The sequence below is a fragment of the Nocardia sp. NPDC127606 genome, assembly GCF_042671725.1.
Taxonomy (GTDB): domain Bacteria; phylum Actinomycetota; class Actinomycetes; order Mycobacteriales; family Mycobacteriaceae; genus Nocardia.
The window spans coordinates 828,921-882,947 of the sequence record NZ_JBHXWQ010000001.1 but is presented as its reverse complement, the minus strand read 5'-3'; the positions used below and the strand labels follow the sequence as shown (position 1 = coordinate 882,947).

General features: G+C 67.2%; 62 protein-coding genes and 2 pseudogenes (1 of these 64 cut by a window edge). 21 read left to right on the top strand and 43 right to left on the bottom strand.

The features are described from left to right. The 5 genes in view from ACFVJ5_RS04205 to ACFVJ5_RS04185 are tightly spaced (at most 5 nt apart) and all read right to left on the bottom strand, a layout consistent with a single transcriptional unit that may run on beyond the window. On the bottom strand, positions 1-714 hold the 5' portion of the coding sequence (locus ACFVJ5_RS04205) for an SAM-dependent methyltransferase (RefSeq protein ID WP_379218428.1). Its footprint begins 120 nt before the window's first position; 714 of the gene's 834 nt are visible here — the first part of the coding sequence; it begins with the start codon at positions 712-714; its stop codon lies beyond the left edge, outside the window. Continuing rightward, positions 711-974 (bottom strand): acyl carrier protein, encoded by a 264-nt coding sequence (locus ACFVJ5_RS04200; RefSeq protein ID WP_379218427.1) that lies wholly within the window; start codon positions 972-974, stop codon positions 711-713. The genes ACFVJ5_RS04205 and ACFVJ5_RS04200 overlap by 4 nt, the downstream gene beginning before the upstream one ends. Continuing rightward, positions 971-1,513, bottom strand: a complete 543-nt coding sequence (locus tag ACFVJ5_RS04195; protein WP_379218426.1) for a PaaI family thioesterase — start codon at positions 1,511-1,513, stop codon at positions 971-973. The genes ACFVJ5_RS04200 and ACFVJ5_RS04195 overlap by 4 nt, the downstream gene beginning before the upstream one ends. Positions 1,514-1,518: 5 nt before the next feature. Then, positions 1,519-2,307, bottom strand: coding sequence for a ferritin-like domain-containing protein (locus ACFVJ5_RS04190; RefSeq protein ID WP_379218425.1), 789 nt, complete (start codon positions 2,305-2,307; stop codon positions 1,519-1,521). After that, a complete protein-coding gene (locus ACFVJ5_RS04185) occupies positions 2,202-3,974 on the bottom strand; it encodes an AMP-binding protein (protein ID WP_379218424.1) in 1,773 nt (590 codons plus the stop codon). The genes ACFVJ5_RS04190 and ACFVJ5_RS04185 overlap by 106 nt, the downstream gene beginning before the upstream one ends. 180 nt (positions 3,975-4,154) lie before the next feature. Between ACFVJ5_RS04185 and ACFVJ5_RS04180 the strand changes: the two genes are divergently transcribed. Then, positions 4,155-4,697 (top strand): DoxX family protein, encoded by a 543-nt coding sequence (locus ACFVJ5_RS04180; RefSeq protein ID WP_379218423.1) that lies wholly within the window; start codon positions 4,155-4,157, stop codon positions 4,695-4,697. Positions 4,698-4,776: 79 nt separating this feature from the next. Here ACFVJ5_RS04180 and ACFVJ5_RS04175 read toward each other — a convergent pair whose 3' ends face one another. Together ACFVJ5_RS04175 and ACFVJ5_RS04170 are read right to left on the bottom strand one after the other, a co-directional pair. Then, positions 4,777-5,814, bottom strand: a complete 1,038-nt coding sequence (locus ACFVJ5_RS04175; RefSeq protein WP_379218422.1) for a zinc-binding dehydrogenase — start codon at positions 5,812-5,814, stop codon at positions 4,777-4,779. 18 nt (positions 5,815-5,832) lie between these two features. Further along, positions 5,833-6,228, bottom strand: a complete 396-nt coding sequence (locus ACFVJ5_RS04170; RefSeq protein WP_379218421.1) for a DUF2255 family protein — start codon at positions 6,226-6,228, stop codon at positions 5,833-5,835. 363 nt (positions 6,229-6,591) lie between these two features. Between ACFVJ5_RS04170 and ACFVJ5_RS04165 the strand changes: the two genes are divergently transcribed. The 4 genes from ACFVJ5_RS04165 (at position 6,592) to ACFVJ5_RS04150 (ending at position 9,834) form a co-directional block, all read left to right on the top strand. Continuing rightward, entirely contained in the window at positions 6,592-7,476 is an 885-nt protein-coding gene (locus ACFVJ5_RS04165; RefSeq protein WP_379218420.1) for a helix-turn-helix transcriptional regulator, read from the top strand. A gap of 283 nt (positions 7,477-7,759) precedes the next feature. Further along, entirely contained in the window at positions 7,760-9,043 is a 1,284-nt protein-coding gene (locus tag ACFVJ5_RS04160; protein WP_379218419.1) for an FAD-dependent monooxygenase, read from the top strand. 153 nt (positions 9,044-9,196) lie between these two features. Next, a complete protein-coding gene (locus ACFVJ5_RS04155) occupies positions 9,197-9,445 on the top strand; it encodes a hypothetical protein (RefSeq protein WP_379218418.1) in 249 nt (82 codons plus the stop codon). A gap of 107 nt (positions 9,446-9,552) precedes the next feature. After that, positions 9,553-9,834 carry a hypothetical protein gene (locus tag ACFVJ5_RS04150; RefSeq protein WP_379218417.1) on the top strand — a complete coding sequence of 94 codons (282 nt, stop codon included), beginning with the start codon at positions 9,553-9,555 and terminating at the stop codon, positions 9,832-9,834. Positions 9,835-10,026: 192 nt separating this feature from the next. On the opposite strand, the gene ACFVJ5_RS04145 is transcribed toward ACFVJ5_RS04150, so the two are convergent. Both ACFVJ5_RS04145 and ACFVJ5_RS04140 read right to left on the bottom strand, forming a co-directional pair. Beyond that, a complete protein-coding gene (locus ACFVJ5_RS04145) occupies positions 10,027-10,902 on the bottom strand; it encodes a sigma-70 family RNA polymerase sigma factor (protein ID WP_379218416.1) in 876 nt (291 codons plus the stop codon). Further along, complete coding sequence (locus ACFVJ5_RS04140) at positions 10,899-11,285, bottom strand: VOC family protein (RefSeq protein ID WP_379218415.1); 387 nt, start codon at positions 11,283-11,285, stop codon at positions 10,899-10,901. Before ACFVJ5_RS04140 ends, ACFVJ5_RS04145 begins: the two co-directional genes overlap by 4 nt. Before the next feature lie 422 nt (positions 11,286-11,707). Here ACFVJ5_RS04140 and ACFVJ5_RS04135 point away from each other — a divergent pair, with 422 nt between their 5' ends. Beyond that, entirely contained in the window at positions 11,708-11,941 is a 234-nt protein-coding gene (locus ACFVJ5_RS04135; protein ID WP_379218414.1) for a hypothetical protein, read from the top strand. A gap of 526 nt (positions 11,942-12,467) precedes the next feature. Here the strand turns inward: ACFVJ5_RS04135 and ACFVJ5_RS04130 are convergent. Next, on the bottom strand, positions 12,468-13,391 hold the full coding sequence (locus tag ACFVJ5_RS04130) for an NADP-dependent oxidoreductase (protein WP_379218413.1): 924 nt from the start codon (positions 13,389-13,391) through the stop codon (positions 12,468-12,470). Between the two features lie 106 nt (positions 13,392-13,497). Next, positions 13,498-13,890, bottom strand: a complete 393-nt coding sequence (locus tag ACFVJ5_RS04125) for a MerR family transcriptional regulator (RefSeq protein WP_379218412.1) — start codon at positions 13,888-13,890, stop codon at positions 13,498-13,500. Positions 13,891-14,064: 174 nt separating this feature from the next. Here ACFVJ5_RS04125 and ACFVJ5_RS04120 point away from each other — a divergent pair. Next, a pseudogene (locus ACFVJ5_RS04120) lies at positions 14,065-14,235 on the top strand (class I SAM-dependent methyltransferase); the annotation flags it as partial. A 145-nt stretch (positions 14,236-14,380) separates the two neighbouring features. Here the strand turns inward: ACFVJ5_RS04120 and ACFVJ5_RS04115 are convergent. The 3 genes from ACFVJ5_RS04115 to ACFVJ5_RS04105 form a co-directional block, all read right to left on the bottom strand. Next, a complete protein-coding gene (locus ACFVJ5_RS04115) occupies positions 14,381-15,808 on the bottom strand; it encodes an ammonium transporter (protein WP_379218411.1) in 1,428 nt (475 codons plus the stop codon). A 90-nt stretch (positions 15,809-15,898) separates the two neighbouring features. Further along, positions 15,899-16,282 carry a DUF732 domain-containing protein gene (locus ACFVJ5_RS04110; protein WP_379218410.1) on the bottom strand — a complete coding sequence of 128 codons (384 nt, stop codon included), beginning with the start codon at positions 16,280-16,282 and terminating at the stop codon, positions 15,899-15,901. A gap of 293 nt (positions 16,283-16,575) precedes the next feature. Then, entirely contained in the window at positions 16,576-17,250 is a 675-nt protein-coding gene (locus tag ACFVJ5_RS04105) for a TetR family transcriptional regulator (protein WP_379218409.1), read from the bottom strand. Between the two features lie 163 nt (positions 17,251-17,413). On the opposite strand from ACFVJ5_RS04105, the gene ACFVJ5_RS04100 reads away from it, so the two are divergent. After that, positions 17,414-18,250, top strand: coding sequence for an oxidoreductase (locus tag ACFVJ5_RS04100; RefSeq protein ID WP_379218408.1), 837 nt, complete (start codon positions 17,414-17,416; stop codon positions 18,248-18,250). A 46-nt stretch (positions 18,251-18,296) separates the two neighbouring features. Further along, positions 18,297-19,325: a DJ-1/PfpI family protein gene (locus ACFVJ5_RS04095; RefSeq protein ID WP_379218407.1), complete on the top strand. Its 1,029-nt coding sequence runs from the start codon at positions 18,297-18,299 to the stop codon at positions 19,323-19,325. 110 nt (positions 19,326-19,435) lie between these two features. Here ACFVJ5_RS04095 and ACFVJ5_RS04090 read toward each other — a convergent pair whose 3' ends face one another. Beyond that, positions 19,436-20,284 carry a TetR/AcrR family transcriptional regulator gene (locus ACFVJ5_RS04090; RefSeq protein ID WP_379218406.1) on the bottom strand — a complete coding sequence of 283 codons (849 nt, stop codon included), beginning with the start codon at positions 20,282-20,284 and terminating at the stop codon, positions 19,436-19,438. Positions 20,285-20,416: 132 nt separating this feature from the next. Here ACFVJ5_RS04090 and ACFVJ5_RS04085 point away from each other — a divergent pair, with 132 nt between their 5' ends. Further along, entirely contained in the window at positions 20,417-20,659 is a 243-nt protein-coding gene (locus tag ACFVJ5_RS04085; RefSeq protein WP_379218405.1) for a CsbD family protein, read from the top strand. Between the two features lie 105 nt (positions 20,660-20,764). Next, on the top strand, positions 20,765-21,196 hold the full coding sequence (locus tag ACFVJ5_RS04080; protein ID WP_379218404.1) for a hypothetical protein: 432 nt from the start codon (positions 20,765-20,767) through the stop codon (positions 21,194-21,196). Positions 21,197-21,238: 42 nt separating this feature from the next. On the opposite strand, the gene ACFVJ5_RS04075 is transcribed toward ACFVJ5_RS04080, so the two are convergent. Then, positions 21,239-21,763: a hypothetical protein gene (locus tag ACFVJ5_RS04075; RefSeq protein ID WP_379218403.1), complete on the bottom strand. Its 525-nt coding sequence runs from the start codon at positions 21,761-21,763 to the stop codon at positions 21,239-21,241. A 29-nt stretch (positions 21,764-21,792) separates the two neighbouring features. Here ACFVJ5_RS04075 and ACFVJ5_RS04070 point away from each other — a divergent pair, with 29 nt between their 5' ends. Together ACFVJ5_RS04070 and ACFVJ5_RS04065 are read left to right on the top strand one after the other, a co-directional pair. Further along, positions 21,793-22,035, top strand: coding sequence for a helix-turn-helix domain-containing protein (locus ACFVJ5_RS04070; protein ID WP_379218402.1), 243 nt, complete (start codon positions 21,793-21,795; stop codon positions 22,033-22,035). Between the two features lie 164 nt (positions 22,036-22,199). Next, on the top strand, positions 22,200-22,598 hold the full coding sequence (locus ACFVJ5_RS04065; protein WP_379218401.1) for a hypothetical protein: 399 nt from the start codon (positions 22,200-22,202) through the stop codon (positions 22,596-22,598). 177 nt (positions 22,599-22,775) lie between these two features. Here ACFVJ5_RS04065 and ACFVJ5_RS04060 read toward each other — a convergent pair whose 3' ends face one another. Beyond that, on the bottom strand, positions 22,776-23,093 hold the full coding sequence (locus ACFVJ5_RS04060; protein WP_379219763.1) for a transcriptional regulator: 318 nt from the start codon (positions 23,091-23,093) through the stop codon (positions 22,776-22,778). A gap of 267 nt (positions 23,094-23,360) precedes the next feature. On the opposite strand from ACFVJ5_RS04060, the gene ACFVJ5_RS04055 reads away from it, so the two are divergent. Next, a complete protein-coding gene (locus tag ACFVJ5_RS04055; protein WP_379218400.1) occupies positions 23,361-24,128 on the top strand; it encodes an MspA family porin in 768 nt (255 codons plus the stop codon). Positions 24,129-24,311: 183 nt separating this feature from the next. Continuing rightward, positions 24,312-25,391 (top strand): alkaline phosphatase family protein, encoded by a 1,080-nt coding sequence (locus ACFVJ5_RS04050; RefSeq protein WP_379218399.1) that lies wholly within the window; start codon positions 24,312-24,314, stop codon positions 25,389-25,391. Between the two features lie 91 nt (positions 25,392-25,482). On the opposite strand, the gene ACFVJ5_RS04045 is transcribed toward ACFVJ5_RS04050, so the two are convergent. From ACFVJ5_RS04045 to ACFVJ5_RS03950, 20 genes and pseudogenes are all read right to left on the bottom strand, one after another. Beyond that, complete coding sequence (locus ACFVJ5_RS04045) at positions 25,483-26,202, bottom strand: DUF6390 family protein (protein ID WP_379218398.1); 720 nt, start codon at positions 26,200-26,202, stop codon at positions 25,483-25,485. 29 nt (positions 26,203-26,231) lie between these two features. Beyond that, on the bottom strand, positions 26,232-27,305 hold the full coding sequence (gene hypE, locus ACFVJ5_RS04040; protein ID WP_379218397.1) for a hydrogenase expression/formation protein HypE: 1,074 nt from the start codon (positions 27,303-27,305) through the stop codon (positions 26,232-26,234). Further along, entirely contained in the window at positions 27,298-28,410 is a 1,113-nt protein-coding gene (hypD, locus tag ACFVJ5_RS04035) for a hydrogenase formation protein HypD (protein ID WP_379218396.1), read from the bottom strand. Before hypD ends, hypE begins: the two co-directional genes overlap by 8 nt. Then, positions 28,407-28,751 carry a HypC/HybG/HupF family hydrogenase formation chaperone gene (locus tag ACFVJ5_RS04030; RefSeq protein WP_378987292.1) on the bottom strand — a complete coding sequence of 115 codons (345 nt, stop codon included), beginning with the start codon at positions 28,749-28,751 and terminating at the stop codon, positions 28,407-28,409. Before ACFVJ5_RS04030 ends, hypD begins: the two co-directional genes overlap by 4 nt. Positions 28,752-28,768: 17 nt before the next feature. Further along, complete coding sequence (gene hypF / locus ACFVJ5_RS04025; protein ID WP_379218395.1) at positions 28,769-31,117, bottom strand: carbamoyltransferase HypF; 2,349 nt, start codon at positions 31,115-31,117, stop codon at positions 28,769-28,771. Beyond that, positions 31,114-31,356 (bottom strand): HypC/HybG/HupF family hydrogenase formation chaperone, encoded by a 243-nt coding sequence (locus tag ACFVJ5_RS04020; RefSeq protein WP_378627973.1) that lies wholly within the window; start codon positions 31,354-31,356, stop codon positions 31,114-31,116. Before ACFVJ5_RS04020 ends, hypF begins: the two co-directional genes overlap by 4 nt. Before the next feature lie 3 nt (positions 31,357-31,359). Then, positions 31,360-31,881: a hydrogenase maturation protease gene (locus tag ACFVJ5_RS04015; RefSeq protein WP_379218394.1), complete on the bottom strand. Its 522-nt coding sequence runs from the start codon at positions 31,879-31,881 to the stop codon at positions 31,360-31,362. 1 nt (position 31,882) lies between these two features. Next, positions 31,883-32,002, bottom strand: coding sequence for a DUF6893 family small protein (locus ACFVJ5_RS04010; protein WP_378987304.1), 120 nt, complete (start codon positions 32,000-32,002; stop codon positions 31,883-31,885). 15 nt (positions 32,003-32,017) lie between these two features. Next, a complete protein-coding gene (locus tag ACFVJ5_RS04005) occupies positions 32,018-33,352 on the bottom strand; it encodes a hypothetical protein (RefSeq protein WP_379218393.1) in 1,335 nt (444 codons plus the stop codon). After that, a complete protein-coding gene (locus ACFVJ5_RS04000; RefSeq protein ID WP_379218392.1) occupies positions 33,349-33,996 on the bottom strand; it encodes a DUF6084 family protein in 648 nt (215 codons plus the stop codon). The genes ACFVJ5_RS04005 and ACFVJ5_RS04000 overlap by 4 nt, the downstream gene beginning before the upstream one ends. Beyond that, positions 33,996-34,628 carry a DUF5947 family protein gene (locus ACFVJ5_RS03995; protein ID WP_379218391.1) on the bottom strand — a complete coding sequence of 211 codons (633 nt, stop codon included), beginning with the start codon at positions 34,626-34,628 and terminating at the stop codon, positions 33,996-33,998. The genes ACFVJ5_RS04000 and ACFVJ5_RS03995 overlap by 1 nt, the downstream gene beginning before the upstream one ends. After that, a complete protein-coding gene (locus ACFVJ5_RS03990) occupies positions 34,625-35,554 on the bottom strand; it encodes a NifU family protein (protein ID WP_379218390.1) in 930 nt (309 codons plus the stop codon). Before ACFVJ5_RS03990 ends, ACFVJ5_RS03995 begins: the two co-directional genes overlap by 4 nt. Before the next feature lie 5 nt (positions 35,555-35,559). Continuing rightward, complete coding sequence (locus tag ACFVJ5_RS03985) at positions 35,560-37,356, bottom strand: nickel-dependent hydrogenase large subunit (RefSeq protein ID WP_379218389.1); 1,797 nt, start codon at positions 37,354-37,356, stop codon at positions 35,560-35,562. A 12-nt stretch (positions 37,357-37,368) separates the two neighbouring features. Beyond that, complete coding sequence (locus ACFVJ5_RS03980; protein ID WP_194828071.1) at positions 37,369-38,424, bottom strand: hydrogenase expression protein HypE; 1,056 nt, start codon at positions 38,422-38,424, stop codon at positions 37,369-37,371. 73 nt (positions 38,425-38,497) lie between these two features. Continuing rightward, a complete protein-coding gene (hypB, locus tag ACFVJ5_RS03975) occupies positions 38,498-39,307 on the bottom strand; it encodes a hydrogenase nickel incorporation protein HypB (protein WP_379218388.1) in 810 nt (269 codons plus the stop codon). Beyond that, a complete protein-coding gene (locus ACFVJ5_RS03970) occupies positions 39,265-39,639 on the bottom strand; it encodes a hydrogenase maturation nickel metallochaperone HypA (RefSeq protein ID WP_379218387.1) in 375 nt (124 codons plus the stop codon). Before ACFVJ5_RS03970 ends, hypB begins: the two co-directional genes overlap by 43 nt. A gap of 90 nt (positions 39,640-39,729) precedes the next feature. Further along, positions 39,730-40,449, bottom strand: a complete 720-nt coding sequence (locus ACFVJ5_RS03965) for an energy-coupling factor ABC transporter ATP-binding protein (protein WP_379218386.1) — start codon at positions 40,447-40,449, stop codon at positions 39,730-39,732. Then, positions 40,446-41,207 (bottom strand): cobalt ECF transporter T component CbiQ, encoded by a 762-nt coding sequence (cbiQ, locus tag ACFVJ5_RS03960; protein ID WP_379218385.1) that lies wholly within the window; start codon positions 41,205-41,207, stop codon positions 40,446-40,448. The genes ACFVJ5_RS03965 and cbiQ overlap by 4 nt, the downstream gene beginning before the upstream one ends. Then, complete coding sequence (locus tag ACFVJ5_RS03955; RefSeq protein WP_379219762.1) at positions 41,208-41,597, bottom strand: PDGLE domain-containing protein; 390 nt, start codon at positions 41,595-41,597, stop codon at positions 41,208-41,210. Between the two features lie 42 nt (positions 41,598-41,639). Then, positions 41,640-42,284: pseudogene (locus tag ACFVJ5_RS03950) on the bottom strand (energy-coupling factor ABC transporter permease); the annotation flags it as partial. Positions 42,285-42,413: 129 nt separating this feature from the next. Between ACFVJ5_RS03950 and ACFVJ5_RS03945 the strand changes: the two are divergent. Continuing rightward, positions 42,414-42,812: a low affinity iron permease family protein gene (locus ACFVJ5_RS03945; RefSeq protein ID WP_379218384.1), complete on the top strand. Its 399-nt coding sequence runs from the start codon at positions 42,414-42,416 to the stop codon at positions 42,810-42,812. A 72-nt stretch (positions 42,813-42,884) separates the two neighbouring features. Here ACFVJ5_RS03945 and ACFVJ5_RS03940 read toward each other — a convergent pair whose 3' ends face one another. Next, positions 42,885-44,027: an epoxide hydrolase family protein gene (locus ACFVJ5_RS03940; protein WP_379218383.1), complete on the bottom strand. Its 1,143-nt coding sequence runs from the start codon at positions 44,025-44,027 to the stop codon at positions 42,885-42,887. A gap of 63 nt (positions 44,028-44,090) precedes the next feature. On the opposite strand from ACFVJ5_RS03940, the gene ACFVJ5_RS03935 reads away from it, so the two are divergent. Then, entirely contained in the window at positions 44,091-45,113 is a 1,023-nt protein-coding gene (locus tag ACFVJ5_RS03935; RefSeq protein WP_379218382.1) for a helix-turn-helix transcriptional regulator, read from the top strand. Between the two features lie 89 nt (positions 45,114-45,202). After that, entirely contained in the window at positions 45,203-45,664 is a 462-nt protein-coding gene (locus ACFVJ5_RS03930; RefSeq protein WP_379218381.1) for a cupin domain-containing protein, read from the top strand. Positions 45,665-45,749: 85 nt separating this feature from the next. Here ACFVJ5_RS03930 and ACFVJ5_RS03925 read toward each other — a convergent pair whose 3' ends face one another. From ACFVJ5_RS03925 to prpD, 3 genes are read right to left on the bottom strand one after another with little or no spacing between them, the layout of a single operon-like run. After that, positions 45,750-46,874, bottom strand: coding sequence for a bifunctional 2-methylcitrate synthase/citrate synthase (locus tag ACFVJ5_RS03925; RefSeq protein WP_379218380.1), 1,125 nt, complete (start codon positions 46,872-46,874; stop codon positions 45,750-45,752). Further along, complete coding sequence (gene prpB, locus ACFVJ5_RS03920; RefSeq protein ID WP_379218379.1) at positions 46,874-47,788, bottom strand: methylisocitrate lyase; 915 nt, start codon at positions 47,786-47,788, stop codon at positions 46,874-46,876. The genes ACFVJ5_RS03925 and prpB overlap by 1 nt, the downstream gene beginning before the upstream one ends. Continuing rightward, the gene (gene prpD, locus ACFVJ5_RS03915; protein WP_379218378.1) at positions 47,788-49,290 is read right to left on the bottom strand and encodes a 2-methylcitrate dehydratase PrpD; all 1,503 of its coding nucleotides are present in this window, start codon (positions 49,288-49,290) and stop codon (positions 47,788-47,790) included. Before prpD ends, prpB begins: the two co-directional genes overlap by 1 nt. Before the next feature lie 154 nt (positions 49,291-49,444). Between prpD and ACFVJ5_RS03910 the strand changes: the two genes are divergently transcribed. After that, positions 49,445-50,881, top strand: coding sequence for a short-chain fatty acyl-CoA regulator family protein (locus ACFVJ5_RS03910; RefSeq protein ID WP_379218377.1), 1,437 nt, complete (start codon positions 49,445-49,447; stop codon positions 50,879-50,881). 156 nt (positions 50,882-51,037) lie between these two features. On the opposite strand, the gene ACFVJ5_RS03905 is transcribed toward ACFVJ5_RS03910, so the two are convergent. After that, entirely contained in the window at positions 51,038-51,472 is a 435-nt protein-coding gene (locus tag ACFVJ5_RS03905; RefSeq protein WP_379218376.1) for an STAS domain-containing protein, read from the bottom strand. A gap of 350 nt (positions 51,473-51,822) precedes the next feature. Between ACFVJ5_RS03905 and ACFVJ5_RS03900 the strand changes: the two genes are divergently transcribed. Continuing rightward, positions 51,823-52,767, top strand: coding sequence for a helix-turn-helix transcriptional regulator (locus ACFVJ5_RS03900; protein WP_379218375.1), 945 nt, complete (start codon positions 51,823-51,825; stop codon positions 52,765-52,767). Between the two features lie 64 nt (positions 52,768-52,831). On the opposite strand, the gene ACFVJ5_RS03895 is transcribed toward ACFVJ5_RS03900, so the two are convergent. After that, positions 52,832-53,245 carry an ATP-binding protein gene (locus ACFVJ5_RS03895; protein WP_379218374.1) on the bottom strand — a complete coding sequence of 138 codons (414 nt, stop codon included), beginning with the start codon at positions 53,243-53,245 and terminating at the stop codon, positions 52,832-52,834. A gap of 287 nt (positions 53,246-53,532) precedes the next feature. Between ACFVJ5_RS03895 and ACFVJ5_RS03890 the strand changes: the two genes are divergently transcribed. Next, positions 53,533-53,889 (top strand): STAS domain-containing protein, encoded by a 357-nt coding sequence (locus ACFVJ5_RS03890; protein ID WP_379218373.1) that lies wholly within the window; start codon positions 53,533-53,535, stop codon positions 53,887-53,889. The last annotated feature ends 138 nt before the right edge of the window (positions 53,890-54,027 follow it).

The following is a 54,027-nucleotide window of genomic DNA, read 5'->3' as shown; positions in this document are numbered from 1 at the left end:
CTCGGCGGCCGCGTCCACGTTGGCGATCCAGTCGTCGATGGTGCGGCGGTAGTCGTTGGTGAGATCGTCCACCGAGTCGATGGAGAACCCGGCGTTCTCGGCAGCGGCCACCAGCTCCGACAGCGGGCGCAGCTCGCCGAATCCGAAGATGTCCGAACGGATGAACCGGGTGCCGGTTCGATCGTCGAACGCGGTTCGCGCCCGGGCGCTGCGAAAGCAGCTCTCCGACACGTAGAGCATGCCGCCGCGTCGCAGGGTGCGCCGGGCGCGGGCGAACGCGGCGTCCACGTCGGGCATGTGCACGATCGACCCGAGCATCGTCACCGCGTCGAAGGTGGCGGCGGGCAGTTCCAGCTGCTCGAAGTGCGCGACCTCGGTCCGCACACGGTCGGTGAGACCGCGGGCAGCGGCCTGCTCGGCGATGTACTCGTGCTGGCGCGGCGCGGGGCTGACGCCGACCGTCCGACAGGCGAATTCCTCGGCCATGAACAGGATCAGCGAACCCCAGCCGCAGCCGGCGTCGAGCACCCGCTCACCGCCCGAGAGGCCGAGCCGCCCCGCCACGAATCGCAACTTGTGCCGCTGTGCCTGCTCGAGGGTGTCGGTATCGGTCAGGTACCGACCGGAGCTGTATTTGCGCAGCGGGTCGAGGAATTCGCCGAAGACCTCGGGATCGAGGTCGTAATGCTGGTTGGTGTCGGCGACCTCGGTCACGCGGGAACCTCCGCCAACGCTTTGTGCACTACGGCCGCCACGTCGGCGAGGGTGGACATGCCGAACACGTCCTGGTCGTCGAGCTCGATGTCGTAGGCGCGCTCGATGCGGGCCACCATGCGCAGCACGCGAACCGAGTCGACGCCGGCCACACCGCGCAGGTCGACGTCGGACCCCAACTCGGCGGCGGGGACGCCGATCTCGGCGGTGGCTATCTCGGTCACGGTGAGCAGGATGTCGGCGACGGCAGGGGTGCTCATGGGCGAACTCCGTTCTGGGTTGACATGGCGTGCTCGAGCCGAGCGACGTCGGCGTCGTCAAGGGTGAGTAGGTGGCGGACGTCGCCGAGGGCGAACGGCCGGTAGGTGGCCGAGGCGGACGCGCAGAGCTCGTCGTCCACGTCGTGAATATCCGCGCTCGCCGTGATGACGACGGCGTCCGTGCGGGAGATGGTCGCGGTGCAGTGGTAGTCGTGGTCGACCCGCAACGGCGTGAGGTAGCGGGTGCGCATCGAGACGGTGAAGGCGGGCACGCCACGCTCGACCATGATCACGTTGGCCATCACCTCGTCGCAGATCACGCCGACCAGACCGCCGTGCAGGACACCGGGATACGACTCGAAGGACCGGGTCGGCCGGAAGCTCGCTCGCAGACCGCCGGGGCGGCGGGTGAAGCGCAGCCCGAGACCCGCCGGGTTGTGCGGCGAGCAGCCGAAGCAGTGGTAGTCCGGCACCGCCTCCCAGGGCAGCCGTACCGCAAGATCGGGGGTGTCCGTGCGGGCGGGCTCATGAGCGTTCATCCAGCTCAGGCGATCGCGTCGGCCAGGGCACGCCGCACCCGGGCGTTGGAGGACAGGTCGAGCCCGGTGATCCCGGAGAAAGTGCGCCGAACCTTGTCGTGCAGCACCTCTATCTCGCCTTCGGCGGCGATCTGATCCAAGAACAGCTCGAAGCCGGTGTCGATGGTCTCGTGCTCGCCGAGTTCGGTGAGGCCCGATTTGAATGTGCTCACCGGATGCTTGATCTTGGCCTCGGAACTGTAGACATAGAGCGTTTCCAGCACCGACGGCAGCTCCTCGGGTCGCTGGGCGAGACGCTGCGCGGTGTAGTGGATGAATTCGCGCGCGTGGCCTGCCTCGTCGCGGCTGGCGTTCAACAGCAGCCCCTCGAGCACCGGCTCCCCCACCCACTGCGACACCGCCCGGTAGACGTGGTTGACGGTGAGCTCGGAGATGATGTTGGTGGCCAGGGTCGCCGACGGCGTCGTGCCCGGCGCGTACGGCTGGCGCATCGCCCCGACCGCCGTGTCGTCGACGCTTTCGCCGACCGCGGCCAGCCAAGCCCGGAAGGCGTAGTGGTGCTGCACTTCCTGATAGCCCCACACCACGGCGAAGGTGGAGAAATCATAGTCGTCGACGAATTCGTTGAGGAATCCGTGCACGGCGGCGATGACATTGGATTCGCCCATGGTCGCGCTCTTGGCGAGGGTCACGTACTCGGGCCGGACCAGTGCGGGGTCGATGGCGTCGAGGTCGAGGTCACCCAGCCGCCAGTGCTGGCGCTCGTAATGGCGGAAGACGTCGTAGCTGTGCATGGTTGCTCCGAATCTCGCTCGGTGGCGATCAGTTCCCTGGCGGCGAGTCGCCGCAGTTTGCCGCTGCTGGTTCGGGGGATGCTGCGCGGCGCGACCAGATACACCCGCACAGCGGTCAGGCCGAGCCGGGCGGTGATCCGTCCGGCTATGGCGGCGGTGAGCTCGTCGCGAGCGGTGTCGACGAGTTCGGTTTCGGCGATGACGGCGATGGTGTCGCCGCCCTCGGGGTCGGCCGCGGCGGTGCAGCGGCCCTTGTAGACGCCGTCGAGATCGCGCACGGCGGCCTCCACGTCGTGCGCGTAGTAGTTGACCCCTCGCACGGTGATCATGTCCTTGCTGCGGCCGGTCACATACAGCTCGCCGTCGCGCCGGTAGCCCAGATCGCCGGTCCGCAGCCAGCCCTCGCTGAACAGCTCGGCAGCGGCCGCTAGGTCGGCGGTGAGGTAGCCGTCGGTCACCGACTCGCCGCGAATGAGGATCTCGCCGACCTCGCCGTCCGGCACGGTCATACGTGAGTCGGGGTCGACCACACGGAGCCGCAGGCCGGCGACCGGCGTGCCGACGCCCGCGACCGCCCGGGCTCCCTCGGCCTCGGGGGAAACCCGCTGTGCCCTACCGGAATCCGACAGCGTCACGCGGTCGACCCAGTCGAAGACCGGTTCGCGGCCGAGCGGCGGGAAGGTGACCGCGAGGGTGGCCTCGGCCATGCCGTAGACCGCCAGCATGGCCGCGGGGTCGAATCCGGCCGGTCGGAAGCGCGCGCAGAACTCTCGCACCACGTCGTGGGCGATGGGTTCCGCGCCATTGAAGGCGATCCGCCAGTGGCGCAGGTCGTAGTCGGCCGCGCGGTCCGGCGCCACGGCGGCCAGCAGGGCCTCGTAGCCGAAGTTCGGCATCGCGGAAATGGTCGACCCGCTGGCGGCGAACTCACGCAACCAGCGCTCGGGGTCCTTGACGAACGCCGTCGGCGACCACAGATGCGACGGGATACCGCGCAGGATCGCCGACAGCGTGCCGATCAGGCCCATATCGTGGAACAACGGCAGCCAGAACCCGCCCTGGTCAGCCGGGCCGAGGTCGATCCCGGTGCGGATGGCGGCCAGCCCGGCCAGCACCTGCCGATGGGTGAGACGCACGCCCTTCGGTGCGGCGGTGCTACCCGAGGTGAACTGCACAACCGCGACATCGTCCGGATCGACCCGGGGCAGCCCCGCTGCTGTCGTTTCGGCGAACAGGGTTGCGGTATCGAGGAATTCGACGCCGATAGCCGCCCGCAGTGGTTCGACGATGGCGGCGAACTGCGGCGACACCAGAATGGTCCGCATCCCGGCAGCGGCGGCGATTCCTGCCAAACGCGCTGGGTAGGAAGCCAATTGGCGGGCACCGGCGGGCAGCGGCAGCGGGGTGGCCGCCCCGCCCGCGGTCGTGGTCGCGAACAGGCCGATGAGGAACTCCGGCGCGTTCGGGCACAGCAGGCCAACCGGCTCACCGCGCCCGATACCGCGTGCGACCAGCGCGGCAGCGGCGGCAACGGACCGTTCGCGGAGATCGGCGTAGGTGAGCGTCGACTGCGACAATGACCAGAACGTGGTGCGGACCTGCGGGTGCGCGGTCGCGACCTCGGCCAACCGCTGATGCAGCGTCAGTCCCGATACGGACGATGTCATTGCTGTATGACAAAGGCCGCAGGTATCCAAACCCTGAACGATCAGTTAAATGCGAGGCTGCGATAACATAGTCCGCTGCGGCAATAACAATACCGCGAAATTCCCTGATAGCTCAGCTCAAAAAGAAAATGCGGGCCCGGGCGAGAGAAAACGCCTGGACCCGCATCGTGTCGTCGCCTCGTGCAGCACGGCCGAACCCGGTCCACGGCCCGTGATTCTGCCGCCTTCGAGAACTCCATCGATTGCCGTCCCGCACCGCAGTACGATGAGAGTGCGAACCTGATACTCGATCAGGTCGAGGCTTGGGTCGGCGCCCCGCTGGCCTTTGCAGACCGGAGTCGCGGCATGAATATCGTCGTCTGGATCGTTTCCGGCCTGCTGGCCGCGATGTTTCTCATGGCCGGTTCGATGAAACTCGCCAAAACCAAAGAACAGCTCGTCGCCGACCCGAAAATGGGCTGGGCCGAGTCGTTCCCGGAAGGCCTGATCAAGTTCATCGGCGCGGCCGAAGTCGCCGGTGCACTCGGCCTGATCCTGCCCGGCGTGTTCGACATCGCCACCTGGCTGGTGCCCGCGGCCGCCATCGGCCTCGCGGCGATCATGGCCGGCGCGGCCATCACACACGGGCGCCGCGGCGAATGGTCGAACGTCGCGATAACCATAGTGCTGCTGGCAGTGGCGGTGTTCGTCGCGGTGGAACGGATCGGCCCGCAAGCGTTCTGAGTCGTCGCGATCCGCTGTCGGTGTTGACACGGCGGGCGATGGCCTGACCGATCTGACCGGCTCTGTCGTGCGGGCGTGGTCAGGGGCGGAGCAGGACCTTGAGGGCTTCGCGGTCGTCCATGGCGTGGTAGCCGTCGGCGACCTCGTCCAGACCGATTTCGCGGTCGAAGACCTTGCCGGGTTCGACCGTGCCGTCGAGCACACCCGGCAGCAGCGTGTCGATGTAGGCGCGGGCCGGGGCGGGACCGCCGGTGAGGGTGATGTTCGGGCCGAACAGCGTGCCGAAACCGACTGGTGCGTCGGCATATTGGGGAACACCGACGCGACTGATCACACCGCCGGGTCGCACGACACCGATGGCCTGCTCGTAGGCGGGCATGTGGCCGACGGCTTCGATGACGACGTGGGTGCCGTCGCCGCCGGTCAGCTCACGCACCGCCGCGATACCCTCCGCACCACGTTCGGCCACCACCTCTGTCGCACCGAACTCCCGACCGAGATCGGTGCGCTGCTTGTGGCGACCCATCAGGATGATCCGCTGCGCACCGAGCTGCCGGGCCGAGAGCACGGCCATTAGCCCGACCGCGCCGTCGCCGATCACCGTGACGGTCGTGCCCTGGTCGACCCGAGCCTTCACCGCGGCGTGGTGACCGGTGCCGTAGACATCGGACAGCGTCAGCAGCGACGGGATCAGCGCGGAGTCCTCCTCGACCGGAACCGCGACCAGCGTGCCATCAGCCCACGGCACACGCACGGCTTCGGCTTGGAGTCCACCCACCGGGCCGCCGCCCCAGAAGCCACCGTGGCGGCACGAGGTCTGCAGTCCTTCGCGGCAGAAGTCGCAGGTGCCGTCGGACCAGGCGAACGGCGTGATCACCAGGTCGCCCTTGCGCACCGTGGTGACGTCGGCGCCGATGTCCTCCACGACACCGACAGCTTCGTGCCCCATCGGGCTGCCCCGGTCGCTGGCGGCCATGGAGTGATAGGGGTGCAGGTCCGAGCCGCAGATGCAGCTGCGCACGATCCGCACCACCGCGTCGGTGGAGTCGATGACGACCGGGTCGGGGACGTCGATGACGCGGACGTCGCCGGGGGCGTACATGTAGGTCGCTCGCATGAGAATCCTCAGTTCTGGTCAGGGTTGTGTCCGGTTCTGCGGATCGAGCCGCAGGGTGACTCGGGTGGCGTGCTCGCCGACGACGGAGCCGACGATCCGCGGCCCGTAGAGGCCGTACTTGTCGTGATAGGCGGCGTCGATCCGGGAGTGGGCACCGGCTGTGGGGTCCAGCGGGGTGAAGGTGACATCGCGTTCGACCCCGTCGGCACGAACTCGCCCTGCACCCGCCTTTTCGGCTCGGCGGAACCACGGGTTGTCAGCGCCGTAGGCGGAGCGGACATAGAGGTCGTCACCGACCCGCACACCCCAGATCGTCACGTAGGAGCGCAAGGTGTCGTCGCGGCGGCGCGAAGCTACGTGCAGTTCGGTGGCACCACCGATGGCTTCGAGGTCGGATCCGGTCCAGTCGCTCATGTTTTGTCCTCCTTCGAGTCGAAGAGGTCCTTGGCGGTGTTACCACCGGCGACGAGGGCGGCGCAGGTGATCAGGCTGCGGTCGCGGGGGCTCAGTTCGGGGCGTGCTGGACCCTTCCCTGACGGCTGCTTCCTCGATTTCTCCATCGGCACGAGCCTTTCTGTCCTCGGTTGCTATCTCTCAGTTACTACCCGCAGGGCGAGCGTCTACCGGTTCGCCAGGCCGCGGCCTGCCCTGGCGGATCCTCGGTGGTGACGTCATGGAATCGAGTACACGCCGGTTCACGCGAACGCGACAGTGACGGCGCTTCCAGGTAACCGCAGTACCCCCATCGAGCGCCGCAACGCATTTACCGTGGAGAACATGGACGACCATCACGCGCAGGTCCGCGAATTCCTGACTTCTCGCCGTGCCCGCCTGTCGCCCGAGCAGGCCGGGCTACCCGCCTTCGGTGGCAACCGGCGAGTACCCGGATTACGTCGCGAGGAAGTGGCCCTGTTGGCCGGGGTGAGCATCGATTACTACGTACGCATGGAGCGTGGCAACCTCGCGGGAGCCTCCGGCAGTGTGCTGGACAGCATCGCGCGCGCCCTGCAACTCGACGACGCCGAACGCGCCCACCTGTTCGACCTCGCCCACGCGGCAGCCCCGGCGCCGGCCAGACAGCGCCGGGCCAAGCCCACCGCCGGCGTCACCGCGTCCATCCAGCGGATGCTCGACGCCATCACCGACGCCCCAGCCTGGGTGCGCAACGCACGCCACGACATGCTCGCCGCCAATGCCTTGGCAAGAGCGCTCTACGCACCGCTGCTCGCCGAGGACCGCCGACCGGCCAACACCGCCCGGTTCGTCTACTTGGACCCGGCCTCCCAGGGCTTCTTCGTGGATTGGGAACGCGCCGCCGATGACATCGCCGCGATGCTCCGCTCCGAGGCGGGCCGCAATCCCCACGACAAGCACCTCATCGAGCTCATCGGCGAATTGTCCACCCGCAGTGAGGAATTCCGTACCCGCTGGGCCGCCCACAACGTGCGCTTCCACCGCACCGGCCGCAAATCGCTGCACCATCCCACCGTCGGCCGCCTCGACCTCGAATTCGAGGCGATGGAATTTCCCGCCCACCCCGGCCTGACCCTGCTCGTCTACACCGCCCCCGCCGACACCCCCGCCGCCGACGGACTCAAACTCCTCGCGAGCCTGGCCGCCACCCCGGGCCGAACCGACGACGACTCCACCTCCAGACGATGAGCCCCGACACCGAACCCCTTGAATCGCAACATATCTCGACACTCGACCGACTAGCCCGGTACACACCCGGAGTCGCCATCGCGATCCTCGCTGTCACAACATTTATCGACTCGACGGCCTGCTGAATAATGCCGATTTCGGCGTGTTGCGAGATGGGGGACATGTTTTTTCGGCCGCACCGATGAATTCTGTGCGGATCCGTCGTCGATACAGCTGGACACACCGACAGCGGTGGACCCGTACCGGGACCGTTCCCGTGCGGGAGGAGATACAGGAGGCAGTGATGGGCGTCGACGACTCCGGACAGGGGCACACGATCCGGACCGGTGAGCAGGGCGCCCAGGCGAGCGGTCCCAGGGTGCTGGTAGCGGGGGCGAGCATCGCGGGGCCCGCGCTGGCCCACTGGTTGAGCCGGTGGGGGGCCGAAGTGACTGTGGTGGAGCGAGCGCCCGCGTTGCGTCCGGGTGGGCAGGCGGTAGACGCGCGCGGGGTGGCCAAGGAGGTCATCCGGCGCATGGGGCTGGACGCGTCGGTACGCGCGGCGCGCACCGAGACCGCGGGTGCCTACACCGTGGACGTGGACGGGAACGTGCTGGAGACCTACCGCGCCGACGACCACGGTGGCGACGGGTACATCGCCGAGATCGAGATCCTGCGCGGGGACCTGGCCCAGGTGCTCTACGACGACACCCGCGACAGTGTCGAGTACATCTTCGGCGACCGCATCGCTGAACTCACCCAGGACGCGGACGGTGCCGACGTGGCCTTCGAGGGCGGCGACCGGCGGCGCTTCGACCTGGTTGTCGGGGCGGACGGACTGCATTCGCCGCTACGAGCGATGGTCTTCGGGCCGCACGAGCGGTTCGTCCGCCACCTCGGGCACATGCTGGCCTTCTACAGTGTGCCCAACGAATTCGGGCTGGACCGATGGCTGATCGACTTTCAGGAGTCCGGTCGCTCGGCCGGGCTGCGACCCATCCGGGACGCCACCCGGGCGATGGCCATGTTCGCCTTCCCTTCGCACGACTTCGACATCGACTACCGCGACGTCGCGGCCCAGAAGCGCCTGCTGCGCGAGCGCACGGCCGACCTGGGCTGGTTGACCCCGGACATCCTCGCGCACTTGGACGACACCCCGGACTTCTACCTCGATCAGGTCGCTCAGGTGGTGATGGACCAATGGTCGAGCGGGCGAGTGGCGCTGCTCGGGGACGCGGCGTTCAGCTCCTCGCCGATGTCCGGGGCGGGCACCGGGCTGGCCCTGGTCGGCGCTTACGTCCTGGCTGGAGAGCTGGCCGCCGCCGGGTGGGAGCCCGAGGCCGGGTTCGCCGGCTACGAGAGACGGATGCGCGCGTGCGTCGAGGCCAACCAGGAGATCGGCCGGTTGCACGCGCGCAGCCGCGACCTGCCGGGTCCGGACCCCGAGCCGAGCCTCGATTTCGACAGTGAATGGTTCACCGAACTGATCGAGCGTGCGATCAACGGCGTCGAACTGCCCGACTACGCAGGGGTGCCGAACTCCGGAGCCCCGGCCGGACCTCCGATCACCTCGTCGGCAAACCCGTAGGTGTCACACGACGTGTCGAGAGGACGACGCTCCGACAGGACACCGTCGGACCGCGTCCGCTCATGCCGATTTCAGTGCGTTTCGTCCGGGTTCGACTGGCCTTCGTGGACTCTCATGTACTCATGATTGCGGTCGGCATGATGGACTCGTCGGATGGAGAAAGCCATGGGTCTCGATACTCATTTCGCCCGGCGAGCACAAGACATGGAGCTGAAGCCGATCGACCCAAACCGGCCCCTTCGCCGCCACAGCAGCTTCGACTGGCCCGGTCTGGTCAAGCAGATCGCGCTGCCTGAGTGGGACTTCGTCACAGATCTCAGTCCCGAGCAGGAAATTTACACCCTCGAGGTTCTGTTCGACCTGCTCGATCGATTCCTGGCAGAACGTGAAGCCGTCAGCTGAATGTCCGCTTCTGCCGCATACCGCACTGACCGAACCGGCCAGTGTCGCGCGTGGTCGAGTGTCCGTCAGACCCGCCTTCTCACAGGCAAATCGCATAGTCTGCCGCGGTGCCCAAGCTAATGCTGTCGAACCCTTTCGCAGAGAAAATACTCACGGTCTGGCTCGAACCGTGGGGCCGGGATTACTGGATGCGACCGGGAGATGTCTTCATCATCGAATCCGACGACCATGTCTCCTTCGAGCAGGCGAATGATGATCCGCCATTCGAGGTGTCGTGGCTCGAGAACGGCATCATGGTCGGTGTGATGGTCGACAGCACCGTGCGGGATCGGGACGGAATTGAGCTCGAGTGCGGCCATCAACGGCCTGTTGACCTCGACGGGCGGTAGCCCCGTAGCTCGGGCTAGATCCGGTGCATCGACACTGCCACTAAACATCCTCTTCTCCCGCGACCCGCGCGAGCCCGAAGGCCGCACCACCACCCGTCGAACGTACTCAATTGCCGAAGACAGTGCTGCTGTTCCGGCCCGCGTAAGGGGCACTCGCATGCGCGGGCCGGGCCAAACTCTGACGGCACTGGTTCAGGCCGGTTCGGGCAACCGGATCGAGGCAAGTTTGGCCGGGTCGATCACGATGTGAAGCGCGGCGATCCGGCCATCGGTGACGGTGAAGGCGATGACCGAGAGCGGGGTTCCGTCAGGACGCCAGGACATGTGGCCAGGGATACCGTTGACCAGCACGGGCCGTTGTCGAGCGACCTCGCCGGAGAACATGCGAGCGCCGGAGGCAACCGCGGTCGCGCCCAGAGTGACGACCACACCGTCGGAAGTGTCGACAGTCAACTTCACTTGCGGGTCGAGGACGCGCAGGAGCGCTTCGAAGTCACCGGCTAGGGCTGCGGCGCGGAAGGCTTGGACGACCTCTTGGTGCTCACGCCCTGGCCCCGCTCGACGTTCCGTGGCTTGAACCTTGCGGCGGGCGCGACTGGCGATCATTTTGCTGGCATCGGCGGATTTTCCCAGGATCTGCCCGATTTCGGAGAACGAGACCGCGAACATATCGTGCAGGACCAACGCCAGGCGCTCGCTCGGGGTGAGCGTATCGAGCACGACGAGCAGGGCGAGCCCTACCGAATCCGCCAGCGCGACTTGCTCATCCGGTGTGGGTCCGTCGTCAGGCGTCACCACGAACCCCGGAAACTCCTGCCCATATCCGGTTTCGGGGCGGGCTTGGCGGGAGCGCAGCAGATCCAGGCTGATTCGGCCGACCACGGTGGTCAGCCAGCCCGCCAGGTTGTCGATCGTCGCTATGTCCAGACGGATCAAGCGCAGCCAAGCTTCCTGGACCACGTCCTCGGCATCGGCGTGCGAGCCCAGCACGCGATACGCGACGGTGCGCAGCCGATCGCGCTGGGCCTCGAACGTCTCGGCCACCAGGCCGAATGGGTGGTCGGTCACGGCGTACGCTGCTCTCGCAGCGAGATCCGATTGCCGTCTGGGTCTGTCGCCTCGACCCGGATCCCGAACGGATAATCCTCGGGCTCGGATTCCACGAAAGTCACTCCGCGACTGCGGAACACCTCGAAATCCTTTCGCAGATCATTGGATTCGAGAATCAGCGGGCCCGGCGCACCGTTTCGGGTTCCGACCACCGGCCCGTCCGCCGATTGCGGCCACAGAATGATCTGCACCGGGCTGTCGGCGATTCCTACGGTGAGGAAACGCCCATCGGGCCCAGTGAAGTCGATCCTCTTGTCCAAGCCGAGGCCATCGGTGTAGAACTCCAGCGCGCGGTCTTGATCGGTGACGTAGATCGTCACGTACATGATGTTGGTCAGCATAGGCTGCTCCACTTCGGTCGTAGATGCGAGACCGTCCGTAATCGGTCGTCGCTTCTATGACGAGTGCGGTCCGCAAAAGGTAACAGGATCGCCCCACTGAGGCGGTTGCCGAGCGAATCGCAGCACCCCCACTCAGGATGTACCGGCCCCCGCTCCACACACGATTTCCGCAGTCGAGCCCGGTGTCATGCCGCTGGGCACGCGGTCACAAACGTCCGCATCTGCCGAGATGAGTGCAGGGCTGTGCTGAGGAAGGCTCGGTCGGTCCCTCTCTGATTCAATGCGGGCTCGATGATCAGGAGGTATCCATGTCGGCTTATGGTCCAGCGCTTTTCGTTTCCAGGAAGGACGGCGCGGATTTGTCGGAGCAGGAGCAGGAGCAGGTGCTCGAGCGCGTTCGAGCTGCTTGTCTGGGCTCGAGAATGACCGACGGTGAGGGGTTTCCGGTCGAACCGTCGAACTACGGTTACGACGAGGAGGAGGCCAGGTCGCTGGGAATCCTGCTGTACTCCTCGTATGCCTATGCCGGCATGCCTGAAGAAGTCCGAGCCGACGTGGAACACGGCTGGGAACAGGAGGGCGCCCGAGTGGCGGCGATGGTCGAGGAGCGCTTCCCTGGGATCTACGCGTTCACGAGCTACGGAGTCGAGAACTGACAGCCCCCAGATATCAGCACATGCCGCTGTGAGCGCAGAGCGAAGCGGCCGCTGCAGTCCGCTGGCGGACCAGAGCTGTTGCGGCACGCAACGTCCGCCGCTGCCGGTTGCCGCGCCCTCTACGGCTGCCGGCCGCACCGCCGCGGGACCTGGCTTCGAAAAATTATCCTCGGCTCTCACCGCGACAGCGGTAACCACCGTTACGCCGATCAGACCTGACGGCCCATGCCAGTGCAGCGCAGAGGCCGCCGAACATTATGCCTCCAGCCAGCAAGACCCCCACGCCGACAATGGCGGTGGCGAGTGCAGGGGTCCCGAAGCCGTAGTACACGGCGAACGGGCTCGACAGCATTGCGCCGATGAAGCCCCCGATCAAGGCCACGACTCGGTCTTTCATGAATCCGATTTTAGTCTTCAAGCGGTCATTCACTTCGTCCAAGACGCCCAGCGGTGGCGGTGCCGAGTTTGTTGTCGAGCGGGCGTGGCCGGTGCGGTCCGCTCTTGACGTCGGCCGACCGGGCGCTGCTCAGGTCACCTTGATGACGACCTTGCCCGAGGTGTGGCCGTTTTCGACGGTGGCGAGGGCAGCTGGGGCGTCGGAGAGCGGATGGACTGCGGTGATCACGGGTGCGAGGATTCCGTCGAGGGCCAGCCGGGCCGATCGCTCCAGGTTCTCGCGGTCGAGGCGGCGTTCGATGAAACGCCCGCCGAGATCGGGCACGGACGTATCGCCTACGGCGATGACGTTGCGGGAGTCCCGAGCCAGTGGAACGACCGTCCGCAGTGCGGCGCCGCCGACCAGGTCAACGATGGCGTCCACGCCGTCCGGAGCGAGATCGCGGGCCGCGGCGGCGACGTCTCCGGCGGTGTAGTCGATGAACTGCACCCCGATGGCGTCGGAGTGCTCGCGTTTGGCGGCGCTCCCGGTGCCGATCACACGCAGCTCGCGTGCGAGAGCCAGCCGGGCGACGGCGAGGCCGACTCCACCCCCGACCCCGTTGACCAGGATTGTCGCGCCGGCAGGCAGGCCGAGTTGGTCGAGCGCATCCACCGCGGTCGTCCCTGCCACCGGCAGCGTTGCCGCCACCGTCGCGGACAGACCGGCCGGGATGCGCGCGGTGTTCGGTGCGGACAGCACGGTCGTCTCGGCGTAGGTGCCACCACCGGTGAGTGCGAGGCCGAAGACCGCGTCACCCACCTCGAGCCCGTCGACCTCCGCACCCAGGGCGAGGACGGTTCCCGCTGCCTCCATGCCCAGCACGCGTGGAAACGGGCGGCCGCCGTCGAGCCCGGGGACCAGACCCGACCGCAGCGCGTGATCGAGGGGGTTCACGCCGGCGACGTCGACCCGGATCAGCACCTCGCCGCGACCGGGAACGGGATCGCGACGATCGAAGAACTCCTGCACCTCGGGTCCGCCATACCTGCTGAAACCCCATGCCTGCCCCATTTTCTGCTGCCTCTCGTGCGACCGGCCCGGTGGTTCCGGGCGCTGCAGCAATCCTCACCCCTCACATCAATGTAAGGGGCAACCGGTTGAGAGGCAGGTCACAGCATCAGGCCGACCGGGCCGCCGGCTCCGCGGTGCCGGTCAGCTCCTGGTGCCGGGCGTTTATCCTGATCAGCACGTCGAGCGCATCGCGGGTCTCGATCAGGTGCGCGATATCGGCGTCGATCCGGTCGCGCTCACGCGTCATCGTCTCGAACGCCTGCTCGACGACCTCCGGGTCGCTGGGGGTTTCCACGCACGGCAGCACGGTCGCGATCACCCGGCTCGACATTCCCGCGCCGAACAGCTGTTGGATGAGCGATACGCGCTCGACCTCGGCATCGGCATAGTGACGCTGCCCGGCATCGGAGCGGGAGCTGGTCAGCAAACCCTGCTCCTCGTAGTACCGCAACGAGCGCGGACTCACGCCCGTGCGTGTGGACAGCTCACCGATCCGCATCCTGAAAGCCTACGTCCCGCTTGCCCCGGGCTCAGACCGATCGCGTGGCAAGGGCAGGCTGCCGACCGCAGCCGAACGTACCCTCATGCCGAATTGTGCGATGACGCGGAGCGGCCACGAGCCGATAACCCGTTGCCGCCGTGTACTGCGCCGGCCGAGTATTCGGCATGACTTCTGATCTCGCACAGCACTACTCCGGCGCCTCGGAGGACGATCGCCTGTCCAGGTCCCCTCACGGCCGCCTGCTTCGACACCGTCTTGCTGCTCGGACCGCTGTACCACCGCACCGAATCCGAGGACCGGACAACAGTTTTGCATGAGGCCGTCCGCGTACTTCGTCCCGGAGGCATCCTGATCGCGGCCGCTATCAGCCGCTACCCGTCTGGAGCAGGACCCCCTGCTGAGCAACGCAAGCGCACACCTCTTGGCAATCGCCCGGACCGAGCACTGAACCGGCCGGTGACATCAACGCACTCTCCTACCGAGGCGCTCACCTCAACCTGCGATCACCAGAAGTGGTCGTCGGACCGCGAAGCGGGGCGGGGAGGCCTTGGGGCCGGGGCAATATCCGAGGCTGTACAGGAACAGGAGCCAGGGTGCCGGGCGGGATGTTCAGGCTGTAGGCGGATTCGGCATGTTCGGATTCGTCGATGCCGTCGGCCTCTGATTCGGGGTCGACCCGCAGGCCGACGAGCCTGTCGACAATCCACGCCAGCAGGAGCGTCGCCAAGAAGGAGTAGCCCATGACGGCCACCGATGCGATGGCTTGGCGCTGCAGCTGGGTGAAGCCGCCGTCGTAGAGAAGGCCGTTGCCTCCCGCGGGGTTGACCGAAGCATCGGCGAACAGACCGACCAACAGGGTGCCGACCAACCCGCCGACCAGGTGAACTCCGACCACGTCGAGGGAATCGTCGTAGCCGAAGGTGTATTTCAGGCTGACGGCGAGCGCGCAGCAGACGCCCGCCGCGATGCCGATACACAAGGCGCCGACAGCTCCGACGAAACCGCACGCCGGGGTGATGGCGACCAGACCGGCGACCGCGCCCGAGGAAGCGCCGATGGTGGTCGGTTTCCCGTCACGGAGTTGTTCGACGACGATCCATGCGAACGACGCGACGCCCGTCGCGATGGTGGTGTTGGTGAATGCCAGGGCAGCCAGATCGCCTGCGGCCAAAGCCGATCCGGCATTGAACCCATACCAGCCGAACCACAGCAGCGATGCGCCCAGCAGCGTGAAGGGCACATTGTGCGGACGCGAGATATTGCGCGGCCAGCCGTACCGTTTGCCGATCACCAGGGTCAACGCGAGCGCCGCCGAGCCCGCGTTGATGTGCACCGCGGTGCCGCCCGCGAAATCGAACGCTCCGAGTCGGTTCGCGATCCAACCGCCGACATCCGAGGATGCGCCCGAGGGGTCGGTATCGGTGAAGCCGTCCAGATGGAAAACCCAGTGCGCTACCGGGAAATACACGACTGTGACCCACAGGACGACGAACAGTATCCACGACCAGAAGCGGGTTCGACCGGCGATCGCACCGGTGATCAGCGCCGTGGTGATGACCGCGAACATCAACTGGAACATCACGAACGCCATCGTCGGGATCTGGTGACCCACAGGCCCGGACAACGTCCCCTGGGTCGCTCGCAGCAGTGCATGTGACATGTCGCCCACGAGCCCGTAATAGGCGTCGTCGCCGAATGTTTCGCTGTAGCCGTAGAGCAGCCATAGCGTCGACACCACACCCAGACAGATGAAGTTCATCATCAGCATGTTGAGCACACTCTTGACGCCCACCATGCCGCCGTAGAAGAACGCCAGGCCCGGTGTCATCAACATGACCAGCGCGGCGCTGGCCAGCACCCACGCGGTATCTCCCGAATTCACATTCGTACCTCTTATCCAACGGGATTCCGGCACAGCATCGAGAAGCGCTGTTTCCCCGAACAACCCGCGGTGTTTCGAGTCGATGAATTCAGTGGACCGGGCAGGCCGGCGGTGCGCACACGGTCACGAGACGAAGTCCGGGCACAGATTCGTGGTCGCGGCGCTGACGAACAGCGGGCCCTGATCGAACTGGTAGGTCTGCTCGACCGCGGAAGTCTCGTCCAGAACGGACACGCCGCCACGCAGGTGTTCACACGTCGCGTGACCCGCGGCGACCATCTCCTTCGCCGACTTCCCCGGCAGGCCCGCGTCGTTGATCCTGATCTCCTCGAGGAACGACGCTTCGTCGGCGCTGATCTCGGCTGCTCCGGCGGTGCGGGTCGGGGTGACGTCGACACTACGGGGCTCGGTTGTCGGGTCGCAGCCCGCGACTGCAGCTCCGAGAACCGCGAGAGCCAGGCTGACCGCTACCGCGTTGGCACGCAACTGAACTCGCCCTACGAACATCGTGTTGCCCCTGATCTCGAACCGAGGGACCAATACTCTCGATCGATCCTCTCCGACACCGTGTCCGGTGTGCCATAAACGATCCCGCAGCAGCCGAATGCCCGAAACCCACCCCAGGGTTGGAGCATCCACCCTATGGTCACCTGGTCGATCCCCCATCCGCGGTGCCGTCCCCACCGCGAGTTCCCCACGGAGACACGCGGTGTCGTCGGATCCGGCGTCCCTACTCGCGCGCACCTGGCCACGGTCGGTACCGCCACGCCTCGGGGCCCGGCTTCGTCGGCAGTGGTGATCTACCGGGCGGGGTCGGAGAGCAGGCCGGTCAGCAGGAGCGTGAGGGCGCGATCGAGTGCCACGGTGAAGGTCGGCAGGAAAGCCAGATCCGGGTCGGCCTCGTAGACCGCGCGCACGGCCGGCCCCGGGTGGGTGTGTGTCCACAGCGAGCCGGCGAGGACGATCGTCATGTTGGCGGCTTCGGCGGCCTGCTGGTCGTCGAGTTCGGGCAGGACGTTGCGGAAGAGCGCAGCCAGGCCGGACAGGGCGCTCTGTGTTCCGCGCTTGTAGTGCGTGGCGACCTCGGTGGAGATGTTGTGGTCGAGGATGCCGGCCTGGACGCTGAGCAGTTCGCAGAGCATCTCGTGGGAGGCGAACGAGGCGGCCAGGATAGAGGCGGTCGACTTGATTCTGGCGGGGGCGGGGGCGGCCCCGTCGATGTGGGCGGGCAGTTGGTCGACGACCTCGGTCAGGAAGTCGCGCGCCATGCTCGCGAGGAGTTCGAGCAGGACTGCTTCGCGTGATTCGAAGTAGCGCAGGACATTCGACTTCGCCAGCCCGACGCGGCGGCTGAGCTCGTTGAGGCTGAGGGCCGATACCGGCATCTCGCTGAGCATCGACGCCGCGGTCGCCAGGATGCTCAGTCGGCGGGTTTCGCGCTGCTCTTCGCTGCGGGCGCGCTGGAACGTCGTCATACACCTCATGTTACAGACCGGGGGTCTATTGCGATCAGACCGATGGTCCTATACGCTCGAAGAGACCGCAGGTACGTTATGCGAGGCAGGTGGCTCGGCCTCTCAGCCGCATCAGCGCGAAGGGGTCGCGACCGGCCCGACACCTCGAAGGGAAGGAATCGAAATGACGAACAAGGTAGCCCTGGTCACCGGCGCCTCCTCCGGCATCGGCGAGGACACCGCGCGCCGGCTCCAGCAGGCCGGTTTCACCGTCTACGGCGCGGCGCGGCGCACCGAACAGATGAAAGACCTGGCCTCCTCGGGTGTGCGCACGCTCTCTCTCGACGTCACCGACGAGGCCTCGGCCGAGAAGGCGGTCGCCGAGATCATCGGAGCGGAAGGACGCATCGATGTGCTCGTCAACAACGCCGGCTACGGCTCCTACGGCGCCCTGGAGGACGTTCCCCTCGACGAGGCCCGCGCCCAGCTCGACGTGAACGTGTTCGGCCTGGCCCGCATGACCCAGCTCGTCCTGCCCCACATGCGCGCCCAGCGATCCGGCACCATCGTGAACATCAGCTCGATGGGCGGGCGCTTCGCCACCCCGATGGGCGCCTGGTACCACGCCAGCAAGTACGCCGTCGAGGGCCTCAGTGACGCGCTGCGCCTGGAAGTGAAGCGGTTCGGTATCGACGTCGTCGTGATCGAACCCGGCTCCATCCGCACCGGCTGGGGACTGATCGCAGCCGACAAGCTGCGCACCACCTCCGGCCACGGCCCCTACGCCGAGCAAGCCGCCGCGATGGCGGTATCGCTGGATCAGAGCTCACAGCCCGACGCCCGCATGACCTCGCCGCCGTCAGTCATCGGCAAGGCCGTGACCAAGGCGGCGACCGTGCGCCGTCCGCGCACGCGCTACCGCGTCGGCTTCGGCGCCGGCCCCCTGGTCTTCCTCAGCAAGATCCTGCCCGACCGCGCCTTCGACGCGCTCATCAAGCGCTCCACCGGCGTCCCGGCTTGACCCCGCCTCTGGCTCCGGCCGGCACACTCCGAAAGAAGCAAACATCATGTCCGAGTCCACCACCCGTCCCAAGGCCCTGATCGTGTTGTCCTCGGCTCGCTTGCTCCCGCTGAGCCAACCCGCCAACACCGAGATCTCCACCGGTTTCTTCCTCGTCGAGCTCGCCGCCGTCATGGCCGCGTTCGACAAGACCCACGACTTCATCCTCGCCACCCCCGACGGCCGGCCGCCACAGCTCGACATCAACGGCATGGCCCTCAACTTCCAAGCCGCCGCCGGCCTCGGCCTCGCCACCGCACGTATCACCTTGCAGAGCAAGGTCAAACACCTCAGCCCCCAGCAACTGCGCGAGAAGAACCCCGGCCTCCTCGAGCGCCGCAACGACGAGCTCGCCCTCGCCCACCGGCTGCTCGGCCGTCTGCCCGTCTCGCAGCCACTGCCCAAGACCGACGAAGAAGCCGTCGCCATCCGCGACGAGGTCGTCGCAGGCTTCGACGCCCTGCCCCCGCGCGAGTACCTCTCCCTCCCCCAGCTCATCGAACGCCACCGCGACCCCGCCGACACCTTCACGCTGTCCGACGTGGACTTCGTCCATATGCCCGGCGGCCACGCCCCCATGGTCGACTTCCACGACAACCCCTGGATGGGCGAACTGCTCAACACCCTGCGCGAGGAAAATGTCCCTATCTCCCTGATCTGCCACGCCCCCATCGCCCTCACCTCCGCGAAATACCGCGTCGACGCCGACGGCAAGGCCACCATCAACCCCGACCACGCCTTCAAGGGCGCACACATCACCACCGTCCCCAAGTACGGCGAGAGGATGATGCTCGCCACCCAGTACCCGAAGGTGCCCGGCGAACGCACCCGTCTGACCTACTACGTCGACGTCGCCCTGAAGGACGCCGGCTACGACGTCAGCCTGACCCTGAACCCCTCCGCACCCAAGACGGTCTGGGACGAGGACCACATCCTGCTCACCGGCAACGGGCCTCAGGCCGTCGACGAGCAAGCCGACCGCCTCGCCGAAATCCTTCGCGAGCGGACCAACGCCGCCCACGCCACCCGCCGGTGACGACACCCGACCGCGAGGACACACCGCTCCTCGATGTCACAGTCGATGCCCCGTCAGGTCGGCCTATCGCTCGCCACGCTCTGCAGGGCACGACAACATCCAGCCACCGCTCAGTGGCATTGTCGTGCGCGGCGCATCGCTTCGAGGCGGTCCAGTAGCGCCTCGAGGGATTCTTCGAACTCATCGGCCGAGCGGTTGGCTGCCAGGTGGCTCTGCAGGCGATACACGTGGGGGTAGTCGGACAGCTCCGATGATTCGTGCTGTCCGGGCTCGGCGGTGCTGATCGGGCTCAGCTCGACGCCCCTGGTTGCCACCTCGAGGAGGAGGTGGCCGAGCAGGAACGTCGCGAAAGACCGATAGACCTGGACTGCCTGACGGTCGTCGAAGCCATAGTAAAGCATGGTTTCGAGGAAGGATTCCATCCAGTTCAGGCTGCGCAGCGGCGGGCACAGCCAGGGCGCCTGCGGTGGACTCGATGCCATCAACGGGAAGACCTCGGGGTGCTCGATCGCGACGCGGCGCACGCCGTGCGCGAGGCGCTGCAGGTACCCCTGCCAGCTGCCGCCCTCCTCGTCGGGCTCCATCAGGTTCTGGTCGTAGAGCTGGTCGACGAGGTGATCGACCACACCGGCCAGCAGGTCGTCACGCCCGGAAACGTAGCGGTACAGGGCCATGGCTTCGACGCCCAGCCACGAGCCCAGACGGCGCATCGTGAGATGCCCCAGGCCTTCCTCATCGATCAGCGCGATCGCTGATTCCAGGATCAGGACCCGGTCCAGCCGTGGGGGGCGCCGAGCTTCCCCGTCCCGTGAACCGTTGTCGCGCAGCTCGGCGCCCGAGTCGATCGTGTCCTCGCTCAGGGCTGAGCTCCTGTCAAAATCTTCGGGCCCCGGTTCCAGCGCGCCGCCATAACCCCAGGATACCGGGATGTTCCGGCTGGTTTCAACGCACCCCGTCATGCATTCATTGTCACAGCTGTTTACAAGATAAACTGCGATATGTTTATCTTGTAAACGGCAGCCGTGGAGCTGTCGCACCCCGGGTTCCGCTCGCGTCACACGGGGAAACGTTGGGCTATCGAAGGGACAGTCGTGTCTGAGAACGACAGTGGAGTAGAGGCCGGAGTCAAGGGCGTCGTCGAGGGCGTGAAGGGCAAAGCCAAGGAAGTCGCGGGTGCCGTGGTGGGCAACGACTCCTTGCTGCGCGAAGGCCGTGCACAGCAGGACAAGGCCGAGTCTCAGCGCGAGGTCGCGGAGAAGGAAGCCGAAGCCGAGAAGGCACGGCTCGAGGCATCGGCCAACGAAGCGCGTCAGCGCGCCGCCGAGCAGGACTGACAGCTCGTGTTTTCGGGCCCGGCCGGGTGGACCGGCCGGGCCCGTCGGCTCAGCGATGGGCCGTGGTGTCACGAGCCGCTCGGTTCGGAAATGAGGAGTGACCTGATGGAAAAGCCTGCCATGCTGCGGATGGACAGTGCTGCGCGCACGACACCGGGCTACTCCGACCGGCAATGGGCGGTGCGTGAGGCGGTGCTGAAATGGGCACACAACGAAGATGTCCTCGACAACCCGGTGCCGGTCCTGGGCGCCTTCGCCGTCGGGGCGTCGGTCTGTTGGCCGGGAGAATCACTCACCGAGGACGAAGTAGTTCGTGCGTCGCTGTGGTTGACGAGGATGGGGCTGTTCAACTCCATCGATCTCGACCCGGCATTCGGTCACCGCGCGACCATCTACCGCCCTCGGATCACCGCCGAAGGAATCCGCGTCGCACGCGGCCCCGATGGAGTTCGCGGCATTTCCTGGCCGGGCATCACGATGCGCCCGCCTGGTCGGCCGCCGCGCGATCTCACTCCTCCCCCGCAACAGACCGGGTAGACCACCGTGCTGCGACGACGATCGCATCCTGCGGGTCGCCGATCAGCAATACATGGCCTCGATCTCGGTCGCGTACTTCCGGGTGATGACTTTGCGCTCGAGCGACATCTTCGGGGTGAGTTCGTCACCGCCCGGCTCCCAGATCACCGGCAGCACAGTGTGTTTCTTGATCTGCTCCACGCGCGACAGCCGCTCGTTCGCGGCCGCGATGCCTTCCTCGACGGCCGCGACGACGTCCGGATGGGCCGGTGTCGCGTCGGGCAGCGCGTGCCGTTGCGCGAAGGCCGCACAGGCATCGGGATCCAGGGTCAACAGCGCTGTCACATAGCTGCGGTCATCTCCGATGGCGATCACCGTCGCCACGAGCGGACAGCACACGCGCACTGCCCCTTCGATATTCGATGGCGACATGCGGTCGAGAACACGGACGTATCCGTCGGCGTCGATGGAGCCGACGTCGCCGGTGCGCAGCCAGCCGTCGGGGTCGACCGCGGCGGTGGCCTGCTCCGCGTCGTGACGGTAGCCGCGCATGACGATGTGCCGCGCACCAGCAGCCCCAGGAGCCATGGCTCGGCGCCGACGAGCTCGCTCGCCGCTTGTCGATCAGCGCACCGCACATGCGGCGGCTGCTGCGCGTCGAAGGCACGACGCAGCGCGGAATCCGAGAGGAGATTCTTCGCGACCGCGCCATCGAAGCGTTGGTGCACGGTGACGAGTCGATCGCTGATCTCGCCGCCCGCCTCGGTTACTCCGAAGCCAGCGCCTTTCGCCGGGCATTCCACCGGTGCACCGGCAGCGCTCCGATCGACTATCGCCGGATCACCGACCCACGCCACTGAACCACCACTCGCCCCGACGGTGACGCAGCGCCCCGCCTACTCCTTTTAGAGGGACTTTCTACTCTATTTGCCCATCGGTAACTGTGATGAGGTTGGGCCGTCAAACGCTCCACTCCGCGGAATGTGAGGTGCAGACATGGCACCGACCGTAGACAGGACATTCGATGGACAAGCAGATCTCGGACCCGGCCGGTGCGCACTGGTTCACCCGCGCCCCAGCAGACATCGGGTTCGCCCGTCGGCGTCGGCGTACGGCCGTCAGGACCGCCATCGGCTACGTGCGTACCGACCTGGCCGGTCCGTGCCGACCGCAGTGCGAATCGCTGATCCGCACCACCGCGGTCGATCTCGGCTACCAGCTACTCGGAACCCTGGTGCTCACAGCGACACCGCTGACCCGGCTGCAGTTCCTCGCCACCGAACTCGCCGTCGATGTGGTGTTGTGTCCCACGTTCGCACACCTCGAGGGCCGGGTGCCGGCCGAGCTGCTGACCATCACCGATGTGATCGTCATCGACCCGTTCATCACCTACTGCCGACGGGACCCACAGCTCCTGGACTGAGCAATCCGGATCAGTCCCGCGACGGCCATCAGCGTGCCGAGGGAAGGCACCGAACTCCGGTGTGGGCTGGTCAGCTTCCGCTGCCGCCGCCGGTATACGCGCCACCCAGGAGGCGACGCCGACGACGGCGCTCGACGTCCGGGTCGGCGAAACTCGGGCTCGTCGAAGGTTTCCGAATCAGGACGGTGTTGCCGGGCTCACCGATGTCACGGCGTCGACGATGTCCCGCAGGGCAGCGACATGGCCGGTGAAGGCGTGCCGCCCACGCTCGGTCAGGTGAGCGCGGACCTTGCGGCGACTGCCGTCCAGACGACGTTCGGTGGTGACGTAACCGGCCGCCTCCAGGGTCGCGAGCTGCTTGGACAGGGCCGAATCCGACAACCCCAGGCGGTCCTCGAGGAAGGCGAACTCCGCCCAGTCGGCGGCTGCGAGCGTCGCGACCAGCGAGAGCCGGGTGCTGGGGTGGATGAGTTCGCCGAAGCGGGCTTGCGTCACGCGCCGAACCGATGCCGCAGGACACGAAGGATGCCCGGCACCGAAGGTCACAGTCGCGGCGATGATCAGCCATTGCGGCCCGAGGTCACCGATCAGCCCGAGCACGACCCAGCCGGCAGCCATCGCCCACCAGTACGCGCGTGGCAGCCCGACCTCCTCGGCAACTCGCGGTGCCGGGTGAACGAGTGAACAACAAGCCGTATCAGTCGGGACACGCGCCCGCGTGACAACAGGGGAACGCTGTCGGATTCACTAGAGTCCGGGGTCATGTTGCGAATCATTCGGAGAGTGATTTACGCCGCCTCAACGCTGGCCGTTCTGTCGCAGCCGACCGCGCACGCCGATTCCGTCAATCTGCCACCGCACGAGAAGACTTTCGAGTCGGCTATAGGCAGTTTCACTGTCGGCACACACGATGAAGTCATCACTCGAATCGCACCATTGAGCAGCATTCCGACCAGCCGTGAAGCGTTGGTCTCCACAGTCGCGTACGGACGGCTCGACGGGCAGGCCGAGGGTGTGCTCAAGACCGGATACTCCGTCGGCTGTCCGGTCAGGATCGGTGCCGTGCTCCCCGGCATCGATCCCACCACCGAATTCGGCCTCGAGGGGCCGCAGCAGAACTACGCGACGGAGCAGGCGCAGCGCCAGGCGACAGAGCAGGCGCAGTCGCGGTCTGTCGAGCGGTCGAGTACCGGCGAGTCGGTGGAGATCGAGACGCAGGAGTCCGGGCAATCACAGGAGTTCGAATCGGGACAGGTGCAGGAGTTCAGCGGCATCCTCCCCTCTATCGCGGTGGACCCCGGCCTGTTCCTGGAATTGGACCTGCAACCCGGCGACATCACCAACGTCGATATCGGGGACGGCAAGCCACTCATCCCGGGCAAGACCGTGCAGATCGTGGCCCGCGACTTCCACATCAAAGTCGACAACTGCGTGGGCCCGGCCACCATCCGCCAATACACCTACGTGCAAACCAGAACACCCGAAGTCGACGACAGCGGAGCCGTGTTCGGCGAGCCCACCACGCTGTAGTGCGTCCCGTACCGCGCGGCGATACCGGTGCGTGGTGCGCACGTATCGGCGCGTTCTCGGGGCGTCCCGACTGTCGGCAGGCACGTGCACGCGACAGTGGAGATTTCCCAGTGGGCGGGACCGTATCGGTCAATTGTCCAAATCGCCGGGTGTCGTAGGCACTCGGCAATTATGGTGCCGCGCATGTCTCGTACTCACCGCATACTCGCGTCCGTAGCCCTGGCCGCCGTCCCCTTCGTCGCGGCAGCCCCGGCCCCCGCGGCTCCGGTCGTGAACAAGGTCGTGGTCATCGGTATCGACGGCACACTGTGGAGTGAGGTCTCGGCGGCCGATGCCCCCAACCTCGACCGCCTGGCCGCGGAGGGCACCCTGGCACACACCTCCATCGCGCCGCACACCACCATGTCGTGCGTCTCGTGGGCAACGGCGCTGACCGGCGTGTGGGATACCAAGCACGGGATTCAGGACAACGGATCCACCTGCAACGCAGGACCTTTCGCACAGTATCCGACCGTGTTCACTCAGGTGGAACGGGAACGTCCGTCGTTGTCGACGGCCTCCATCGGGACCTGGGACAAGATCGGCATGATCGCGCGCACCGGCAGCCCGAAGGCCGACCGGGTGACCGTCACGCAAGTCGATCCCACCGGTGCGGGCGTGTGTGAGACCACCGCCGATGCCGATGCCACCGCGGAGGTCGTCTCGGCCATCACCGAGGAGGGGACCGATCTGCTGTTCACACACCTCGATCAGGTGGACATTGTGGGACACACGCTGCGCGGAATCTGGCCGCAGGCGTATCGCGATGCCATCGGCCGAGTGGACAGCCTGGTCGGGAAGATCACCGCCGCGGTGGACGCGCGGGCCGCCTCGCATTCCGACGAGCGGTGGACGATTCTGGTCACCACCGACCACGGCCACAAGCCCGATGGGGGGCATGGCGGTCAGAGTGCCTACGAGACAGCCAGTTTCGTGATCGCGCGGGGAGCGGGGTTCGCGGCGGGAACAGAGAACAACGGGTACACCCTCGCCGACATCACACCGACCGTTCTGGATCTGCTCGAGGTCTCGGCTCCGGCGAATCTCGACGGCGAGTCGATGTTGACGGGCGGCTCGGGCAATCCGGCAGCACCGGTACCGAATACGCCACCGGTCGACTCCGGGATCACCGGTTCGTCGTCCGGTTCGGCGCAGGCGGCCATGGTGGCGAATCCGTTGTGCATCCTGGGAAGTGGATCAGCGAGCGGTTCATCCGAGAGATAACGCGTCGATACGGTGGCTCGGGCGAGCGAGCCGGCCAACTCCGCGGCGCTCGGACCGATCTCGGCGTCCGTCGTACAGCAGTGGCGGTTGACTACCGCCGGACGGTGCGCGCGGTGTCGGTCAGCCGTCGATTGGTCACCCGCAGTTGCCGGGCGGTACTGGTGGCCAGTGCCCGCGCCTGATCGGAATCGAGGCGGCCACACACGCGCTCCCAATGCACGGCGACCCGGTCACCGACCGCCACCTCGGTCGCGAGGTGATCGTCCACCTCGGCGCGCCGCAGCGCTGGACCCGACAACCGCAGCAGCGGACCGTCCAGGACCAACCGCCGACAGCGAACAGAGGCAGTGCCGTCTTCGCGGGCCACCACGGTGCCCCAGGTGATGCGGCAGCTGTCCAGGATGCGGATCGGGTGCTCATCGGCGCCACGTCCCAGCAGCCGGGTCCACGGATACACGCCGAACACGTGGAATCCGTGGTTGGCGGCGGCTTCCTCGGCGAGATCGGCGTTCAGATACGACCAGTAGTGCCCGGCCATCGGCGCGATGATCGCGAGCAGTTCGGTGGTGAACGCGCCGGCGTCGAGGTCGGCGCCGATCCCGCCACCGAGCCAATAGGACTCGACGAGGCGCCCGTCGAGCGGATCGGCGATGCCGGTCAGTCTCGACATCGCCCGCAGGTAGGGCCAGGCTCCGGAGAACTGGCGAGCCAGCGCGCGGATATCGGCGGCCGAGCCGTTGTGCAGCGCCCGCGCGTCGGCGGGACCGCAGTAGCCGAGCCGGTTGGGCGCGTAGGCGTAGCGGGCGAACATCTCGGTCCCGTCGATGATCGCGCCTCCTGTCAGCAGATCCGTGGCAGTTGTTCTCCGGCAGGCAGATCCACCACCCGGGTGCCGCCGAGGGCGGTGCGGGCGACCACCATGCCCGGATGGTCCTCGACACACACGCCGATGGCTTCGGCACGAACACCCAGCGGATGCGCCCGCATCGCGGCGAGCACCCGGTCGGCGTCCTCGGGGGCGACGAAGGCGACCAGCTTGCCCTCGTTGGCGACATACATCGGATCGAGCCCGAGCAGCCCACACGCATCCCGGACCGCGTCCGGCACGGGCAGCTTCCGTTCATCCAGTGCCACACCGACTTTCGCGACACCCGCGATCTCGTTGAGCGTCGCCGCGACCCCACCGCGGGTCGGGTCACGCAGTACGTGCACGTCGGCGCCGGTGGCCAGCATCGCGGCGACCAGGCCGTTGAGCGGGGCGGTGTCGCTGCAGACGGTGGTGCCGAATTCGAGGCCTTCGCGGCAGCTCATCACCGCGACGCCGTGCACCCCGATGTCACCGCTGACGATCACGACGTCACCGGGACGGGCGCGCTGCGGGCGGATGTCGATGCCGGCGTCGATGATGCCGATGCCCGTGGTGTTGATGAAGATGCCGTCACCGTGGCCGGAGTCGACGACCTTGGTGTCGCCGGTGACCAGCTTGACTCCTGCCGCGAGTGCGGCAGTACCGACAGCCTCGGCCACCCGGGCGATCTCGGCGAGTGCGGTGCCTTCTTCGAGGATGAACGCCGTGGACAACACCATCGGCCGCGCGCCGGCCATGGACAGGTCGTTGACGGTGCCGTTGACGGCCAGGTCCCCGATCGACCCGCCGGGGAAGGCCAGCGGTTTGACGACGAAGGAGTCGGTCGAGAACGCCAACCGCACGCCGTCGAGGGTGAGCACCGCCGAATCACCCATGCCCGCTTCGGCGGCGGAGCCGAACGCGGGCAGGAACAGGTGCTCGATCAGCTCGCCCGACATCGCTCCCCCGCCGCCGTGGCCCATCACGATGGTCGGTGAGTCGCGCAGCGGCATCGGGCACACCCAGCTGTCCATGTCGAGCCGGGCCGTCGCGTTGTCCTCACGCATGAGCCACCTCCGCGGGCAGGTCGAGGCGCCGGTACAGGTAGTAGGCCGCGCAGGCGCCTTCGGAGGAGACCATGGTGGCTCCCAACGGGTTTCGCGGTGTGCACTGCTTGCCGAATGCGGCGCATTCGTGCGGCTTGATCAGTCCCTGGAGTACCTCGCCGGAGCGGCAGATCGAGGACTCCGCGGTGTGCAGGTCGGTGACCGCGAACCGGTGCTCGGCATCGTAGGCGCGGTAGCGTTCCGAGAGCCGCCAGCCGCTGTCCGGGATCACGCCGATGCCGCGCCAGGCGCGGTCGGTGACGTCGAAGACGTCGGTGAGCATCGTCTTCGCGGCCGGGTTGCCTTCGGCGCGGACCGCACGGGGATAGGCGTTCTCGAGCTGGTGTCTGCCGTCCTCGAGCTGGGTCACGGTGCGGCGGATGCCTTCCAGGATGTCGAGGGGCTCGAAGCCGGTGACCACCATCGGCACCCCGTACTTGTCGGCCAGTGGCGGGTACTCCTCGGTACCCATGACACTGCAGACGTGTCCGGCGGCCAGGAAGCCCTGGACCCGGCACTTCGGCGATTCCATGATCGCGGCGATGGCGGGTGGAACCAGCACGTGCGAGACCAACAACGAGAAGTTCTCGATGCCAAGCCGTTTGGCCTGATAGACGGTCATCGCGTTGGCCGGTGCGGTGGTCTCGAAGCCGATGCCGAAGAACACCACCTGCCGATCGGGATTCTGTCTGGCGATGGTGAGCGCGTCCAGTGGCGAGTACACCACTCGCACGTCACCGCCTTCGCTCTTGACCCGGAACAGATCGCGTTCGCTGCCCGGTACCCGGAGCATGTCGCCGAAGGAGCAGAAGATCACCCCGGGCTGCGCGGCGATCTCGAGCGCCTTGTCGATCACCTCGAGCGGGGTGACGCACACGGGGCAGCCGGGGCCGTGGATCATCTCGATCTCGTCGGGCAGCAGCTGGTCGATGCCGTGGCGGATGATCGAATGAGTCTGTCCGCCGCAGACTTCCATGATGGCCCACCGCTGGGAGGTGGCCCCGCGGATCTGATCGAGCAACTTCTTCGCCAGGTCGGGATCGCTGAATTCGTCGAGATACTTCATGACGTCACCTCCGTGTCGTCGCCGGCGCCGGAGTCGGTCGCTGCCGGTTCTGCCGTGGGATCGGGGAGCCCGGATTGTCTGGCGGCGAGAGCGAACCCGTCGCCGAACTCCTCGTTGAGCACACCGAGGTGCTCGAATTCGGCCAGTGTGCGCAACGCCGATTCCTCGTCGAGGCGCTGGATGGCGAAGCCGACGTGGACCACTACGTAGTCGCCGATCGCCGCGTCCGGAATGTATTCCAGGCACACGTCTTTGTGCACGCCGCCGAAGTCGACGACCGACATCATGGTGCCGTCACGTTCGTGCAGGCTGAGCACCTTTCCCGGGACTGCCAGGCACATCGCTGCTCTCCTTTCGCTCAACCCGCACCGGCGGCGAGTAGTTGTCCGAACGCGAGACCACCGTCATTAGGCGGCAGTCGGCGATGGGTGATGACAGGGAATCCGTTGTCGCGCAACACAGTGCGCGCTGCCGAGAGCAACAGCGCGTTCTGGAACACCCCACCCGAGAGCGCGACGGTCGTCGGGTGGGGTGCGAAATCCAGAGCGAGGTCGAGGACCAACGCGGCCACGGCCTGATGGAAGCGAGCGGCGATCACGGCGGCCGGGACGCCCTTCGCGGCGTCGGTGACCACGGCGGCCACGACCGGGGCCGGATCGATCTCGGCCGGGTCGGCGGTGTGATCGAGGCCGAACCGGTAGGTACGGGAGCCGGGGTCGGCGGCGCGCGCGAGGGCCTCCAGTTCGATCGCGGCCTGGGCTTCGTAGTCCACGGTGTGGCGGACCCCGGCCAGCGAGGACACGGCGTCGAAGAGCCGTCCCATGCTCGACGTCGGGCTACACCCGAAGCCGGAGCCGAACTGGTGTGCCAGCACCGCGCGTTCGTCGGCAGGGCAGGCGGCGACCGAGGCGATCGTGTCCGACCAGTCCAGTCCCGCCGACCAAAGATGTGCCAGCGCCATCCGGTAGGGCCGGTGCACGCTGACGTCCCCGCCCGCGAGCGGCACGTATTTCAGGTGCGCGAGACGCCGGTAGCCCTTGTAGCCGGCGGCCAGGACTTCACCGCCCCAGATGGCGCCGTCGGGTCCGAATCCGGTGCCGTCGAACGCGATCCCGGTGACGGTGTCCGACGCGCCGAGTCCGTGTTCGCCCATCACCGCGGCGATGTGCGCGTGGTGATGCTGGACGGTGTGGACCGGACGGCCTTCGGCGTGGGTGCGCGCCCAGGTGGTGGATCGGTAGCGCGGGTGGGCGTCGGTGACGAGCTGGGTGGGCGCTACCCCGGTCAGTTCCGCGAGGTGCTCGGCGGCGAAGCCGAAGGCGCGTAGGGTGGCCAGGTCGTCCATGTCGCCGATGTGCTGGCTGAGCCAGGCGTAGCGGCCCTCGCCGACCGCGCAGGTGTTCTTGAGGTCCGCGCCGACAGCCAGAGTCGGCGGCACCGGGACCGGAAGGGTCAGCGGCAGCGGCGCATACCCGCGGGAGCGGCGCAACGGCAGCTCGACACCGTCGACCACACGCACGACCGAATCGTCACAGGGCGTCAGGATGCGGCGGTTGTGCGAGAGCCAGCCGTCGGCGAGGGCGGCCAGGCGGGTGCGGGCGTCCTCGTCGTCGAAACAGATCGGTTCGCCACCGAGATTGCCGGAGGTCATCACGAGCACCCGAGGGACGGGCCGGTCGCCCGGCAAGCCGAACAGCAGCAGGTGCAGCGGTGTATAGGCGAGCATGACGCCCAGGTCGGGGTTGCGGGGCGCGACCGAAGGTGCCAGTTCGATGGTGTCGCGATCGAGCACGTCGTGCGAGTCGGCGTCGGACGGTGCCCCGGCGGGGATGCGGACGGGGGCCCTGCGGGCGAGCAGGACGATCGGGCGTTGGGGGCCCGTGAGCAGTAGCACGGCGGTGTCGTCGATCTCCGCGATCGTGCGCGCGGTGCCGAGGTCGGCAACCATGACGGCGAAAGGCTTGTCGCCTCGCCGCTTTCGGCCCCGCAAGGTGGCCACGGCGCGCTCGTTCGTGGCATCGCAGGCGAGGTGGTAACCGCCGATGCCTTTGACCGCGAGAATTCCGCCATCGCGCAACAGGTTTCGTGCCGAGTCCAGTGGCCCTTCGGCCGATGAACCGGCAGGGCCGAGGTAGGACAGACGGGGGCCGCAGTCCGGGCAGGCGATGGGTTGGGCGTGGAAGCGGCGGTCGGTGGGGTCGGTGTATTCGGCGGCGCAGTGGGCGCACATCGGGAAGTCGGCCATCGACGTGCGGGATCGGTCGTAGGGCAGTTCGGCGATGATGGTGAACCGGGGGCCGCAGTTGGTGCAGTTGATGAAGGGGTGGCGGTAGCGGCGGTCGGTGGGATCGGCGAGTTCGGTGGCGCAGTCCGCGCAGATCGCGACATCGGGTGAGGCCAGGGTGCGGCCGCCACCGTCGCGGGTGGTGTCGGCGATGCGGAATCCGGTTCCGCCGCGCAACGCGACGGTGTTCTGGTCGACCGATTCGACGACGGCCAGCGGCGGTGGGTGCTCGCGCAGGCGTCGCGCGAACTCGTCCAGATCGGCAGGGGCGCCTTCGATCTCGATGATCACTCCGGAGCTGTCGTTGGCCACCGACCCGGACAGGGACAGTTCGGCGGCGGTCGTGTAGACGAAGGGCCGGAAGCCGACGCCCTGCACCACCCCGCGAACCACGAGGCGGCGGCGTTGCCGGTCGGTGGTCATGACTGTTCGCCTCGTCCGAGCAGATTCAGCCCGGCCAGTGCGGTGGCGGCGCCGGCCTGGTCGGTCTTCTCGACCGCAAGACCCATGTGGATGATCACCCAGTCCCCGGGATGCACCGGATCCTCTTCCAGCAGACCGATGTTCACCTTGCGGTTCTCGCCGGAGACCGTGACCAGGGCGAGTTGCCCGTGGTACCCGTCGAGGATCTCCACGACCTGTCCGGGGATGCCGAGGCACATGGTTCATCCCTCCGATCGGTTCGACGGCGCGACGGGCCCGTGCGAGTCGGCGACCAGCGGGGGCGGATCGGCGACCAATCGCGCGAGAACCGCTTCCACCGCCTCGACGGCAGGATCGACCGCGGCACCTACCGGGTCGGACAGGCCGATGCCCTCCTCCACCGAGTCGACCTGGCAGCCGACGACGACGGTCGGTGGCAGGGTTCCACCCAGCGCGCGAACGCTCGCGAACACGGCGTCGGGGTTCATGGCGTGCGCGTCGAGCTGCGCCGCGCCCGCTGGGTCGGGTTCGGCGTGGAAGACCGCGAGGGTGCCGGGCGCGCCGCGGTCGGGGACGGCGTCGACAAGCACCAGCGCGTCCCACGGATCGAGCAGGTCGTAGGCCAGGTGCATGCCACGGATGCCGTAATCGACCACGCGCACGGTCTCGCCGTGCGGCGGTAGTCGCCGCACCACTTCGGGCCCGAAACCGTCGTCGCCGAGGAAGATGTTGCCGATCCCCGCCACGAGCACTCGCGCCGTCATCTCACATCCGGCGTATCTTCAGATAGCGCTGGACATCCGGTATCGAACGCACGCCGAGCACCGCGGCGGCCACAGCCACCACGGCGGCCACAGCCACCGCGAACATTCCTATCGTCGTCATGATCGACCTCTTCTCTCATTCTCGTGGGCTGTCGAGTGGTTCGATCTCCTCCGGGGCGAAATACAGGTACCGGCCGTACCATTCGTGCAGGTCGGCGGCGGGGTCGTCCTCGATGACCACGCCGACGTGGGATTGCCCGTCGACGTCGGCGTGCACCGAGACGACCTTGGCGGTGCGCCCGTCGTAGAACAGGTCGTGGGCATCGGCGCGCCGAGACGGATGCAAACGCACCCTTGTCCCGTTGCGGACCCGGACCGCGCCCACCATGATCGCGTCGGCATCGGGGCGAACAGCGTTGTCGGCCAACGGGTCCCACCAGTCGACACCGTCGGGTACCTCAGGGATCAGCGGGGCCTGCTCGGCGTGCGGGTTCCGCAGGACACCGTGCAGCTGCTGCAATGCCTCCGGTGTCATCGCGTCGCATCGGTCGATGATCTGCGCCGCCCGCTCGTCGGTCGCGCGGGCCTGCGCCTTCTCGTCGTCGGTCATGGTCATGACGCGCAGGGTGAGGATCTCGTCGATCTCGGTGGAGTCGAACAGCGGTCCCTCGCTCTGCTCGGCGATCTCGGGGTGGTCGTAGAGAATGATGGGCGAGATCAGCACAATGCTGTGGTCACCGGGTGGCCCGGCCAGCACGGGGAAACACCGGTGGTGGGAGCATCGGGCCACGGCCCCTTCGGCGTCGGGTGGCGGTTCGAGCAGGGAAACGAACCGGCCGCCTTCGGTTTCGGCGATGACGTGCGCGCCGATCAGGGAGCGGGCGATGGCGTCGTGCTGGTCGGTCGCGGGGGTGCCGGTGTTGCGAAGTGTGACGCTCAGGCGCAGAAAGCGCTCGTCACGGTCCACGGTCAGCTGGACTTCGCCGTCGAGGTGCGCGCGGTCCCGGACCAGTCGGCCGGCCGGTGCACCGTCGGGGCCGGGGATCGCCTCGTGGTCGGCGCCGGCCGGAACCGTCAGCCGCGCGGTCGAATCGGTCAGCGGCAGCGGTCCGATCACCTGTTCGCACTCGACCGCCTCGTCCCAGCTGATCCACGATCGGCCGTCGGCGACGAGCTCGGCGACCGGCGTCTGCCCGGCGTCCTCGACGGTCCGGCGCTGCAACTGCAGGAACCGTACGGTCAGCGTGATCGAGGCGGACTCCCCCGCGTCGAGCAGACATTGTGCCGACAGTTGCGGGTCCTCGCCGAGTCCGGTCGCGGCCGCCCCGGCGGGGCCGAGGACGCCGAACTGCCAGCGCGACTGGTTCTTTCGCGAGTTCGCCCGGTACGGGTACAGCAGGTAGCCCTCGTAGAGCACCGCGTCGGCGACCGCGCGAGCCCTGGTCTGTGATCTGGTCAGCTCGATGCTCATGGGTCCTCCTCGGCGGTGTCGAGCAGGCGCAGTACCGCGTCGTCGAAGCCGAGCATCCCGTGGCTGGATTTGTACGCGGCGAGCGCGTCGAGAGTCTCGCGGTGCAACCGCACCCACCCCGAGTTCGGGAAGTTCGTGGCCATCAGGTCGTCCCAGACCGAGACCGGCATCTCGAACTTGTCCTCCCGGTCCCAGGGAATCTGCTGCACCGCGAAACCCGTGGTGCCCCGGATGAAGACAGTGCCGCTGAACAGGAAGATCAGCGGCACTGTCCCCTCGCGTAGGGCGTGCAGGTATTTGGCGCCGCTCACCTCGAAGTCGTAGGTACACGGCATCGGCAGGTCCACTTGGGCGCCGCCGTGGAAGCCGGGAACCATGGTGGCGCAGTGCATCCAGAGGAAGGAGCGCTGGGTGTCGCGCCAGCGTTCGCGGGGGCCGAACAGGTCGACCAGGCCCGCGCTCTCCTCGTCGGTGTAGCTGCGGCGGTGCGGTTCGATCCGCACCTGCGCGCGCAGGGCGATGGCGTGCACCGGTTCCTCACCGAGCACCGCGATGCCGATGCGGGCCGACAGCGTCGGTGTCGCGGCGTAGGGCTCCGGCGCGATGCCGAGCACCGCGAAGGTTGTCGAGTAGGCCGGGCACATCACGCGCCCCCCGGTCGCGCACGCGCCGAAACCGTGGCGAAGAACTCGTCGAGATACCGGTGCACATCCTGACCACCGTCGAATCCGCGCCACAGCATCCGCATCCGGCCGACGAATTCGTAGCAGGTGTCGATGGGTAACAGCAGGCAGGCCGCCTCGGCGGTGCCCCGCTCGGGGACCCGGATCATCAGTGCCTCGACGTCGGGGGCCGCGACAGCGATCTCGGGGTGCCGGTCGAGCAGTGTGCGCCACTGGTCGAGGGGCAGTTCGGATTCGGTGGCGCCCGCCGGTCCCGGATAGAACGCGACGGTGCGCCCCAGGGCCGAGTTGTCGAAGAAGAATGCCAAGCCCACCGGGATCTCGAGTGCGTCCCATTCGCCGTGGCCGATGGTGAAGGTCGGGAAGCGCAGGTAGCGGTCGGGCACCGCGCGGTACCGCAGGACCGCGTTCTGGTCGGTGAACAGCAGGTAGCAGCCCCGGCACACGCACAACAGTTGGCGGCCTTCGACATTCACCACGTGCTGATGCTCTTCGGCGATGGCTTCGGCGCACATCTCACATCGCTCGCCCGCCGGAACGGCGGGTTTGCGGTCGACGGTGAGGCGGCGCAGCACCCCCAGTCCAGAACTCACCCGGCCACCCCCACGGGCACGGCCACCGAGAGCTCCCCGGCGCGTACCAGCACCGGCAGTGGTTCCAGATGCCCTTCGCCGTCGACTCTGGCGCCGGCATGGACGGCGTCGTAGTGCGCCCGGCAGGTCGGGCAGCGCAGTACGGCGTCACCGACCGGGAAACCCATCCGACGATGCAGTGCCGCTCCGGCGAGCGAGTTGTCGCAGGCGGGACAGTGATCGCGGTAGACGAACAGGTCGTCACCGACCCGGCAGGCGAGCACGGTCTGCCCACCGATGACGAAGCCGCCGACCTCGCCCGCACCGAGTTCCCCCAGTTCCGGGACCGCTATCCAGCTCCCGTGCTGCGCCTCGACCGGATGGGCATCGGTGTGTACCCGGGCGAACAGCGAATCGGCGGAGATCAAGGCATCCGTCGATTCCGGTTGCGCGGCAGCCACTTCGATCGACTCGATCTCCGGCGCGGCGGCGCGCACCGCGTCCTCCACCGCCAGTTCCAGGGTCACCGACGACGAGGGGCAGGTGCGGCAACTACCCGACAGTTCGAGCCGCACGACGCCGTCGGCCACGCCGAGCAGTTCCACGTCACCACCGTGGGACCCCAGGTAGGGGCGCACGCTGTCGAGTGCCGCGCGGACCCGGGTGTGCACGTCGTGCGGATGCAGTCCGTGCACCAGCAGCAGACTCGCTATCAGATCGTCGGCGACGAGCCGTTCACGGACGCCACCATCGACCAGTTCCAGGACGCGCGCGAGGCCGGCGCCGTAGAGGTCGGCGACCTCGCGCACCAGTTGCTCGGCGCGCTCGCGAGCGACGACGCCACCCGCCGAACTCGCGTCCAGCAGGGTCTCGATCCGGTCGCCTGCGCCGCGCCACCGGTCTGGGTCGAACGCCGCCTCGTCGTGCTCCCCCGGACGATCCGGCATCACCGTTACTCCCCGGTGAGTGTCTGGGTCGGCGAGTGGAGTTTGTCCAGGGACTTGCCGTTGCCGAGGTACATGTGCACACCGCACGGCAGGCAGGGATCGAAACTGCGCACGGTGCGCATGATGTCGATGCCCTTGAAGTGCTCGCGGTCGTTCTCCTCGAAGATCGGCTGGCCCTGCACCGCGTCCTCGTACGGTCCCGGCGTGCCGAAACTGTCGCGCGGGTTGGCATTCCACGGCGTCGGCGGATACGGGTGGTAGTTCGCGATCTTGCCGTCCCTGATGACCATGTGATGGGACAGGACCCCGCGCACCGCCTCGGTGAACCCGCAGCCGATGCTCTCGTCCGGTACCTCGAAGTGCTCCCACGTCTTGGTCCGTCCCGCCCTGATCTCCACGAGCGCCTGCTCCGCGAAGTGCAGCGCACTGGCCGCGGCGTAGGCCTGGAAGTAGGTGCGGGCGCGGTTGCGTTCGATGGTGTTGCTGCCGAACGCGGGGATCTTCCATTCGAAGCTGACCGGGCCCTTCAACGCGGTCTTGGGCAGGTTGATCTGCACACTGTGTCCGGTCGACTTCACGTAGCCGATGTCGACGAGGCCGGCCAGCGCCGTCGACCACAGCCGGGCCAGCGGGCCGCCGCCGGTGTCGAGCGCGAGATAGTCGGTGCCGTCGAACCAGCGTGGCGACATCACCCAGCTGTACTTGTCGTCCATGTCGCGCTTCTGCGGCTTGGGGTTGGTGTGCTGGTTCCAGGGGTGACGCCGGTCGACCGGATTGCCGAGCGGGTCGGTCTTCACGAACATCTCCTGGTCGTTCCAGTCGTCGTAATACGAACTGCCCAAAAGGATTCGGATGCCGAGATTGATGTCGACCAGGGAAGTGGTGATCAGTTTCCCGTCGACGACCACGCCGGGGGTGACGAACATCCGCCGACCCCACTCCTCCATGTCCTTGTACTCGAAATTGCACACTTCCGGGTCCTGGAACGAGCCCCAGCAGCCCAGCAGGGTGCGCCGCAGTCCGACCTGTTCGTAGCCCGGCAGCGCCTCGTAGAAGAAGTCGAAGAGATCGTCGTGCATCGGCACGACCTTCTTCATGAATTCGACGTAGCGCATCAGGCGCGTCATGTAGTCGGTCATCAGCTGGATCGTCGCGACGGTTCCCACGCCGCCGGGATACAGCGTCGACGGGTGCACGTGCCTGCCCTCCATCAGGCAGAACATCTCGCGGGTGTAGCGGCTCACGTGCAGCGCTTCCCGGTAGAACTCGCCGGTGAACGGATTGAGCGCGCGCATGATGTCGGCGATGGTGCGATAACCGTGCTCGGCCGAATGCGGAGCCAGGGTATTCTCGGCCTGCGCGAGGACGCCGGGGTTGGTCTCGGCGACCATCTTCTCGCAGAAATCCACGCCGACCAGATTCTCCTGGAAGATGTTGTGGTCGAACATGTATTCGGCGGCCTCACCGAGATTGACGATCCACTCGCCCAGGTGCGGCGGTTTCACCCCGTAGGCCATGTTCTGGGTATAGCACGAGCAGGTGGCGTGATTGTCGCCGCAGATCCCGCAGATGCGGCTGGTGATGAAATGCGCGTCGCGGGGATCCTTGCCCCGCATGAAGATCGAGTAGCCGCGGAAGATGGACGAGGTGCTGTGACACTCGACCACTTCACGGTTCTCGAAATCGATCTTGGTATAGATTCCCAGGCTGCCGACGATGCGGGTGATCGGGTCCCACGCCATTTCGACGAGACTGTCGGGATCGATCCGCTTGTGTGACGGCTCGGGGATGATGGCAGTCATTCCAATCGCCTCCTACCAGGTGCGGGTGGCGCCGGATTCCAGCTTCTCGCCCTTGTGCCGCCATCGCGGCTCCTTGTCCACCGTGCGTCCGGTGATGTGGCGCAGGCTGCGGATCACCGACCCGTACAGCCCTGATGCCGTCGAGGAGATCTTGCCGCCGGGCGGCTCGTCCATGAACGGCATGAATTTGTCCGGGAATCCCGGCATGGTGCAGCCGATGCAGATGCCGCCCACGTTCGGGCAGCCACCGACACCGTTGATCCAGCCCCGCTTGGGGACGTTGCATTTGACCACCGGGCCCCAACATCCCAGTTTCACAATGCATTTCGGGGAGCCGTACTCGTCGGCGAAATCGCCTTCCTCGTAGTAACCCGCTCGATCACAGCCTTCGTGGACGGTGGCGCCGAACAACCATTTCGGGCGCAGCGCCTCGTCCAGGGGAATCATCGGGGCCTGTCCGGTGGCCATGTAGAGCAGGTAGGTCAGCGTTTCGGACATGTTGTCCGGATGGACCGGGCAACCGGGCACGCACACGATCGGGATGCCGGCCTTGGATTTCCAGTCCCAGCCGAGGTAGTCGGGCACACCCATCGCGCCGGTGGGGTTACCCGCCATGGCGTGGATGCCGCCGTAGGTGGCACAGGTGCCGACCGCGACCACCGCGGTGGCCTTCGGCGCCAGCCGATCGAGCCACTCGCTGGTCGTCATCGGCTGGCCGGTGGCGGGATCGTTGCCGAAGCCGCACCAGTAGCCCTCCTCGTGGAGCTGTTCGTTCGGGATGGAGCCTTCCACCACGAGCACGAACGGTTCGAGTTCACCCCGGTCGGCTTTGAAGAACCATTCGAGGAAATCGTCGGCGCCGCCGGCGGGACCGCATTCGAAATCGATCAGCGGCCAGTGCACCGCGATCTGTGGGAGCCCGGGAAGAGCGCCGAGCGCGATCTCCTCGATACTGGGCTGCGTCGCGGCGGTCAGCGCGACCGAATCACCGTCACAACTGAGACCTGCGTTGATCCACAGCACGTGAATCAGGGCCTGTTCTGCTTTGATTGCTTCCTGGGTAGGCATGGGCTGCGCCACTTTCTGAAGCGGGGCATCGCAGGCTCGCGGGAACCTACGGTGTGATCCTGATCACGCCAGTCTATGTCGCTGGTGAGTGATCCTCAATAGTTGCTGACCGCCGCAGTCGGAGCCAGTCGTACCACTGCGCCATGCCGGAACCGCTGGTCACCGAGAGGGGCAGGATCTGCGCGTGCGGGTTGATCGACGCCGCGTATTCCCGGCATTTGTCCAGGTCGAAGTCCACATAGGGCAGCAGATCGATCTTGTTGACGAGGACCAGAGATGCCGCGGCGAACATGTGCGGATACTTCAGTGGCTTGTCGGTGCCCTCGGTCACCGAGATCACCACGACTTTGCCGCGTTCACCGAGGTCGAACAAGGCCGGGCACACCAGGTTGCCGACGTTCTCGATGAACAACAGGGTGCCGGGGTCGGGATCGAGGGACTCGAGCGCGCGGTAGGTCATCTCGGCGTCGAGATGACAGCCCGCGCCGGTGTTGATCTGCACGACCCGACAGCCCGTCGCCCCGATCCGCTCGGCATCGAGCAGGGTCGCCTGGTCGCCCTCGATCACCGCGATCGGCACCTCGGTGAACTCGCGGATCGTGCGCTCGAGCAGGGTGGTCTTGCCCGCGCCGGGTGAGCTGGTCATGTTCAGCGCCAGGATGTCGCGGGCGGCGAGCCAGTCCCGGTTTCGCTGGGCCAACAGGTCGTTCTTGGCCAGGACTTTTTGCTCGAGGGTGATGGTCTCGGTGACCGGCAGATGCACGTGATCGCCGCCGTGACCATGGCTGTGCCGGTGCGGCTCGTGCTCGTGCTCGTGCTCGTGCTCGTGCGGGAGGGTGATCACCGCGGCGTCGTCGTCGCCACATCCACAGGTTGCGCACATTCTCGGCTCACTTCCATTGAGCGGATTCGGAGTTCGTGCCCGGCTCTGATCTCGACATCGGCGCTGCCGCACTCGCACAGGGCGATCGGCTCGAGCACGGTGAACTCGGCGCCACAGCTCCGACAGCCCGCCAGGCCGGGTACCACGTCGATCTCGAGGCGCGCGCCCTCGGCGAGGGTTTCCTCGGCGGCGAGTTCGAAGCAGAACTGCATCGCTTCCGGGACGACCGCGCACAGCACGCCCACTTCCAGGAGCACGCTGTGCACCCGCGCTCCCGCCGCGTGTTCGCACACGGCGTCGATGACACTCTGGGTGATCGCCATTTCGTGCATCGCAGTCTCGGTTCGTCGGAGGGAGGAACCCACCGATCAGGTTACTCCTGGGCAACCCTCCGACGCGATGGCCGACCGGCGGATGAACGCTCAGCTGAGCCGGTGTTCGGCGAGCAGCGCGGCATCGTCGAGGATGTCGGCGGTGGGGCCGTCGGCGACGACTTCACCGGCGTCGAGGATGACGACCCGCTCGCAGATTCGTTGCGCGTAGGGCAGATCGTGGGTCACCACGAGCATGGTGGTGGGCAGCGACAGCAGGATCTCGGCCAGTTCGCGGCGCGCCACCGGATCGAGGTTGGCGGCCGGTTCGTCGAGAACGAGGACCTCCGGTCGGCACGACAGCACCGTGGCCAGCGCGGCGCGGCGGCGCTCCCCGAGCGACAGGTGCGCCGGTGAACGCCCGGCCCGGTCGGTCATCCCCACCGCGGCGAGCGCCTCCCGGACCTGTTCGGCGAGGGCTTCACCGCGGACACCGAAGTTGGCGGGCCCGAACGCGACATCCTGTTCCACGGTCGGCATGAACAGTTGATCGTCGGGGTCCTGGAACACGACCCCGACCCGTTGCCGGATAGCGCGAACGCTGTTGCGGTCCAGCCGCACACCGCCGATGTACACCTGCCCCGATGTGGCGGTGAGCACCCCGTTCAGGTGCAGCATCAAAGTGGATTTGCCCGCGCCGTTGGGCCCGAGGACGGCCACCCGCTCCCCCGGCGCGATCTGCAGATTCACCCCGTTCAACGCGCCGGTCCCGTCGGGATAGGCGAAGGTCAGCTCGACCACACGCACCGCCGGCGCCGTCGGTTCGGTCACCGCACCATCCAAGCACCCGCGCAGACAGCGATCGCGGCGGCCGCGGGCAGGCAGCCGAGCAGCCATTGCCCGCGGGTGGCGGGCGGGGTGCCGACATCGGGCACGGTGCCGTCGAATCCGCGCGACAGCATGGCCAGGTGGACCCGTTCGCCGCGTTCGTAGGATCGCAGGAACAGGGTGCCGGCGCCGCGTGCGGTCGCCCCGGCTTGGCGCAGTGTGCGTGGGTCGTCGCCACGGGAGATCCGGGCCAGCCGCATCCGCGCCGCCTCGGCGACAAGTACGTCGACATAGCGCAGCATCAGGACCACGATCATGACGATCGTGCCGGGCACGCGCAGCCGCGTCAGCCCTTCGGGCAAGGAGCGCACGCTCGTCGTCGCGGCCAAGGTCAGTGAGATGCCCACGCCGATAGTGCCTTTCGCGATGATGCCCCACGCGGCGTAGAGGCCGGTCACCGACAGCGACAGCCCGAAGATGTCGGTGCGGGGTTCCCCGGCGGCGAAAGGCAGCAGGATCGCCAACACGACGAACGGCAACTCGATGAGCAGACGCGGCCCGATCCAGCGCAACCCGATTCCCCACCACCGCCACAGCGCGACCAAGCCAAGGGCATAACAGCCGAACGGCCACAACAACTCCCGTGGTGTCGCTACGACCGCGAACACCGCAACCACCGCGCACACGATCTTGACCTCGGTCGGTGCCCGATGCGCCGGTGAATTCCCCGCCAGATACAGCCGGTGGACCGCGGCGCTCACCTACTCCGGCTCCGCATCCGACCGCGCCGCGACGTCACCGCGCCGGCCCCCGAAGCGCGATCCACTTCGGCCGATCCGGACCGTACGGATCACCGCGAACAGCACGGCGAAGGCGGCCCCGACGCCGACCACGCCTGCCGGACCGGCCAGATCGCTGTTGCCGTCGATCGCGTAGTCCGCCAGCGGAGAACCGGCGAACCGGTGTTCCTCGGCGCTGCGCGCGATGCACTCACCGTGCAGTTCCTCGGCCCCGTTCACCTCGACCGTGGTGCACCCGCGTCGGGTGGTCGCGTCGAGCCCGTCGGGCTGTGAGCTCGCGGCATAGGACAGCCCGCCGGCCACGAGCACCGCGGCCGCGGCGAAAACCCACAGGAAACCGGTGAAGGACACCCGCACACGAGCGGGAGACGCGTGCGCGGACACCGGCCCCGCGGCACGCAGTACATAGACCAGATCCGGTCGTGCGCTCACCACCGCCACCACGGTGATCGCGGTGATGATGCCTTCACCGATCCCGATCAACGCGTGGGTGAAGAACATGTACCCCGCGACCGCCCCGACCGTGGAACCCGCGGCCCCGCCGATCGCGTACTCGACGACGAAACCCATCGCGGCACACAGGGTTCCGACGAACGCGGCGACGAATGCCACCACACCCACCCCCGTGTCGCTGCGCCGGCGCAGCAGCGCTGTCCCGACCCGAGCCACGAGATATCCCGCGCCGACACCGACCAGGGCCATGTTCGTGATGTTGGTGCCGAGTGCGGTGAGCCCGCCGTCGGCGAACAGCAGCGCCTGCACGACCAGCACCACCGCCACGCACAACGCCCCGAGGTAGGGCCCGACCAGAATCGCGGCCAGCGCCCCACCCAGCAGGTGCCCACTCACACCGGGCAGGATCGGAAAGTTCACCATCTGGACCGCGAAGATGAACGCGGCCACCAGCCCGGCCATCGGCGCCGCGCGCTCGTCGAGTTCGGCGCGCGCCCGCCAGCCCGCGAGCCCGAGCCCCACCGCCGCGATCCCCGCGAAGATCAGCGACGTCGGCGCATCGACGATCCCGTCGCTCATATGCATTGCCACGGTGCTGCCGTTCACCTATCAGAACACTACGCCCTTTATCTGTCCAAGTGAACAGATAAAGGAATGTCCGACCGCGATATCGGTCCGGCTGCGACAGGGGGTAGGTGCGACTAGAATTCGATGATGGAGCGCCGCAGCGAGGCCGCACGCAGCCGTGGCGGAGGTGACCGCCGGTCGCCTTTCGACCGGTTCGTCGAACAGACCGAGCTGCGCGTGAGTCAGGCTCCGTTCTTCTTCGTCTGCGCCGGAATCGTCACCGCGTGGCTGATCAGCTTGCCGTGGTGGACAGACCTCAAAACGTGGCAGGTTGCCATCCACACCGTTGCGAGCGTTTTCACGCTGCTGTTGGTGGTGCTGCTCGAAAACGCCGGCCGCCGCGCGAGCGAGGCCGCGCAAGAGAAACTCAATGTCATCGCCGAGGCATTGGCCGCACTCCTGGATTCCTCCGCCTCCACTGATCCCGACCTCCGGGCGGCCGCGGATCGACTGCGAGAAGCCGTCGGGCTCGAAGAGCGCCACTGACCGGAGGTCGGCGAGTCAGTGGCGTTGTGTAGCGCTCGAGAAGTGACCTCCCACTGGTTGCCGAGACACCGGTCAGGAAATGCCGCGGAAGAAAGTGCGGATATCGTCCGCGAGCAGCTTCGGCTCCGCCATCGCCGGGAAGTGACCGCCCTCGGTGAACTCGCTCCAGTGGCCGATCACCTTCCACGGGTCCAGCGCGCGGCGCATGATCGGGTGAGTGTCGAACACGGCCCATCCGGACGGCACGCCGGAGGCCACGACCACGGCGAGGCCGGAATGCTCGTTCTCGTAATAGAACTGCGCGCTCGACGCGCCGCTGCGGGTGAACCAGTACAGGCTGATGTTCGTGAGGAGCTGGTCGCGGTCGACCGACTCGTCCGGCGTCCGGTGGTCGCCGCTGGTCCTGGTCTTGAACTTCTCGGCGATCCACGCGAGCTGACCGACCGGCGAATCGGTGAGCGCCGCGCCGATCGTGTCGGGGCGGTGGTTCTGCATCTGGAGATACCCGAGGTCGGGCGCGTCCTCGGCGCGCACTGCCGCGAGCTGGGCGACCTCGTCATCGGAGAGCCCCTCAGGGTAGGGGAACTTGTCGCCGACCAACCCGAGCACCCGGGGGTCGCAGCCGATGTGCATGCCGATGACGCGCTCCGGGTAGAGCGCCGCCAGACGCATGGCGGTGCCCGAGCCGATGTCGGTGCCGTGGGCCGCGAACCTCTCGTAGCCCAGCCGCGTCATGATCTCGGCGATTGCCTCCGCCGTCCGCGTCAGCTCCCAGCCGGTTCCTGACAGCGGGGTAGAGAATCCGAAGCCGGGCAGCGCCGGGATGACCACGTGGAACTCGTCGGTCAGGAGCGGGATGAGTCGCTGGTACTCGACGAACGAGCCCGGCCAGCCGTGGTTCAGGATCAGCGGGGTGGCCTGCGGGTTCGCCGAACGCGCGTGGACGACGTGAAACGTCTGGCCGTCGACGACCGTCGTGAACTGTTCGTTCTCGTTGAGCTTCGCCTCCTGCGCACGCCAGTCGAATCCGTCGCGCCAGTACTGCGCGAGCTCCTTCAGGTACACCAGCGGGATGCCCCGGCTGAAGTCGGTCCGATCGTCTCGGCCCGGCATCGGGATCGGCCAGCGCGTGTGTGCCAGCCGGTTTCGTAGGTCGTCGAGATCGGCCTGCGGGACGTCGATGCGAAACGGTGTGAGTGCGTTGTTCTCGGTCATGACACCCACGTTCCCAAGTAATGCGGCAGGTCAGCTTCCGCAATTGCTGGAAAGATCGAGAACATGTTGGAGACGTCGGCCCGCCTGCTCGAACTGCTGTCGCTGCTCCAGCTCAAGCGCGACTGGACGAGCTCCGAGCTCGCGGGCCGGCTCGAGGTGAGCACGAGGACTGTGCGCGCCGACATCGGCAAGCTGCGCTCGCTCGGCTATCCCGTGGACGCGCGTCCCGGCGTCGCGGGCGGGTACCGGCTGGCCGCCGGGACGGCGATGCCCCCACTGCTGCTCGACGACGACGAGGCCGTCGCCGTCGCGGTCGGACTGGGTGCGGTGGCGACCCGAAGGCTCGGAGTCGCAGAGACATCGCTCACCGCGCTCGCGAAGCTGGAGCAAGTGCTGCCCTCGCGCCTGCGTCGGCGCGTCGAGGCGGTACGCGAGGCGATGAGCGTCGTTCCCGGGGCTGCACCGCCGCTTGATCTCTCGCACCTCGGCGCGGTCGCTGCCGCGATCCGCAGCCACGAACGGCTCCGGTTCGGATACACGAAACACGGGGGCGCCGAAGGGTCCCGCCACACCGAACCACAACGCCTGGTGAGCTGGGGGCCGCTGTGGTACCTGCTCGCGTGGGACCTCGACCGTGACGACTGGCGGATCTTTCGTGTCGACCGCATGGTTCCGCACGCACCGACGGGTGCGCGGTTCCCGCCGCGCGCGATCCCGGAGGGCAATGCCGTCGACTACGTCGTCGGCCGCGTCAGCAAGGCGGCCTGGAAGTACCGTGCCCGGATACTCGTACATGCTCGCGCTGCCGAGGTCGCCGCGAAGATCCACATCCCGGTCGATATCGAGGTGGTCGACGAGTCCACGTGCCATGTCGAGTTGGGCTCCGACGACCCGGACCGGCTCGCACTGTGGATAACACAGCTCGACGTCGACATCGAGGTGATCGACGGAGACGAGCTCGCGGTGGCATTCGATCGCCTCGCGACGAGGTTCCGCCGCGCGGCAGATTCGAACCTGCAACCACCTGGAGGCGGCCATCTTTCGATTTCACCGAGTGAAAACGTCTACCGGGCAGACGAATCATGATTGCGTAGCCTCATCCGAGCGCGAAAGGTCCACGGATCCGCCGCATTCGGCGATGCAGCTCGAACCGACCGAAGTGGAGGAGTGCACCCATGACTGCCGAAGACTGGCGGCACCACGGTGTCCGGGTGATCAAGGCGGATCAGCTCGATCCGAACACCGCGCAGACACCCGGAATGGAGCGGGCGGCCGCGATCGATTTCGCCCGTGTCGGCGCGCAGAAGATCTGGGCCGGGACCGTCACGATCCATCCCGACGCCAAGACCGGCGCCCACCATCACGGCGCACTCGAGAGTGTCATCTACGTGATCCGCGGCCGCGCTCGGATGCGATGGGGCGAGCAGCTGGAATTCGTCGCAGAGGCCGGGCCGGGCGACTTCATCTTCGTGCCACCGTATGTTCCGCACCAGGAGATCAACGCCAGCACCCACGAACCCTTGGAATGCGTACTGGTACGCAGCGACAGTGAAGCCGTTGTCGTCAATCTCGAGATCGAGCCGATCGAGAAGCCCGAAGCCGTGCATTGGATCGACCCCATCCACCACCACCCCTAGCCCCCCGCGTGCGTCGCCGGACGCAGCCCCATCCCCTAGCCGGCACGGCGCGTCACGCGACCTCATACAGTGCCGTGGCGAGTGGTCAGGCCACGACCGCGCGCTGCGGCACACCCACGTACTCACTCAGCGGGCGGATCAACGCGTTGGCCTCACCCTGTTCGATGATGTGCGCCGTCCAGCCGGTGATCCGGCTCATCACGAAGATCGGGGTGAACACCTCGATATCGAACCCGAGCAGGTAATAGGCCGGCCCGGTGGGAAAGTCGAGATTGGGCTTGATGCCGGTGGCCTCGGCCATGGTGCGTTCGAGGATCTCGTACATCTGCACCCATGTGCCGCCATCTGTCGCGGCCGCGATATCGAGAAACGCGTGCTTCATCGTCGGTACCCGGGAGTCGCCGTTCTTGTAGACCCGGTGCCCGAAGCCCATCACCTTCTCCTTGTCGGCGAGCTTGTTGCGCATCCACTGCTCGGCAAGCGCGGGATCAGCGATCTCGAGCATGTCGCGCATGACGGCTTCGTTCGCGCCGCCGTGCAACGAGCCCTTCAACGCGCCGATGGCGGCGGTGACGGCACTGTAGATATCGGACAGTGTCGAGGTGACCACCCTGGCCGCGAAGGTGGAGGCGTTGAAGCTGTGCTCGGCGTAGAGGATCAACGAGACCTCGAACGCCTTCACCAGCTCCGGCGCGGGCACCTTCCCGAAACACATGTTCAGGAAGTTCTCGGCGTAGCCGAGGTGCGAGTGCGGCTCGATCGGGTCGAGGCCGTGGCGGCGGCGGTGATCAGCGGCCACGATCGTGGGCAGCACCGCCAGCATCCGCAACGATTTCGCCAGGTTGGCCGTGGCCGAATTGTCGTCCTCCTGTGGGTCCTCGGCGCCCAGGTAGCTGATGGCGGTGCGCACCACATCCATCGGATGGCAGTTCTCGGGCAGCTTCGCGACCAACGACAGCAGCGACCGATTGGCTCGGCGCGAGGCCCGCTCACGCTGGGTGAACAGTGCGAGCTGGGAACTGTCGGGGAGCTCACCGTTCCAGAGCAGATAGGCCACCTCCTCGAAGCTGCAGTTCGCGGCCAGGTCCTGCACCGCGTACCCGCGATAGGTCAACGAGTTCGTCTCCGGAACCACCTTGGAGATGGCGGTGGTGTCGACGACGACACCGGCGAGTCCCTTGTAGATGGCCGGAACGGCGAGGTCCGTCATCACTGGTCCTTTCCCGAGGCGAAAGTGAAGATGTCGGAATCGAATTCGTTGTAGCGCTCGTACTGCAGCAGCTCGTAGAGGCGGCTGCGGTGCTGCATCCGATCGAGCAGACCGGCTTGGGTGCCCTGGTCGAAGATCTCGCGCAACCCTGCTTCGGCCGCGAACATCGCCAACCGCAGGGTGGAGACCGGGTAGATCACCGCGTTGTAGCCGATCTTCTCCAGCACCTGCACGCAGATCAGCTCGGACTTACCGAACTCGGTCATATTGGCCAGCAGCGGAATGTCGACCGCGGCCCGGAATTTCTCGAAATCGGCCGGGGTGTGCAGTGCTTCGGTGAAGATCAGATCCGCACCGGCCTCGGCATAGGCCTTCGCTCGATCGATCGCCGAGTCGATGCCTTCGATCCCGGCGGCGTCGGTGCGCGCGCAGATCACGAAGTTCGGATCGCGCCGGGCCGCCACGGCCGCGCGCAACCGCCGCACCATCTCCGTCACCGGCACAACGGCTTTGCCGTCGAGGTGCCCGCACCGCTTCGGATTCACCTGGTCCTCGAAGTGGGCCCCGGCGATCCCGGCGTCCTCGAGGAGGGTCACCGTGCGGGCCGCGCTCATCGGTTCACCGAAACCGGTGTCGGCGTCGATGAGAACCGGCAGGTCGGTGACCCGGGCGATCTGCTGGCCACGCCCGGCGACCTCGGTCAGCGTGGTCAGTCCGATGTCGGGCAGGGCGAGCTCGGCCGAGACCACCGCGCCCGAGACATACACACCCTCGAAGCCGATCTCCTGGATCAGCTTGGCCACCAACGGATTGAACGCACCGGGGAACCGCTGGATGCGGTCCGAGGACAGCCCGGTGCGGAACGCGATTCGCTTGTCGGCAGCCGAGGTGGCCGCCGCCAGCAGGCCGGTCATCAGAACAGCCCCTTCGCCGGCTTCGGCGCACGAGCGAGAACCTCGTCGGACACCGTGAAGTTGAGCTGACCCAGCTCCTCGGCGGACAGCTGCGGGGTGCGCTGGGCGACGTCGAGGAACCGATCCTGCTCGGCAGGGTCGATGACGCCTTCGGCCAGGGTGCGGAACTTCGCGAGGTACTGCTCGCGGGCGAACGGGCGCGCGCCCAGCGGATGCGCGTCGGCGACAGCGAGCTCGTCGACGATCACTTCGCCGCTCGTCAAGGTGATCTCGGCGCGCGCGCCGAAAGCCTTCTCGTTCGGGTCGGTGGAGTGATAGCGACGGGTCCACTCCGGGTCCTCGGCGGTGGAGATCTTGCGCCACAGCTCGACGGTGTCGGGACGCTGCGCGCGCTCGGGGGCGTAGGAGTGTTCGTGGTGCCAGGTGCCGTCCTGCAGGGCGACGGCGAAGATGTACATCACCGAGTGGTCGAGGGTCTCGCGCGAGGCGGTCGGGTCGAACTTCTGCGGATCACCCGAGCCGGTGCCGATCACGTAGTGGGTGTGGTGGCTGGTGTGCAGCACGATGGTCGCGATCTGGTCGAGATCGCCGACACGATCACGCATCCGGCGAGCCAGGTCGATCGGCGCCTGACTCTGATACTCGGCCGAGTGTTCTTTGGTGTAGGTGTCGAGGATGCCGCGTTTGGGCTCACCGGGGCCGGGCAGTGGCACCGAGTACTCCGCCTTCGGGCCGCCCAGCAGCCAGGCGATGACACCGTCCTCCCCCTCCCAGATCGGTGACGGGGCGCCCTCGCCACGCAGCGCGCGATCGACCGCTTCCACGGCCATCTTCCCGGCGAAGGCCGGTGCGTAGGCCTTCCAGCTGGAGATCTCGCCCTTGCGGGACTGACGGGTGGCGGTCGTGGTGTGCAGGGCTTGGCCGATCGCCTGGTAGATGGTCTCGGTATCCGAGCCGAGAAGGGTGCCGATGCCCGCCGCGGCCGACGGGCCCAGGTGGGCGACATGATCGATCTTGTGTTGGTGCAGGCAGATCGCGCGAACCAGATCGACCTGGATCTCGTAGCCGGTGGCCAGACCGCGGATCAGGTCGGCGCCGCTGCGGCCGGTGTGCTGGGCCACGGCCAGGATCGACGGAATGTTGTCGCCCGGATGTGAGTACTCGGCAGCGAGGAAGGTGTCGTGGAAGTCGAGCTCGCGCACCGCGACACCGTTGGCCCAGGCCGCCCATTCCGGCGAGAACCGGCCGGGCACACCGAATACGGCGGCGCCGGGGCCGTAGGGATGGGCCATGGCTTGGGCGCGGGCGTTGGCCACCGGGCGGCGGGTGATCGAGGCCGCGGCGACCGAGGCGTTGTCGATGATCCGGTTGACGATCATCTCCTCGGTCTGGGCGGGCACCTCCACCGTGTCGGCGGCAACCTCGGCGATCTGCCACGCCAGGTGCTCCTCGCGGGGAAAGTCCTCGGCGGAGCGGTGCGTTCGGACGAGATGGTGCTTCACAGCGGGGGCCTCCAGGCGTCGACTATTCACCAGTACTTTTCGCACGTTACACAGATCGACGAGCAGGCAAAATGCCTCGCAGATGCCTAAATTTGTGGAAGCAATTCGGCAAAGTTGTGAAGGTTGTGAAAGACGCGAGTGCTAGGTTCGGGTCATGCAGAAGATGTACGTGGGCGCACGGCTGCGCACACTGCGCGACCAACGCGGCCTGTCGCAGACTGCGATGGCGAAACTGCTGGGGCTATCGGTGAGCTATGTCAACCAGCTCGAGAACGATCAGCGCCCGCTCACCGTGCCCGTACTGCTCAAGCTCAACGCCACCTTCGACTTGGACGTGGGATTCTTCGCGACCGATACCGACGCGCGGCTGCTGGCCGATCTGCACGACGTGTTCGCCGAAGATCCCGACACCGCCGGCATCAGCAATGCCGAACTCGAGGACCTCATGGCGCGGGTGCCCGCCGCCGCGCACCTGCTGGTGAATCTGCACCGCAAACTGCGCGGCGCGACACAGCAGATCGAGCAGATCTCCGCCGGCATCGAGGGCCCGGTCACGGGAGCAGCGGCGGCCACGCCCTATGAGGACGTGCGCGATTTCTTCTACGATCGCCGCAACCACATTCCCGAGCTCGACCTGGCCGCCGAAACCATGTTCACCGAGAACCTGCTCAGCATCGGCGGATTGGACCTGCAACTGACCCGACTGCTGCACGAGCGGTACGGCATCACCGTCACGATCCGCTCGGACGCACCGACCGATCCCGGCCCCAAGCGCGTCTTCGATCCCGTCGCACACCATCTCACCCTCGCGCGCAGACTCTCGGCCGGCCAGCGCGCTTTCCAGCTCGCCACCCAGCTGGCTTTCCTGACCCACAGCCACACCATCGAGGCCGTCACCACCACGGTGAGCATGCCCGCCGAATCCCGTGACCTGCTGCGGGTCGGCCTGGCCAACTATTTCGCCGGAGCGCTGATCCTGCCCTACACCCGGTTCCGTCATGCGGCCGAAGAGCTGCGCTACGACATCGAGCTGTTGTCGTCGATGTTCGAAGTAGGTTTCGAGACCGTGTGTCACCGGTTGTCCACGATGCAGCGAGTCGGTCAGCGTGGTGTGCCGTTCTTCTTCGTGCGCACCGACCGGGCGGGCAATATCTCGAAACGTCAGTCCGCCACCGCTTTCCACTTCTCCCGGGTCGGCGGCAGCTGCCCGCTGTGGGTGGTCCACGACGCGTTCGCCACACCGGGGCGTATCCGCACACAGATCGCGCAGATGCCCGATGGCCGCAAATATCTGTGGCTGGCCCGTACCACCGACGAGAGCACACCGGGATTCCTGTCCGCCACAAGGGATTTCGCGATCGGCCTCGGGTGCGACATCGCCTACGCCGAGAAACTCGTCTATTCGCATGGGCTCCCGTTGCACGACGACGCCACCGCGGTCCCGATCGGCGCCGGCTGCAAGGTGTGCGAACGTCCCCGATGCGCACAGCGGGCGTTCCCACAGCTCGGCCGCGCTCTCCGCGTCGACGGCAACCGTGCCGCCAATATCCCCTACACGCCCGCCGACCTTCCTGCCGCCGAGCGGAGTTGATCGGCCGCACCGCTGCGACCCGATCCCGCGACCCCTGTCCACTTGCCGGAACAGAACGCCCCGCGCTCGTTCCGAGTGCGGGGCGTTCGTGATCGGTCGATCGACCGGGCAATCAGGGAAGCGCCTGTCTACCAGTAGCCGAGCAGCTCGCCGGCGTCAGGCGTCGGAGGGTGGACCGGCGGTGGCGGCGAGAGCCGTGGTGAGGTCGCGGTGGATCGAAATCCACTCGGTCATCCCGGCGAGGTCGATCACGCGCGCGATGGACGTGGCAGCCCGCCCGTCGGCGAGGTGCATCCCGATGCCGCGCCGGTCCAGGTGCTCGGCCAGGTCGGCGAGGACCATGATGGCGCGTACCGACAGGAACGTGACCTCGTCCATGTCGACGATGAGATGACCGCCGTCGGCGGACTCGGGGACAGCGGACTCGAGCAGGCCCCGCCAGCGTGGGAGGGTGTAGGCGTCGATCTCGCCGCGAGCATGCAGCACGATGACCTGTCCTGCGGATTCCGCGACGGCACCCAAGCGGCGGCAGAGATCGTCAGCTGGGTCGCCGGGGGCGTGCGAGCGGGTTTCGTCGGGACGATTGTTCAACGGACTCGATTCTTCAGCACCAGAGAGCAGTGCGTTGCCAGCTGTCCTGTGTGCTCAAGATCGGGCCGACAACCCTATTCCAGCACGCGGGCCCGGCAACTGCCCCGCCCCGTCGCCGCCCCGGCGCCCAGTTGTTCGCTATCGGTCCTGATGCGTGGTGATCCGCTTTCGCATTTCGTCTCTGTGACGCAAGCGCCGCGGCCGCGACACGCGGTGCGCCGAGGGCGGAACTGCGGGTGCGTCGCCTGTTGTCGAGCCGGTAATATGAGCCAGTATCCGCACGGGCGCGGTTGTCCGGCGCCCCGCCGCCTCCGCCGTGCCCACCATCGCGTGTCCACGGAGGGAGCGTCGTGCAGAGTCTGGATTTCGAGAGCGACGACTTGGCCGCGACCGAAGAGTTCCTCAACAGCGCCTACACCCGGGTGCAGATCGGCAACCACGGCCCGCACCAGGTGCGTACCCGGATCCGTCGCAAGGTGCTCGGTTCGATCAACTTCGACCAGCTCGAGATGGGTTTCGACATGGCCTACGACGCCGACCCGCTCGGCCGGGTCTGCCTGGTCACGGTACACAGCGGTCGGATCGAGGAGAACTATCACGATTGCGGCCCCGATACCTTCACCCCCGGGCAGACAGGCCTGCTCACCCCCCATGACCTGCCCTACTCGGGGGTCATCCGAACCAGCCGCTACGACATCACCATGTTCGACCCCGCGATCCTGAACCGCATGGCCACCGCCGCGGGTGGCGACCGAGTGCGCGTAGACGGGCACCGGCCGGTCACTGTCGCGGCCGGACAGCGGTTGCGGCGGGTGATCAGCCATCTGCAGCAGATCGCCGCGGACCCCGACGCGGCGAACAGCCCGCTCACCGTGACGGCGGCCTCGGATTATCTCGCCGCGACGGTGCTGGCCACCATGCCGACGACCGCCGAGCACGAGCCGAACCCCACCGATCGCCACGACGCTCACCCGCACACCGTGCGCCGGGCCATCGCCTATCTGGAGTCGCATCTGGGTGACAGGATCGCGATCACCGACGTCGCAGCGGCAACCTTTGTCACGCCCCGCGCCTTGCAGCTGGCCTTTCGCCGTCATCTGAACACGACGCCGCTCGAGTACCTGCAGCGACTGCGTCTCGCCGCGGCACACGAACAACTCCGCGCCGCGTTGCCGGGTGACGGCCAGACTGTCGCGACCATCGCCTACCGATGGGGCTTCACCCATCCCGGCCGCTTCGCCACGGCCTACCGCCACCGCTACGGCCGGCCACCGAGGCAGACACTGCGTGAATGATCGCTGCCGCGCGAACGAGGTCCGAGCTCGCCGCGACAGCGCGATCGAGTAGCTCAGGGGCGTCTCACGGCCGAGCGAACCGCATGTCCACCACGGTGCCCGCGGCCGATGTGCTGACCTCGAATTCACTGCTGAGGGCGCGCATGATGCCCATCCCACGCCCCCGTGACTCATCGGCGTCCGCGTCAGGTGTCACCCAGCGCCCCCCGTCGGTGACGACGGTGTGGACGTAGGTCTCGGCGAGTATCGCGGTAACCCGTACTGTGCCGCCGTCGCCACGGTGACCGTGCTCGACGGCGTTGGTACACGCCTCACCGACGGCGAGCACTATGTCGTATGCCGAGTTCGGGTCGACCGGCACCTCGGCCAGCCAGGCCTGCAGCGCGTGCCGTGCTTCGGCCAACCGCGCGGCGTCTGCCGAGAACTCGATCTCGAACGGCTTCACGGCGCTGTCCTGCCGAGATGGGTGCGTCGTCACCTGATGCCTCCCTCTTCATCTCGACGTCCAACGAATCCGCGAGGACCCCCGCGCCATTGGCAGTACCCGTGCAGTACTCGGGTATGCCCCTTCCGGGCGTGAGAATGCCCTCTCACAGCGGCCCGGCGGATACGTCCGAGCCAGGGTACCCCGGTGCTGCGCAACGGTTTGCGGCCCGAGTAGATGGGGTAGGTTGCTGGGGCAAGAATCGCTCGCACATTCGCCGATCCGGCGAAGCTAGAGGTAAGAGGTAGAAAAGTGGCGAATCGCAACCGGGGAGACCTTCGGTGAGTGTAGAAGGCGGCTTCCGAGACCTCGACGTGCAGACACGGGCACAAGACGACTTCGAAATCCTTACCGTTCGTGGCGAGGTGGATATGGCCTCGGCGCCGCAGTTGCAGGCGGAGCTCGAGAAGGCCCAGCGGGGCGGCAAGACACTGGTGGTCGATATGACCCAGGTCGGCTTCCTGGGCTCGGCCGGGCTCAGCGCGTTGCTCGTCGTGTCCAAGGCAGCGCCGTACCAGCTGCGCGTGGTCGCCTCCCGCGAGGTGGCACGACCGATCGAACTGACCGGGCTGGACAAGCTGCTCGCGGTCTACGGCACGCTGGATGCGGCGATCACCGCGGAGCCGAACGCGCACTAGGTCCGAAGTCGCGGGGGCCCCCCCCCCGGGGGCCCCCCCCCCGCCAACCCAAACACAAACAACAGGCGGGTGGGGGCGCGGTCCAAGTATAGGTGAAACCCGGGGGGGTGGGATTGGGTGGGGGGGGGGGTTTTTGGG

Bases quoted from the DNA above. Each gene is read 5' to 3' on its own strand.
- ACFVJ5_RS04200 (WP_379218427.1), bottom strand. From the start codon at position 974: ATGAGCACCCCTGCCGTCGCCGACATCCTGCTCACCGTGACCGAGATA.
- ACFVJ5_RS04195 (WP_379218426.1), bottom strand. From the start codon at position 1,513: ATGAACGCTCATGAGCCCGCCCGCACGGACACCCCCGATCTTGCGGTA.
- ACFVJ5_RS04190 (WP_379218425.1), bottom strand. From the start codon at position 2,307: ATGCACAGCTACGACGTCTTCCGCCATTACGAGCGCCAGCACTGGCGG.
- ACFVJ5_RS04185 (WP_379218424.1), bottom strand. From the start codon at position 3,974: ATGACATCGTCCGTATCGGGACTGACGCTGCATCAGCGGTTGGCCGAG.
- ACFVJ5_RS04175 (WP_379218422.1), bottom strand. From the start codon at position 5,814: ATGCGAGCGACCTACATGTACGCCCCCGGCGACGTCCGCGTCATCGAC.
- ACFVJ5_RS04170 (WP_379218421.1), bottom strand. From the start codon at position 6,228: ATGAGCGACTGGACCGGATCCGACCTCGAAGCCATCGGTGGTGCCACC.
- ACFVJ5_RS04165 (WP_379218420.1), top strand. From the start codon at position 6,592: ATGGACGACCATCACGCGCAGGTCCGCGAATTCCTGACTTCTCGCCGT.
- ACFVJ5_RS04160 (WP_379218419.1), top strand. From the start codon at position 7,760: ATGGGCGTCGACGACTCCGGACAGGGGCACACGATCCGGACCGGTGAG.
- ACFVJ5_RS04155 (WP_379218418.1), top strand. From the start codon at position 9,197: ATGGAGAAAGCCATGGGTCTCGATACTCATTTCGCCCGGCGAGCACAA.
- ACFVJ5_RS04140 (WP_379218415.1), bottom strand. From the start codon at position 11,285: ATGCTGACCAACATCATGTACGTGACGATCTACGTCACCGATCAAGAC.
- ACFVJ5_RS04135 (WP_379218414.1), top strand. From the start codon at position 11,708: ATGACCGACGGTGAGGGGTTTCCGGTCGAACCGTCGAACTACGGTTAC.
- ACFVJ5_RS04130 (WP_379218413.1), bottom strand. From the start codon at position 13,391: ATGGGGCAGGCATGGGGTTTCAGCAGGTATGGCGGACCCGAGGTGCAG.
- ACFVJ5_RS04125 (WP_379218412.1), bottom strand. From the start codon at position 13,890: ATGCGGATCGGTGAGCTGTCCACACGCACGGGCGTGAGTCCGCGCTCG.
- ACFVJ5_RS04110 (WP_379218410.1), bottom strand. From the start codon at position 16,282: ATGTTCGTAGGGCGAGTTCAGTTGCGTGCCAACGCGGTAGCGGTCAGC.
- ACFVJ5_RS04105 (WP_379218409.1), bottom strand. From the start codon at position 17,250: ATGACGACGTTCCAGCGCGCCCGCAGCGAAGAGCAGCGCGAAACCCGC.
- ACFVJ5_RS04100 (WP_379218408.1), top strand. From the start codon at position 17,414: ATGACGAACAAGGTAGCCCTGGTCACCGGCGCCTCCTCCGGCATCGGC.
- ACFVJ5_RS04095 (WP_379218407.1), top strand. From the start codon at position 18,297: ATGTCCGAGTCCACCACCCGTCCCAAGGCCCTGATCGTGTTGTCCTCG.
- ACFVJ5_RS04090 (WP_379218406.1), bottom strand. From the start codon at position 20,284: ATGACGGGGTGCGTTGAAACCAGCCGGAACATCCCGGTATCCTGGGGT.
- ACFVJ5_RS04080 (WP_379218404.1), top strand. From the start codon at position 20,765: ATGGAAAAGCCTGCCATGCTGCGGATGGACAGTGCTGCGCGCACGACA.
- ACFVJ5_RS04075 (WP_379218403.1), bottom strand. From the start codon at position 21,763: ATGGCTCCTGGGGCTGCTGGTGCGCGGCACATCGTCATGCGCGGCTAC.
- ACFVJ5_RS04065 (WP_379218401.1), top strand. From the start codon at position 22,200: ATGGACAAGCAGATCTCGGACCCGGCCGGTGCGCACTGGTTCACCCGC.
- ACFVJ5_RS04055 (WP_379218400.1), top strand. From the start codon at position 23,361: ATGTTGCGAATCATTCGGAGAGTGATTTACGCCGCCTCAACGCTGGCC.
- ACFVJ5_RS04050 (WP_379218399.1), top strand. From the start codon at position 24,312: ATGTCTCGTACTCACCGCATACTCGCGTCCGTAGCCCTGGCCGCCGTC.
- ACFVJ5_RS04045 (WP_379218398.1), bottom strand. From the start codon at position 26,202: ATGTTCGCCCGCTACGCCTACGCGCCCAACCGGCTCGGCTACTGCGGT.
- hypE (WP_379218397.1), bottom strand. From the start codon at position 27,305: ATGCGTGAGGACAACGCGACGGCCCGGCTCGACATGGACAGCTGGGTG.
- hypD (WP_379218396.1), bottom strand. From the start codon at position 28,410: ATGAAGTATCTCGACGAATTCAGCGATCCCGACCTGGCGAAGAAGTTG.
- ACFVJ5_RS04030 (WP_378987292.1), bottom strand. From the start codon at position 28,751: ATGTGCCTGGCAGTCCCGGGAAAGGTGCTCAGCCTGCACGAACGTGAC.
- hypF (WP_379218395.1), bottom strand. From the start codon at position 31,117: ATGACCACCGACCGGCAACGCCGCCGCCTCGTGGTTCGCGGGGTGGTG.
- ACFVJ5_RS04020 (WP_378627973.1), bottom strand. From the start codon at position 31,356: ATGTGCCTCGGCATCCCCGGACAGGTCGTGGAGATCCTCGACGGGTAC.
- ACFVJ5_RS04015 (WP_379218394.1), bottom strand. From the start codon at position 31,881: ATGACGGCGCGAGTGCTCGTGGCGGGGATCGGCAACATCTTCCTCGGC.
- ACFVJ5_RS04010 (WP_378987304.1), bottom strand. From the start codon at position 32,002: ATGACGACGATAGGAATGTTCGCGGTGGCTGTGGCCGCCGTGGTGGCT.
- ACFVJ5_RS04005 (WP_379218393.1), bottom strand. From the start codon at position 33,352: ATGAGCATCGAGCTGACCAGATCACAGACCAGGGCTCGCGCGGTCGCC.
- ACFVJ5_RS04000 (WP_379218392.1), bottom strand. From the start codon at position 33,996: ATGTGCCCGGCCTACTCGACAACCTTCGCGGTGCTCGGCATCGCGCCG.
- ACFVJ5_RS03990 (WP_379218390.1), bottom strand. From the start codon at position 35,554: ATGCCGGATCGTCCGGGGGAGCACGACGAGGCGGCGTTCGACCCAGAC.
- ACFVJ5_RS03985 (WP_379218389.1), bottom strand. From the start codon at position 37,356: ATGACTGCCATCATCCCCGAGCCGTCACACAAGCGGATCGATCCCGAC.
- ACFVJ5_RS03980 (WP_194828071.1), bottom strand. From the start codon at position 38,424: ATGCCTACCCAGGAAGCAATCAAAGCAGAACAGGCCCTGATTCACGTG.
- hypB (WP_379218388.1), bottom strand. From the start codon at position 39,307: ATGTGCGCAACCTGTGGATGTGGCGACGACGACGCCGCGGTGATCACC.
- ACFVJ5_RS03970 (WP_379218387.1), bottom strand. From the start codon at position 39,639: ATGCACGAAATGGCGATCACCCAGAGTGTCATCGACGCCGTGTGCGAA.
- ACFVJ5_RS03945 (WP_379218384.1), top strand. From the start codon at position 42,414: ATGGAGCGCCGCAGCGAGGCCGCACGCAGCCGTGGCGGAGGTGACCGC.
- ACFVJ5_RS03940 (WP_379218383.1), bottom strand. From the start codon at position 44,027: ATGACCGAGAACAACGCACTCACACCGTTTCGCATCGACGTCCCGCAG.
- ACFVJ5_RS03935 (WP_379218382.1), top strand. From the start codon at position 44,091: ATGTTGGAGACGTCGGCCCGCCTGCTCGAACTGCTGTCGCTGCTCCAG.
- ACFVJ5_RS03930 (WP_379218381.1), top strand. From the start codon at position 45,203: ATGACTGCCGAAGACTGGCGGCACCACGGTGTCCGGGTGATCAAGGCG.
- ACFVJ5_RS03925 (WP_379218380.1), bottom strand. From the start codon at position 46,874: ATGACGGACCTCGCCGTTCCGGCCATCTACAAGGGACTCGCCGGTGTC.
- prpB (WP_379218379.1), bottom strand. From the start codon at position 47,788: ATGACCGGCCTGCTGGCGGCGGCCACCTCGGCTGCCGACAAGCGAATC.
- ACFVJ5_RS03910 (WP_379218377.1), top strand. From the start codon at position 49,445: ATGCAGAAGATGTACGTGGGCGCACGGCTGCGCACACTGCGCGACCAA.